Here is a 57228-nt window from a genome sequence, read left to right on the forward strand (position 1 = left end):
GGTGTGACTTTAGTTCAGCGGTGGGCATTACCGATCGCGCCCCCAACGGCCCGCGGCGCCCCCCGCCCCCCGGCCCGGGCCGGCTGGCGTCCCGCTGCTCGGGCCCGGACTCCGAACAGCGGGACGCGACCCGGCGGCCAGGTCTGGGGCCGACGGTTGTCGTCAGGGCGGCCCGGGTGTGCGCCCCCGCTCAGCGGCGTGCGCTGGGCAGGTGGGCGGGCCGGTGTCGTCGCACGACTGTGCCGCCGCTGCGACGCCCTGGGTTTCCGATGGCCGTTCATGCCTCGGCCGCGCGGCGTGCGGGTCGCCCGGTGGTGGTCTCGGGCCGTCTCGCGCCGGCCACGTGCCACCCGCCCCACGCCACGATCGTCGTCCGCCACGGCTCGGGTCGGTGTGACAGCTCCGTCACCACGGCCCGAGGTCGTTCGAGTAACGACGACTGTCCGTCACGTTAGCGTTAACAGTGAGCGATTGTCCATAGACAACGGTCTTCGCCCACTGGTCAGGACGGCCCACTCGGACGCCGACGGGGCCGTGACCGCCGGCGGAAGCGGTCTCCCCAGGGCGCGGGGAAGGGTCACGACCGTGGTGGTGCGGCGCTGTCGCGGACGATGAGTTCGGTGGCCAGCTCGACCCGTGGGCTCTCGGTCCGCTCGCCGCCGGCGAGGCGCAGCACGGTACGCGCGGCAAGCATGCCCATCTCGGCCAGGGGTTGACGGACGGTGGTCAGCGGTGGGGAGCACCACCGCACCTCCGGCAGGTCGTCGAAGCCGACCACGCTGACGTCGTCGGGCACCCGTAGGCCTCGTTTGCGGACCGCCTCGTAGACGCCGAGGGCCATCTGGTCGCTGGAGGCGCAGATGGCGGTGGGTGGGTCGGGCAGGGCCAGCAACTGCGTACCCGCGGTGAACCCGGACTCGTGGTAGAAGTTTCCGGGGCGGATCAGGGCGTCGTCGATGGGGATTCCGGCGGCGCCGAGGGCGGCGCGATAGCCGTCCATCCGGGCCCGGCTGCACATCAGGTGCGGCGGGCCGGCGATGAAGCCGATGCGGCGGTGGCCGAGGCTGAGCAGGTACTGGTTGGCGCTGAGGCTGCCCGCCCAGTTGGTGGCGCCGATGGTCGGTGACTCCTGCGGGTCGACCCCGGCCGGGTCGATGATGACGACAGGTAGGTGCAGCCGGCGCAGCTCGGCCTGCAACGGTGGGTTCACCATCGAGGTCACAAAGATGATTCCCTCGGTGGAGCGCGTACGCATGTTGTCGAGCCACTGCTTGGCCGAGGAGATGCGCCAGTGGATGGCCGACACGACGGTGCCGACGCCGCTGGTCTGGCCGACGTCCTCCACCCCGCGGATGATCTCGACGGCCCACGGGCTGTCCAGGTCGTTGAAGACCAGGTCGATGAGGGCGGCTTCGGTGCGCCGGGTCGGTGACCGGCGGCGGTAGCCGTGCCGGTTGAGCAGCGCCTCGACACGTTCCCGGGTGTCCGCTGCGACGTCGGAACGGCCGTTGATGACCCGGGAGACGGTGGGCACGGAGACTCCGGCCAACCGTGCGATCATGGCGATGGTGACGTTCCGGCCGTTCTCCGTGCCCACTGTCCCCCCTGCGTCCTGCTGGAAACCTCGGGTCTGCTCGCGGTGGTGCGCTGTCATCCCTTGACGCTGCCGGTGAGACCGCCGATGAGTTGCCGTTCGGCCACCGCGTAGAAGCCCAGGGCCGGCAGCATGGACAGCACCACATAGGCGAGCACCCGTGCGCTGTCGGCGGTGTACTGGCCCTGGAATGCCTGGACCCCGACGGGCAGGGTCCACCAGCTCTGGTCGGTGAAGACCACCAACGGGAGCATGAAGTTGTTCCAACTGGTCACGACCGCCAGCACCGACACGGTGGCCAGGGCCGGACGGGCCATCGGCAGCAGCACCCGCCAGAAGAAGCCGAAGGGGCCGCAGCCGTCGAGAACGGCGGCCTCCTCGACCTCGGCCGGGATGGTGCGGAAGAACTGGCGCAGGATGATGATGGTGATCGGCAGCCCGAAGGCCGCCTGCGGCAGGATGACGCCGAGCGGGTTGTCCAGCAGGCCCAGCCCGCGCAGCAGGACGAACAGCGGCAGGATCGCCACCGCGAACGGGAACATCAGGCCGATCGCGAACAGGGTCACCAGGAACTCGCGGCCCCGGAAGGCGTACCGGGCGAAGACGAACGCCGCCAACGCCGCCGCGCCGACCACGATGAAGGTGCTTGTCGCGGCGATGAGAAGGCTGTTGCCGAGCTGCCGCCAGAACACCCCGGAGGCCAGGATGTCGGTGTAGTTCGACGGCACCCACGGGTCGGGCATGCCCAGCGGGTTGGTGGAGAGCTGGCCGTTGTCCTTGAACCCGCCGAGCACGCCGAACCAGACGGGTACGACGATGAGCGCTCCGACGACGACGCAGACGAGGTGCAGCACGAGGCCGCGGGTCGGCCGGGCGCGGTTCACCGTGCCGGTCATAGCTGGCCTCCCTGGTTGGTGATCGCGCCGGCGGTGTCACGACGGAGGACGATGCGCTGGTAGAAGAGGGCGAAGACGAGGCTCAGCAGGAACATCACGATGCTGATCGCGCTGGCGTAGCCGACCTCGAACCGGCGGAAGCCGTACTCGTACATCGTCACGGCCATGGTCTCCGAGGAGTGGATCGGCCCGCCGCCGGTGAGCACCCAGACCATGTCGAACAGTTGGATGGTGCCGATGACCGACAGGAACACGCTGATCCGGATCGTCGGCCCGAGCAGCGGCAGGGTGACGTGCCGGAACGCCTGCCAGGCGCTGGCGCCGTCGGTGACCGCCGCCTCGGACAACTCCTTGGGAATGCCCTGCCGGGCGGCGAGGAAGAGCATCATGTAGAGGCCGAAGTACTTCCAGGACACCACGAGGAAGACGGCGTACAGCACGGTGTCCGGGTCGGCGAAGACCGCGCCGGCGTCGGCGCTCAACCACGTCGCGATCGCGTCGCCGAAACCCCGGTTCGGCGATAGGACCAGGGTGAACAGAACGGCCGTGGTGACCTCGGAGAGCACGTACGGCGCGAAGAAGATCAGCCGGTAGGCGGCCCGCCCCCGCACCGGCTGGTTGAGCAGCATGGCCAGGGCCAACGCCGCGGGCAGTTGCACGAACAGAGACAGCAGCACCAGCACGAGACCGCGCCACAGGTCGCCCCGGAAGGTCGGATCCTGGAAGGCGCGGGTGTAGTTGTCCAGCCCGATGAAGTTCTCCGGCAGGCCGAAGCCGTTCCACTTGTAGAGGCTGGCGTAGCTGGCCACCAGGATGGGAGCGACGACCAGCAGCAGGAACAGCACCAGGGCTGGAGCGAGGAAGATGGCGAGGACGCCGCGGCGGCCCGGCCGGGGCTGGCGGCCACGCTGTCGCGCGACGCCCGGCCCCGGTGCTGGCGGGTCCGTCGCCGGGTCGCCGTGCCTGGTGTCCGACACGGTCGATGGCCTGGTCATGCCTACTCCACAGGGGATTCGCCGGCTACGGCTGGATGGGTGCTCGCGGTCAGACGGTCTTCGCGACCTGGGTGATGTCCTTGACGATCTGCGCGGGCGACTTGTTGCCGGCGACCAACTCGGCGACGCTGTCGTTGATCTGCGAGCCGAGCGCCGGCGCGTACGCCTGGTCGAGGTAGAGCTGGAAGCCGGCGTAGCCGGCCAGGGTCTCCGCGAGGAGTTTGCCGTTGGCGTCGGGGATGGCGGACGCGGCCTCCTTGACCGTGGGCAGCACTGCCCCGGTCTGCGCGGACTTGCGCTGGTTGTCCGCGCTGAGCAGGAACTTCAGGAAGTCGGCGGTGGCCGCCGGGGCGTCCTTGCCGATGGCGAAGCCGTTGCCACCGCCGAACACCTCCGTCATGGCGCCCTTTCCACCGTCGACGGTGGGGAAGGGGAAGAAGCCGACCTTGTCGCCGAGGCCCTTCTTGCTCGTGGAGCTGGAGGCCTGCACCGCCGGCGCCCACTGCCCCATCAGCTCCATTGCCGCCCCGCCGTTGCCCATGGCGGCGGCCTGCCCGTCTGGGGTGCCGTACGCCGCGCCGAGGAACCCCTTCTGGAACGGCTGAAGGTCGACGAGTTCCTTCAGCCGGTCTCCGGCGGCGACGAAGTCGGGCGAGTCGAAGTTCTTGTCGTCGACCGCCTTCTGCAGCGCGCCCACCCCGCCGATGCGCATCACGAGGTAGGACCAGTAGTAGTGGCCCGGCCACTTGTCCTTGCCGGCCAGGGCGATCGGGGTGATGCCGGCGGTCTTGAGCTTGCGGACCGCGTCGAGCAGGCCCGCCCAGGTGGTGGGCGCGGCGGTGACGCCGGCACGGGTGAAGAGGTCCTTGTTGTACCAGAAACCGACCATGCCGATGTCGAACGGAACGCCGTAGATCTTGCCGTCGATCGTGTACGGCTCCATGGCTGCGGGCAGCAGCCCGCCGATCCACGGCTTCACGTCGTCGGTGATGTCCTTGACCAGCCCAGCGTCCACCTGCTGTTTGAGCACGCCGCCACCCCAGGACTGGAAGAGGTCGGGTGGGTCACCGGCCTGGGTGGCGGTGGTGAGTTTGGCTTTGAACGCCTCGTTCTCCAGGGGCTGGATGTCGAGCGTGACGTTCGAGTGTGCGGCCTTGTACTCGGTGGCCAGCGCCGCCCAGACCGGGAGCATCGGCTCGGTGTTCTGGATGTGCCACCAGTTGATGGTCTGCGGAGCGTTCGGGTCGCTGGACTCGTCGTCGCCGCAGGCGCTCAGCAGGTAGGCGCCGGCACCGGCGCCGGCAAGGCCGAGCAGCGTTCGGCGGGAAAGGTGCGTAGTCATGATCTATCCCTTCGGGGGCTCACGGGCTTGCTCGGATACCGCCCAAGCCGGTGATGAAGATCTATGGATCTCCGAAACTTTCAACGCTTAGCCGGTAATGTCCATCGATGGCCGGCACGCTACGAGCTGTCGTCCCAGCGGTCAAGACCTCTGTCCTATTGCGATAAGACCGGCTAGCGTAGGCAGGGCTTGCAGTGATCCGGGACCACGATTTTCCGGAAGTTCCAGACAGCCCGTCCAGAGGAGCTCTCGTGTCGACCGACATCGCTAACGTGGCGACCGCTACCCGGTCGATCCGCAATCCCGTCCTCGCCGGGTTCCACCCGGACCCGTCGATCCTGCGCGTCGGCGACGACTACTACCTGGCCACCTCGACCTTCGAGTGGTATCCGGGGGTCCTCGTGCACCACTCGCGCGATCTGGTGAACTGGCGCAGCCTCGGTGGGATCATCACCGACCGACGCCTGCTCGACCTGCGGGGGTGCGGCGACTCCAACGGGGTGTGGGCGCCCGACCTGACGTACCACGACGGCCAGTTCCACCTCGTCTACAGCGACGTGGCCAGCTTCGCCAGCGGTTACTGGGACCCGCAGAACTTCGTGGTCACCGCCGAGGACATCGCCGGCCCCTGGTCCGACCCGGTGAAACTGCACGGGCGCGGGTTCGACGCGTCGCTGTTCCACGACGACGACGGCACCACGTGGCTGCTGGGCATGAGCGCGGACTGGCGACCCGGCCGCGACCGCTTCGGTGGCATCGAGATCCAGCAGTACGACCGCGCCGCACGTCGTCTGGTCGGCAGCCCTCGCATCCTGTTCACCGGCTCTCCGGTCGGGCTCACCGAGGGTCCACACCTGTACCGCCACGACGGCTGGTACTGGCTGATCACCGCCGAGGGCGGCACCAGTTGGGAGCACCAGGTCACCGTGGCGCGGTCCCGGGAGCTGTTCGGGCCGTACGAGGTGGACCCGGACGGGCCGCTGCTCACCTCCTTCGGGCGGCCCGACCTGCGGTTGCAGAAGGCGGGGCACGGCAGCCTGGTCCGTACGCAGAACGGCGAGTGGTACCTGGCCCACCTGGTCGGCCGCCCGTACTCGCCGCTCGGCAACTGCGTGCTGGGGCGGGAGACCGCGATCCAGCGGGTCGAGTGGCCCTCGGACGACTGGCCGCGGATCGACGCCGGAGTGCCAGCGGACGAGGTCGTCGCACCCGACCTGCCCGCGCACCCGTGGCCGGCCGAACCGGAGACAGACCACTTCGACGCCCCCGAGCTGGGCCGGTGCTGGTCGACGCTGCGCCGCCCGGCCACCCCGGACTGGGTCGACCTGCACACCCGCCCGTCGTACCTGCGGGTGCACGGCGGGCAGTCGCCGGTTGGTCGACAGGCACCAAGCCTGGTGGGGCGACGTGTCGGCGCGATGGAGTGCTCGCTGGAGACGGTGGTGGAGTTCGCACCGGCCGACCACCGACAGCTCGCCGGGATCACCGCCTACTACAACACCCTGAACTGGCACCACCTCTACCTGACCCGCGCCGACGACGGGCGGACGGTGCTGGAACTGCTCAGCTCCGACAACGGGCGGCGCACCGCGTACCCCGACCTGACCGTCGATGTCGGCGGCGTCACCCGGGTCGGCCTGCGGGCCGTCTTCGACGGGCCGGCGGTGCGCTTCGACTACGACCTCGGGGCTGGTTGGCAGCGGCTGCCTGCCGAGCTGGACGCGACAATCCTGTCCGACGAGCACGCCGCGCTGATCATCGACGGTGAGCCGGCGGCGTGGGGCTTCACCGGGGCCTTCCTCGGCCTGTGGGTACAGGATCTGGGCAGCGACGGCGTGTACGCGGACTTCGACCTGGCCACCTACCGGGAGCAGTGACCACGCGGACGGCACCGGAGGGCGCCGTCCGCGGTCCACTCGTCCTACTTGACCTGGGCGGCGACCACACGCAGTTGACCCAGGGTGGTGCGGAGACCGTGACCGGCCGCGGTCGGGTCCTCGGCGAGCAGGCCGCTGACGGCCATGGTCTGCGAGCGGGTGGTGGCGACGGCCTCCGCACCGGAGCCGTCGAGGTCGAACACACCGAAGTCGCCGCTGAGCGTCCGGAACGTCGGGCCAGCCGGGTCCTGCGCGAGGTAGAGCACCACGACCTGACCTGCCTTGAGCGTCGACATGTGCGCCATGTCGGGCACACCTGTGGGCAGCGCGGCGAGCGTGATCCTCGACCCGGCCCGCACCGTCGACCCGGACGTCGCGCGCAGGACCTCGTCGACCCGGAACCCGGCGGCCTCGACCTCGCCGCGTACCACCAGATCCGCGGTCTCGCTGAGCTGCCGCACGGTGCCGTACCCGCGCAGCTTGCCCTTGACCGGCGGGGGCGCCACGTCGGTCGGCGTGGCGGCGCTGCTCGGTGCGGCGCTGCTCGGTGCGGCGCTGCTCGGTGCGGCGCTGCTCGGTGCGGCGGCCGGGCCGGCACCGCCGCCGCTGCCGCAGGCGGACAACGCGGCCACGGCGAGCACGGCGGCGGCCGTGACCCCCAGAGACCGGGTACGGCGAAGGTCGACTGCCATGGAACGCTCCTCGCGTCTCGGTGCCGTCCCGGGTCGTCTCGCTCGGAACGCGGCACTGCTTACGCTCTCTATCTGTGCGTCTCCGGCACCGAGTTCCATTCTTTTCCGAGCTGGTTGCTTCGGGCTCAGCGGCGCTCGTCGGCGAGCCGACGAAGCTCGGCAAGCGTGGTGACGAACGCGCGGCCCGTCCCGGTGGCGTCCTCGGTGCGCAGGCCGGTGACCGACATCGCCGGTGACCGGCTGGTGGCCGTCTCCCCGGCAAGGTCGAAGATTCCGACGTCGCCGCCGAGCGGGCGGTAGACGCCCGTAGCCGGGTCGGCGAGTCCCAGGTAGAGGACGCTCGGCTGGCCGGCGCTCCCGGCCACCTCGGCCGCCACCGTGATCTGGGTGGAGACGCGGGCCTCCGGGGCGCGGTAGAGCACCTCGGCCACCCGGTAGACCGCCCGTCCGTCCGCCACCGACGCCACCTCGCCCCGGACCACCAGGTCGGCCGAGTCGGTGAGGTGACGCACCGTGCCGTACCCACGATTCTTGGCGGCCGGGCCCGGCGGCGCCGGCCGGGCGGCCGGGCCGCTCGCATCGGGTGACGGGAGCGCCGTGACCCGCTCCCGGGACCGCCAGGCTTGCAGGTAGGTGGCGGCCATGACGTCCTCCGCCGTGGCCCAGTCGGCGGTGAGCCGGAACGCGTGGTTGTACACCGAGCGCGCGTACGTGTCGAACAGTTCGGCGAACGCACCGGGATCACCGGCTCGCACCCGGGCACGCAGACTCGACTCCATGACCATCTTCTGTCCGTCGGACGGTGCTGGTTCCGACGGACCGGCCCGTTGATCAGTTACGGCCCGACGATAGCCACCGACGGGTACGCGGCGCCAACAACAGGGTGAACAGGTGCCGTCACGCCGCGCTGACGTCGATTGACGGGGAATCGACGTACTGGTATCTGTTAATACAGTTTCCTGATGCTCGCGGTGCCCGCCGGGGCCGAACGCCGCGCCGGGTCACCGACCGGTTGGCGGCCCGCCGCCCCGTCCCCGAGGAACACCATGGTTCACAAGAGAACAGCCGCCTACGTCGTGGGCACCCTGCTTGTCGGCGTCGCCGCCGTCGGCTACGGCCTGCCGTCGGCGAGCGCCGCGACCGCCGGCCCGATCACCGGCCTCGGCGGCAAGTGCATCGACGTGGCCGGCGCCAACTCGGCGAACGGCACCGCCGTGCAGCTCTACGACTGCAACGGCAGCGCGGCCCAGACGTGGACCGTCGGCAACACCGACAACTCGATTCGCGCCCTCGGCAAGTGCCTCGACGTCACGGCCGCGTCGACAGCCAACGGGGCCAAGATCCAGCTGTACGACTGCAACAGCACCGGCGCCCAGAAGTGGACCGCCAGCAACGGCGCGCTCGTCAACTCCGGCTCCGGCAAGTGCCTCGACGTCACCGACCGGAGCACCGCGAACGGCGCCCGGTTGCAGATCTGGACCTGCGGCGGCACGAGCAACCAGCAGTGGACCCTGCCGGGCGGCGGCACCACCACTCCTCCGACCACGGCCCCGGCCGGCACCAACCTCGACGACCCGACGAAGAAGAACGTCGCCATGCAGCTCGTCTCGGCCGCGGAGAACTCCTCGCTCGACTGGCGCGCGCAGTTCTCCTACATCGAGGACATCGGCGACGGGCGCGGCTACACCGCCGGCATCATCGGCTTCTGCTCCGGCACCGGCGACATGCTCGAACTGGTCCAGGCGTACACGAACACCAAGCCCAACAACGTCCTGGCCGGCTACCTGCCGGCACTGCGCGCCGTCAACGGCACCCCGTCACACTCGGGCCTCGACCCGAACTTCCCCCGCGACTGGCGGACCGCCGCCACCGACTCCGTCTTCCAGGCCGCCCAGGAGGCCGAACGGGACCGGGTCTACTTCAACCCGTCGGTCCGCGACGGCAAGAACGACCAGGTCCGGGCGCTCGGTCAGTTCGCCTACTACGACGCGGCTGTCATGCACGGGTACGAGGGCATGCGCCAGATCCGCAACCGGGCCCTGGCCCGCGCCAAGCCCCCGGCCCAGGGCGGCGACGAGCGGACCTGGCTCAACGCCTTCCTCGACGAGCGGGTCATCGAGATGAAGAAGGAGGCGGCCCACTCGGACACCTCCCGCGTCGACACCGCCCAGCGGGTGTTCCTCAACAACGGCAACTTCAACCTGAACACGCCGCTGGTGTTCGCCGTCTACGGCGACCAGTTCCGCATCGGCTAGCTCGGTGGTGGTGGCGGGGTCGTCGGCACTTCGTGCCGGCGACCCCGCACGTGACCGCCCGAGGCTGACAAACGGGAACTGTTCGGTTTCCGTCAGTCGCCGCGCTCCTCTCCGTAGCAGCGCGGGAGGCGGCCCTGGCTTAACCTGCGGTAGTGGATGGACGTCAGAGAGTCACGCAACGGACACAGCGCTTCCGCCGTGGTGATCTCTACTGGATCACTCCGGTCGGAGTGCTGACCGCAGTGGCAACCTTCCTGCTCGCCCGGGTACCCGAACAAGGCGCCGACATCGCCACCATTCTCGCCTTACCAGTAGCGGTGGTAGCGACAATGGCCGGGATCCTCGCGGTGCGGGGCGGAACCCCAACCGACGGCCCGCCGCGGACGGCAGGCGGCCACCGGATGCGATACTGGCCGGCCGCCACGCTGGCCGGAGTGACGCTCTGCGCGACACTGGCCGCGATCCTTCTGCACCTCCCATCTGACCGGGACGACGCCGCGAAGAAGCTCTCCGGTCCCTTGCGGATCGGCATCACCGGCGTGATTCCAGGATGGAGCGAGAAGAACGGCGAACGTTACGAAGGCTTCGAGATAGCACTCATCGACTACCTGCAGGCCCGGCACGGGTTCACGCCACAGTACGTGGAACTGCATCCCGAAGAGCAGACGGAGGCCTTGGACTCGGACCGGGTCGATCTCGTGGTGGGAAATTACACGATCTCGGAGGCCCGACATGCGAGAGTCGTGTTCGCTGGCCCCTACTACGCGGACAAAGTCGGGATCTACCTGTCCGCGCGCAAGGTCAAGAAGCCAGCCGTGGCCGCCGAGTTGACCGGTTGCGCGCTCCCGATAACCTACCCTCGACCCGACGACCTGGGCGTGACCTTCGAGCAGGCTTCAAGCCTGCAGGAATGCATGCTCCGACTCTTCGATCCCGAGGATCGGATCAATGCCGTCTTCATGCACCACTCCGTCCTCGTCAGCCTGGCGGTCCGTCGAGGTCTGAATCCGCGGGACATCGTCCTGTTCAAGCAACACGAGTACGCCTTGTACGCAATAGGGCTGGCGAAACGCAACCAGAAGCTGTGCCGGGCGCTCGGGCGGGACATCGACCTGTTCTTGCACCAGGAGTGGGACAGGGCAGCCGCCCGCCATCTGCCCTATCTCGACCGGTCGGGCAAACCGATGTACGGCTATCCCACCTTCTGCGACTGAGCCGCCCTGCCACAGCGGGTCATCAATGTCGTACACCCGTTCTAGTCTCAGGTCATGGTCGAGGAGTTGGCGCAGGCAGACGACGCAGTCGCCGCCTGTGTCGACGGCGCGGTCTGGGCCCTTCCGGAGCGCGACCTGATCACCGCTCTCGACGACGCGCACCGCCTTCAACAACGCCTCGCCGCCGTCACCCTCGCCCTGGTCCGTGAGCTGGACGGCCGCGGCACGGCACGCGCTCAGGGTGCCTCCTGCACCACGGTCTGGCTGCGCGAACGTCTGCGGCTGACCGTCCCTGCCGCGCGCCGCCTTGTCGACCTCGCCACCGCCGTGGAGACCGGTCACCCCGGCATCCGGCAAGCCCTGGCCGGTGGCACCCTCAGCCCGGAGCACGCCCGGGTCATCGCCGACACCATGGACTCCGTCGCCAGGTCGGCCGACGCCGAGACCGCCGACAGGGCGATCGGTGTCCTGGTCGGCTGGGCTGGGCAGTTCGACCCCACCCACCTGCGCAAGCTCGCCACCCGCATCCTCGACCACGTCGCCCCCGACCTGGCCGACGCCGCCGCCCGCGCCGCCCTGGAGGCCGAAGCCGCCCGCGTCGCCCGCGACCGCCATTTCACCCTCTCCGAGCAGACCGACGGGCGCCTCCGACTCAGCGGCACCCTCGACGCCGAAGCCGCCGGCCTGCTGCGGGCCGCCATCGACCCACTGACCGCCCCGTCCGGGTCGGACGACTCCCGGTCCCCCGGTCAACGACGCCACGACGCCCTCGCCGACGTGTGCCGACTCGCCCTGCGGGCCGGTGAGCTGCCCGACAGCGGTGGCGACCCTGCCCAGGTCGTCGTCACCACCAGCTATGACGGGCTGACCCAGCAGTTGTCCAGCGGCGCGCTCGACATCGGCCTCACCCTCAGCCCAGGCACGGTGCGCCGACTCGCCTGCGACGCCACCATCCTCCCCGCCGTCCTCGGCGGCACCGGCCAGGTCCTCGACGTCGGCCGACAACGCCGACTCATCACCGGGCCGCTCCGCCGCGCCCTGGTGCTGCGCGACCGCGGCTGTGCCTTCCCCGGCTGCGACCGCCCACCCCGCTGGTGCGCGGCCCACCACATCCACCACTGGGTCGACGGCGGCCCGACCACCCTCGACAACGCCGTCCTGCTCTGCGGCCACCACCACCGACACGTCCACCAGAGCGACTGGGTCGTCCGGCTCGGCAACGACGGGCACGCCGAGTTCGTCCCGCCCGCCTGGCTCGACCCCGAGCAACTCCCCCGCCGCAACCACTACCACCGACGACCATAGGAGCAGCCCGCCGTGGTGCTGGAGTGCGGTACCTGTCGTCGTGGACGACGCCGATGCGTACCGCAGGCGAGGACCGCTGTGCACAACCCGTGGCCGCAGCCTCGCGCGGCGGCTTGACCTCAAGCTCGGGTGAGGTCCTAACCTGCCGTATCGGAGGTAACGAATGAGCATGGAAGTTACCGCGTGGATGTCCCTGCACCACGCGATGAACGCGCAGGACGAGCGACCGCTGTCCCGCGCGACCCTGAAGCGGATCGCGCGGTTCGCCCGGCCACACCGCGCCTTGATCATTAGATTCCTGTTGCTGAGTGTGGTGACGGCGGTTCTCACGGTCGCGGCGCCAATCCTCGCCGGCCGGGTGGTCGATGCGATCGTCGACGGCGCCGACAGCGGTGTGGTGATCCGGTTGGCGGTGTTGATCGCCGTGATCGCCCTCGCCGAGGCGGGGCTGGGTCTGGTGACGCGGTTCCTCTCCGCAAGCATCGGTGAGGGGTTGATCGTCCAGCTGCGGACTGCCGTCTTCGACCACGTTCAGCGCATGCCTGTGGCGTTCTTCACCCGGACCCGCACCGGTGCGCTGGTCAGCCGGCTGAACAACGACGTCATCGGTGCGCAGCGGGCGTTCAGCGACACCCTGTCGAGTGTGGTGGGCAACGCTGTCACGCTGGCGCTGACGTTGGCGGTGATGCTCACCTTCTCCTGGCAGATCACGCTGCTGGCGCTCGTCCTGCTGCCCATCTTCGTCCTCCCGGCCCGGCGGATGGGTTCGCGGCTCGCCCAGTTGCAGCGCGAGGCGGCCGAACACAACGCCGCCATGAGCACCCGGATGACAGAACGGTTCTCCGCGCCGGGTGCCACGCTTGTCAAGCTGTACGGGCGGCCGGCCGAGGAGTCCGCCGAGTTCGCGGCACGGGCACGTCGGGTCCGAGACATCGGCATCCGCGCCGCGATGCTCCAGTGGGTCTTCATCACGGCGCTCACCGTGGTCGGCTCGCTGGCGTTGGCCCTGGTCTACGGGCTGGGTGGCCTCTACGCCCTGCGGGGCAGCCTGGACGCCGGGACGGTGGTGGCCCTCGCGCTGCTCCTCTCGCGGCTCTACGCACCGTTGACCTCGCTGGCCAGTGCTCGGGTCGAGGTGATGAGCGCGCTGGTGAGCTTCGAGCGGGTGTTCGAGGTTCTCGACCTCAAGCCGCTGATCCTCGACAGGTCCGACGCCCGACCCCTGCCGGACGGGCCGGTCGCTGTCGAGTTCGACGGGGTCCGGTTCGGGTACCCCTCAGCGGACAAGGTGTCGCTCGCGTCCCTCGAGGACGTGGCGAAGCTCGACACCCGCGGCGGCGAGGAGGTGCTGCACGGGGTGTCGTTCCGCGCCGAAGCAGGGCAGATGGTGGCGCTCGTCGGGTCCTCCGGGGCGGGCAAGTCGACGATCGCGCAGCTCGTGCCGAGGCTGTACGACGTCGAGGACGGCACGGTGAAGCTCGCCGACGTCGACGTACGCGACCTGTCCGCCGAGTCGATCCGGACGGCGTTGGGCGTGGTGACCCAGGACGGGCACCTCTTCCACGAGAGCATCCGCGCCAACCTGGCGTTCGCCCGGCCGGACGCGACCGAGGACGAGATGTGGGAGGTGCTCCGGCGGGCGCGACTCGACGACCTGATCCGCTCGCTGCCCGACGGACTGGACACCGTCGTCGGCGAGCGCGGCTACCGGCTGTCCGGCGGGGAACGGCAACGGCTCACCATCGCGCGACTGCTGCTGGCCCGTCCGCGCGTGGTCATCCTCGACGAGGCCACCGCGCATCTCGACTCCACCTCGGAGGCGGCGGTGCAGGACGCCCTCGCCGAAGCCCTGACCGGCCGGACGAGCGTGGTCATCGCGCACCGGCTCTCCACCATCCGGGCGGCCGACCAGATCCTCGTCGTGGAAGACGGACGGATCGTCGAGCGCGGGCGTCACGGTGACCTGCTCGCGGCCGGCGGTCGCTACCACGAGCTGTACCGCACCCAGTTCGCCCAGGAACAGCCGACAGACCAGGACCAGCCGACGGACCAGGAGAAGCCGATGGTCCAGGAGCAACGCGTCGCCCTCTGACGGTCCCCGCGTACCCCAGACGAACGCGGGGGTCGGCCCGTCCGCGAAGGACGGGTACGACCACCGCGCGTCACGGGGGTACGTGCGGAGTCGGCACCGCCGCCCGCCCCGGGAAGGGCGGGCGGCGGCGGCCGGTCAGTCGTCGTCGTTGTCGTCGTCCTTGTCGTCGGCGTCGTCGTCGTGGTCGACCGGCTCCTGCTCTGCCTTGACCACCGAACCGTTGTCCCGGTCGACGTCCACCTCGTGCTCGGTGTCACCGGCGACGATCTCGACGCTCCACACCGGCCGGCCGTTCTCCTGCTCGGCTTCGACCTCGACGATCTGACCGCCACCGGCCTTGGCGAGCGCAATCTCACCGGCGCGCTTCTCGTCGACCGCGCTGCCCGCCGGCGCGCTGCCGGTCGACGGCGTACCGGACGGCGTGCCGGCCGACGGCGTACCCGACGGGGTGCCGGCCGACGGCGAACCGGTGGTGTCCGGTGCGACGGTGGCGGTCGGCGGCGCGACGGTCGCCGCGGCGAGCGCGGTGCCGCCGGTGCGTGAGTCGTTCGCGGCGTTGACGCCGAGCGCGACCCCGGCCACCGCCAGCACCGCCGACCCGCCGACCGACGCCAGAAGCAGATTGGTGCGCTTCATCGTGGTGTCCACCTTTCCTCGGTTGTCGACTCCGAGGATCGGTCAGATCGGGATAGCACCGCGCTGTCCGAACGCTAAGGCCGGGTTAAGCCGGCTGGTGCCGAGCCGGGCAACCGATGACGTCGGCCTGCGCTGAGCTCGCAGAGCATCGCCCGGCACGAACGAGTCAGAGCGCCATCCGCATGAAAACGTTGGCGCGCTCGTACGGCGCCAGCGGGATCTGTTCCGGACTGACGTGCTGGAAACCGACGTTTTCGTAGAGGTGCACGGCGTTCGCAAGCTTGCTGTTGCTGCCCAGGAACAGGGTGGTCGCGCCGAGCTGGCGGGCGCGCGCGATCGCCGCCTGGATGAGCTGGCGTCCGATGCCCCGGCCGCGGGCCGCCGGCATGACCGCCATCTTCGACAACTCGAAGACCTCCGCCGAGCTGCGGACTACCGCGGCACAGCCGACGATCTCCCGGCCGTCCCGGACGATCAGCACGTCGCCACCCGGGTCGACGATGGATGTGAACGGGTCGTCGAGCGTCTTGTGGTCGGACTCCTCCAGGGCGGCGAAGAAGTGGGAGATCCATTCTTCGTTCAACGTCCGGAAGGCCGTGGCCTCCTCGGCGGTCGTCATGGACGTCACGGTCAGCGTGCTCGGATTCATGGTTCGATTCTCTGGCCCCCGCCAACCGAACGTCCAATATCTTGTTCCGAGCGATTCGTATCCTTGGCGTATGGATCCTGAGCTGCGCCATCTGCGGTACTTCGTCGCGGTTGCCGAGGAGCTGCACTTTGGTCGGGCCGCGGCGCGGCTGCGGATGGCCCAGCCGCCGCTGTCGCAGCAGATCCGCCAGCTCGAGGCGATGATCGGTACGCCGCTGTTCGCTCGTACCTCCCGGTCGGTGGCGCTGACTCCGGCGGGTGAGGCGTACCTGGTCCGATGCCGGCGGGTGCTGGCCGCCGTCGCCGACGACGTACACGAGGCGGGCCGGATCGGGCGCGGGGAGCAGGGGCGCTTCGACATCGGCTTCGTCAGCTCGGCGATCCAGCTCGGGCTGGCCGGGCCGATCCGCCGGTTCCGGGAGTGTCATCCGGCCGTCCACCTACGTCTGCACGAGGCGTTCACGGCGCAGATCGTCGACCGGCTGTCGACCGGCGAGATCGATGTCGGCGTGGTCCGGGACCCGGACGACCACGACGACCTGGTCGGCACCACGTTCGCCACCGAGACCTTCGTGGCCGTCCTGCCGGCCGACCACCCGCGCGCGGGAGACCCCACGATCGACGCCGCGCTGCTGCGGGACGACCTGTTCGTCTTCATCCCCCGGGTGGCCGGCGAGCGGGCCTACCAGCGCAACCTCCGGCCGTGCCTGGATGCCGGCTACACACCGCGCGTCGTCCAGGTCGGCAGCAGTTGGACCACTGTGGCGCACCTGGTCGCGGCCGGCCTCGGAGTGACGATCGCGCCGGCGAGCATCTCCGCCGTGGTGCCCCCGCCGGTGGCGGTAGTGCCGTTGACCGGCACCGGGGCCACCACCGAGATGCGGATCCTGCGCCGCCGGGATGACGACCGGATCACCTCGACAGGCTTCGGAGCTGCGGGGCAGGCGCCCTGACCTCGACGGCGCGCGACCGGCCTCGACCGTACGGGGCAGCCTCCGCGGCACGGGAGTGGCGGGTCCACAGGTAACCCGGCTAACCGCGCCGGTTGAGTTCCGCTTCCAACCGCTGGACGAGCGTCTTGCGGTCCTTGCTGGCGCGCTCGTTGCGCAGCGCGGTCTTGAGCTGTCGGGTGTCGAGGCCTCGGACCAGTTTGGCCGCCTCCGCGACCGACATCTCCGACATCCGTCCGGCGGTGGTGGCATCCCGGCGTGCTCGTTTGGCCGGGCCGGTGTTGGCGACGTACTGCTTGCCCGTTCGGGAGGCTTCGCGCTTCTTCGTGTCGGTCGCCTGCTTCTGGCTCTCCGACATCTCGTCCCAGGCCTTCTTGGGCAGGTAGCGACTCGTCGTGCCGTTCTTGCGGGCACGGGTGTCGCCCTCCTTCGTCTGCCACTTCTCGTTGCCCCAGCGCTGGAGCGCCTTCTGCCGTTCGTCCTTTTGGCCCAGGAATCCGCCGCCGCGCCGCTTGTACTCCTGAGTGACCAGCTGTGACTTGCGCGCCGACCACTGCCCCGGCTTGCCCCCCTTGTCGGAGGCTTGGATCTCTTCCTTGATCTGCTCTCTGAGCTCGGGTTTCGTATACCGTGCCATGACTGGCAGCTACCCGGCGCCGCAGCGGCTATGCCTCCTGCGGCGACGTCGGCGGCCCGAGCCGGAGCAGCACGCGCGCACCACCTCCCGCGACGGCCCCCACCTCCAGTCGGCCACCGGCGGCCTGGGCGGCACGCCTGGCGATGTCCAGGCCGAGGCCCGTGGATCCGGCCGCGCTGGCGCCCCGCCGGATCGCCCCGGCGGGCATGCCGGGGCCCTCGTCAGCGACGGTGAGCACCACCTCGCCCGCCTCGCGGCCGAGCCGGACGGCGAACGGCGTGCCGTCCGGGGTGTGCGCGAAGACGTTGCCGAGCAGGGCGTCCACCGCCGCTGTCAGGTGGTCGGCGGCCACCCCGACGGGGAGGGGGCCGGGTGTCAGGTCGAGGGTGACGGCCCGGCCGGTGTCCTCGGCGAGCACCGACCAGAACGCGACCCGGTCGGCGACGATCGTCGCCGCGTCCGAGGAGGCCGGTTGCGCCGCCGGTGCGTGCCGCCACCGGGCCTGCCGGATCAGCCCGGTGACCGCGCGTTCGAGACCGTCGGCCGCGGTGGTGATCCGGGCGGCGTCGTCCGGGTCCCGCAACGACTCCGCCTCCAACCGCAACGCCGTCAGCGGCGTACGCAGCTGGTGCGACAGGTCGGCCACCTGTTCGCGCTCCTGCACCAGGAGCACCTGGATCCGGCTGGCGAGGTGGTTGAGCGCACCGGCCACCTCACGCAGTTCGGGTGGGCCGGCCGGCGTGACCCGGGCATCCAGCTCCGCGTTGGCCAGCCGGTGCGAGACGGCCGAGAGGTCGCTGATCGGCCGGACCAGGGTGCGCGCCAGCCGGTCGGCGACCAGCAGCCCGATCAGCACCAGGATCACGCCGAGCAGGGCCAGCACCAGCCAGGCCCGGGTGACCCCGGCGGTCAGCTCGTGCTGCGGCACCGCGATCCGGATGACCCCGGTGCCGTCCGCCCGCCCCTGCACGGCGATGACGACCTCCCGGCCGGCCGCCGACTCGCCGGTGAGGCTCTGTCCGCGCGCGGCAAGGGCCACCGCCGGCGTACGCGGTGTCTGGGCGCCCAGCACCGTGCCGTCGGGCAGGAAGACGCTCACCTGTCGACCGGACTCGGCGGCGAGTTGCTCGACGGTGAGCCGGATGGTCGCCGCGTCGGCGGTGCCGACCACCGGCACCAGGCTCTGCGCGTCGGCGGTGGCCCGGACCGTGGCCCGGTCCTCGGCGACGGTGCGCACCAGCAGCGCCAACGGCACCAGGAACGCGACGAGGGTCAGGACGCTCACCGCGGCGACGAGCAGCGCGAGACGTGCCCTCACGGCTGCGCCGCCGGGGCTTCGAGACGTACCCCGACACCCCGCACGGTGTGCAGGTAGCGAGGCTGCTGGGCGTTCTCCCCCAGCTTGCGGCGTAACCACGACAGGTGCACGTCGACGGTCTTGTCGGCACCCCCGTAGGGGATCTGCCACACCTCCGTGAGCAACTCACGTTTGGTGACCACCTGGCCGGGTCGGCCGGCGAGGTGGTGCAGCAGGTCGAACTCGCGGGGCGTCAGCTCGACCACCGTCCCGTCGAGGGTGACCTGCCGGGCTCGGGGGTCGACGCGGAGCCCACCGACGACGAGCGTCGGGTCCTGCCCGTCGGCGCCGGACGGACCGCGCCGCAACACCGCCCGGGCGCGGGCGTCGAGCTGCGCCGCGGTGAACGGCTTGACCACGTAGTCGTCGGCGCCCGCGTCGAGCACCCGCACGATCTCGGTCTCGTCGTCGCGCGCGGTGGCCACGATGACCGGCACCGAGCTGACCGCGCGCAGCATCCGCAGCAGCTCGCGACCGTCCAGGTCGGGCAGGCCAAGGTCGAGCACGACGAGGTCGGGCCGGTCCTCGAGCGCGTCGCGGAGCCCGGCCATCGCGGTCGAGGCCGCAGCGACCGCGTGGCCGCGTTCACGCAGGGCCCGGATCAGCGGGGTACGGATGGTCAGGTCGTCCTCGATGAGCAACAGGCGGGCCACAGCTGGCAGGCTAACCGCTGCCACCGGCAGCGAGGCGCACGTTAACCACGCCTTAGCATCGGGTTGTGCCAACGACAAGGACGGATCGGGGATAGTCGGGTGATGGGCCGTCGTTCGATCCTCGTCGCCACCGGGTGGGTGGCCACCGCCGCCATCGCCACCCTGATCGGCGTCGGCGCGATCCGGTTGGTGGGCGAGAGCCTCACCGGCACCCCGGGCGGGGTGCGCAGCGAGGCCGAGATCGAGCGGGCTCTCGCCGCACCCGAGCCGACGCCCGCTGGCGGGCCGGGCACCGCTCCGGCCGCGCCGGGACCGACGAGCACCGCGCCGGGACCGACGAGCGCCGCGCCGAGCGGCAGCGCCGGGGCCCGCCGGGGGTTCGCCACCGACGGCGGTACGGCCGTCGCCGAGTGCGGCCCCGGCGGCGTACGCCTCGTCTCCTGGGCGCCCGCGCAGGGTTACCGGGTCCGCGACGTGGACCGAGGCCCGGACGACGACGTCGAGGTCACGTTCCAGGGCGCGACCCGGGAGTACGAGTTGAAGGTGCGCTGCATCGGCTCGGAGCCGGTGTCGGTCGCCGACGACTGACAGGGCTGCGATGACGGTCACGCTCGCGCACGCCGGTCATGTCTTTCTCAACTTCGCCAACCAGACGTTCCAGTGGGTGCACGTCAACCGCTTCGAGTTGCCGGAGACGGACGTGCCCGACGACATCCTCGTCGCCGCGCTGATCAGCCACGAGTGGTTCGGCGACAACTACGCCACCGGGCCCGAGCCCGGCGGTGATCCGGAGCGACATGGCCCGTACTGGCGTGATGGGATCACGCCGGACTGCTACGACCGGATCGACGCCGAGACCGCCGAGCGGTGCCTGCGGGCCTGGGCCGAGCAGTTCGCTCCCGCACCCGCGCACCTGCGACCCGAACTGCAGCGTGAGGTGTACCAGCCCTTACCTGTCGCCGATCGCGTGTACCGGCTGCGCGAACTCGGTTCAGCGGCCTTTCATGACTGGGGCGGCGTACACAACGAGTTTCACGAGTTCCTGCTCATCGACCGGGTGAACCGCACCCTGACCCAGATCGTGGCCGCCGACGACTGACCTCGTCGTCTGACCAGGTGCCAGCTGCGCACGATCTCCCGCTGCGCGCCCGACGGCTCGGCCCTCCTGACGTGGGCCGCGCAGCTCCCAGAGCGAGTGGGTGCCCGCGCGCTGCTCTCCGTAGGGGACGAGAACGGTACTTGCGCGAGGCGGTCAACGGCGTCGGCAGAGCCTAGCGGATCAGGAACACATCGGGATTGGCACGCACGCGCGGTACATCTCGGAAGCCTTGGAGAAGTTCGCCAAGCCTAACGGCACCAAGACGAGCGGCCCGCACTGCTGCCGGGGCTGCGGGCCGTCTCAGCTTTCGCCCAGCGCCTGATTCTTCCGGTACTTCTTGATCCACGCTTCTACGTCGGCGCGGTCCCAGACGCGGACCTTGCCGCTGGCCACCGTGTCGATCGGAGCCGGGAAGGTGGGGCGGTTCGTGATCTCGGTGGTCCGGGTGCGCGAAATACCGCCGAGCATGTCGGCGATGTCGGAGAGCGCCACGAGTCTCACGCCCTGACCGTATGCACGTGCTACGGGCACACGTTGCAACTTCCAACCTTGACGGTGCTCACGTTGCAAGGGAAGCTGATCCCTGTAGCGGTCCGGTCACCTGATCGGGGATCGGTGGCCGGACCTGCCCATTCGCGGAGGTGGAGCCGTGCCCATGGACGACGGACCCGTAACGCCAGCGCTGGTCATCTGGACCGCTCAACGGGTGATCACTCAGCATCACGAGCCACCGAGCGAGCACCGGGCCACCGGTGGCTGCAGGCAGTGCCAGGACGGCCGGTGCGAGATGTTGACGTGGGCACGGGACACGCTCCGGGAGCACGGCAGGTGATCGAGCGAGAGTTGCCCCGGTCGGTGTGGGTGCCGATGCTGGCCCGGCAGACCATCGCGGAGCACCAGGCAGGCGGCGTGTGTCGGCGCTGCCGACCAGAGGGGTGCACGGAACTCCAGTGGGCGCACGACAGGTTGAAGGCGTACCGGGTGGCCGGAAACCGGCCGCAGGTTTACTAGAGATCCCTCATTTGCACAATCGCCAAGCCGCGCGTCGACGCCTAGGCGCGCTGCCTGTGATCGGCGGCCGCCGGGCAGACCCTGCTCGCAGGGCCACACCGTAATCACTCGATGAGGAGTAGTTGGCAGGAGTCCACGGGCGCTTCTGAGCATCAAGTGATCGAGGCGAGTCCGCCCCCACCCCCCGATCGGAGGTGAGGGCGGACCCAGGTGGTGGTTCAGCTCGCGTACGCCTCCAGTTCCCAGAGCGAGTGGCCGTAGCCGGTGCCCCGGGCGGTGCCGTAGATCCGCAGGTAGCGGCCGTTGGCACCGAGCCCGGCATGTTCGTCCACGCCGCCGTCGGCCCCGGTCACCGTCTTCACGGTGGTCCAGGTGGTGCCGTCGTTCGAGGTCTGGATCTGGTACGCGCTGCTGTACGCGGCCTCCCAGCTCAGCTTGACCCGGCCGATCGCGGTGGCGCTGCCGAGGTCGACCCGAATCCACTGCGGGTCGGAGAACGTGCTCGACCAGCGGGTGCCGAGGTTGCCGTCGACGGCCTGGGCGCCGGACACGTCGGCCCCCTCGTTGCTCGACGTCGTCGTGGGCTTGTTCAGCAGCAGGTTGCCGCCGGTCGGGGTGCCGGTACCGCCGTACACCTCGAACTCGAACAGCGAGTAGCCCCAGGCGGTCCCCCGGGCGGTGCCGAGGAGCCGGATGTACCGGCCGGAGCCGCTGAGCCCGGTCAGGTCGTCCACCCCGCCGTCGCCGCCGGTCACCGTACGGATCGTGGTGAAGTTGACGCCGTCCGGTGAGGTCTGGATCTGGTAGCCGCTGCCGTACGCCGCCTCCCAGGTCAGCTTGACCCGGTTGATGGCGTACGAGGCGCCGAGGTCCACGTCGATCCACTGTGGGTCACCGAAGGCGCTGCCCCACCGGGTGCCGGCCACGCCGTCGAACGCGTTTGCCGCGACGAACGCGCCCTCGAAGCTCGACGCGCGCGCCGGCTTGCCCCGGGCCAGGTTGGCGCCCGGATCGGGATCCGGGTCCGGGTCGGGGCCCGGGCCGCCGGGGCTTGTGGAGAGGGTGAACTCGTCGATGTCGAAGTACGGGCCGGTGCCCTTGAAGACCAGGAACAGGGTCCGGGTGCCGGTCGGGGCGGTGACCCCGCCGGTGACCGTGGCGAAGGTGGCGTACCCGCCGGTGGAGGTGACGGTGGCCGAACCGACGAGCGGGCCGGTGGGCGAGTCGACCCGCAACTCCAACGTGCCGCCACCACCGGCCGGCGCGCCGACCCGGGCGCTGAACGACTGGACGCCGGTCAGGTTGTACGGGCGGAACGAGATCCAGTCGTTGTTGTCGATGTAGCCGACGGCCGCGCCGCCGTGGCCCGCCGCCCCGGCGACGATCTGGACGCCGGACGAGTCACCGAAGTGCTCGGCCTGGCGTACCCGTGGTTGCAGGACGGCCTGGGTGTGCGTGGTCAGGGCCGGCTGGCCACCCCCGCCCAGGTCGGTGTACTCGGCGTCGATGATGCCGAAGATGTTCGCCGCCGAGTCGTGCTCGCCGTCCTTCGAGGTCTGGATGACCCCGGAGCAGCCCTGCACGCTGCCGAGCTGGTGGCCGTGCGAGTCGTGGCCGAGGACGTAGTTGACCTTCACCCGGGCGCAGTTGATCGCACCGTCCTGGGCGTCGGTGACGGTGACGGAGAACGGCACCGCGTCCCCGAAGGAGAAGGTCTGCCCGTTCAACGGGGTGTTGACGGTGACCACCGGGGCACTGTTGCCGACCGTGACGACCACGCTCGCGGTGGCCGTCTTGCCGGTGGTGTCCCGGACCGTCAGCGTCGGGCTGCGGGTTCCGTTCGTGGTGTACGTGAAGCTGGGGTTCGCGGCCGTCGAGTCGGTGGTGCCGTTGTTGTCGAAGTCCCAGGCGTAGGTGAACGGGTCGCCGTCCGGGTCGAGGGTGCCGGCCGAGGAGAACGCCACGGTCAGCGGCGCGGTGCCGCTGGTCGGGGTCGCGGAGACCTTGGCGACGGGCGCTCTGCCCTCGCGGGCGTATTCGATGCGGTAGAGCGCCGAGTTGGCGTCGCCGTTGAACCAACCGGTGCCGTAGTCGAGCACGTAGAGCGCGCCGTCCGGGCCGAACTCCATGTCCATGACCTGGGTGCCGGTCCACGGGAACGGGTTGATCTTCAGCGGTTGGCCGGACGCGTCGAGCTTGATGTTCTTGATCCAGCGGCGACCGAACTCACCGGCGAAGTAGGTCCCGTCGTAGTACTCGGGGAACGCCACGGGCGATGTGTTGTTCGGGTTGTACCGGTAGACCGGGCCGCCCATCGGCGACAGGCCACCACCGGTGAACTCCGGCGGCGAGCCGGAGCCGCCGTACGGCAACCAGGCCGGGACGGCCGGCGGCAGCTGGGTGATGCCGGTGTTGTTCGGTGAGTTGTTCACCGGCCCGCCGGCACAGTTGAACTTCGCCCCGGACGGCCCGGACGGGAAGGTGTAGTCGTTGTAGGCGTCGTTACGGGCGGTGCAGTACGGCCAGCCGTAGAAGCCGGGCCGGTCGATCCGGGCGAACTCGACGTTGCCCGCCGGCCCCCGGTTCGGGTCGGCAGTGCCGGCGTCGGGGCCGTAGTCACCGAGGTAGACGATGCCGGTGGCCTTGTCCACGCTCATCCGGAACGGGTTGCGGAAGCCCATCGCGTAGACCTCCGGGCGGGTCCGCGCGGTGCCCGGGGCGAACATGTTGCCGGTCGGGATGGTGTAGCCGCCGGCCGCGCTCGGCTTGATCCGCAGCACCTTGCCGCGCAGGTCGTTGCTGTTCGCCGAGGTGCGCTGCGCGTCGAACGCCGGGTTGCGCCCGGACCGCTCGTCGATCGGGGTGAAGCCGGCCGAGTCGAACGGGTTCGTGTCGTCACCTGTGGACAGGTAGAGGTTGCCGGCGGCGTCGAAGTCCATGTCCCCGCCGACGTGGCAGCACATGCCCCGGCTGGTCGGCACGTTCAGGATCAGCGTCTCGCTGGCCAGGTTGATGGTGTTGTCCGCGTTCACGGTGAACCGGGCAAGCCGGTTGACGCCCTCCCAGACGGCGAACTCGGCCGGGGTGCCGGTGGCCGGAGCACCGCCGCCGGGGGTGCTCAGTGGTGGGGCGAAGTAGGCGTACACCCAGCGGTTGGTGGCGAAGTTCGGGTCGGCCTTGATGCCCTGCAGGCCCTCCTCGTCGCCGGTGTAGACCGGCAGGGTGGCAGCGACCTTGGTGTTGCCGGCGGCGTCGGTGTGCCGGATCACGCCGTTGCGGGAGGTGTGCAGCACGCCCCGGTCGGGCAGGACGGTGAGGCTCATCGGCTCACCGGTCTCGGCCGCGCCCTTGGCCAGCTCCACCTGCTGGAAGCTGCTGGTGACGGTGCCACCGCAGTCGGCGTCGACCTCTCCCGCCGCGGTCCTGATGCCGCCGAGCAGGTGCTGCCGGAAGTTCGCCTCGGTGTACGACGCGTCGGTGTGCCCCAGGCCGGTGTACCAGGCTCGGCCGCCGGAGTAGTTCTGACACCAGGAGATCGGGTGGTCGGCACCCATGCTCCCGCCGGTGTAGGTGGTCTCGTCGAGGGTGGCCAGCACGTGCACGTTGCCGCGCGGGTTGGTGCGGTAGTTGTACAGCTCGTCGAACCGGCTCCACCGCTGCGGCAGCCCCGCCGTGGACGGGTGCACCTGGTCGGCGACCTTCACGGTGACGGTCTGCTCGGCCGGGTGCGAGGCGAAGTACGCCCCGACCAGTCCCCCGTACCAGGGCCAGTCGTACTCGGTGTCGGAGGCGGAGTGCACACCCACGTACCCGCCGCCGCCGGTGATGTAGCGCTCGAACGCGCCCTGCTGGGCGGCGTTGAGCACGTCGCCGGTGGTGGAGAGCCAGATGACCGCGGCGAATCGGTCCAGGTTGGCGTCGGTGAACTGGGTGGCGTCCTCGGTGGCCTCGACGGTGAAGCCGTTGGCCGCACCGAGCTGCTGGATCGCGGCGATGCCCGGGGTGATGGAGCCGTGCCGGAAGCCGGCGGTCTTGCTGAAGACCAGCACGCTGAACGGTGCGGCGCTGGCCGTGGGTGGTGCGGCGACGATGCCGGCCGCCACGAGGATCGTGCTCAGCGCGACGCCGAGCCACGATCTCAGGGATCTGCGCACGGTGGGGGTCCTTTCGCGGTGCGGGGGGCGGCGTGCGCCGATCACGCCTGGCGGTGGAGCGGGAAATGTAAATGCATCGTTGCGTCTGGATCACGGGCGCGTCAAGCACTCTCCCACCATCCGTGAGAGCGCTTTCTCTGCAGGTCACAGGCGACCGTGCGGAGTGAGATCGAATAACGATTTTCGGGCCACGAACCGGGCTAGGCGGCACCTCGGGCCCGCCTTGCGGCGGGCGGGCCGCTGCATTAGGCAAGGCTCGCCTATCCAGAAGATCCCTGAAAGACAGGTCTGATGACGATTTGCCCCTGCGGAGCCGGGTATGGGGATGACCCGCACCACCGACGGAAGCGAGATCGCTATGACCGACATGCTGGAGATGCCGCGGGTCCACGAGTGCACCGTCACCGACTGCGGCTACAACCACGACGGCTGCCACGCGTTCGCCATCACCATCGGGCAGCAGAACGCCAACTGCGCCACGTTCATCGACACCTCGGCGAAGGGCGGCCTGGATCGCGTCATCGCCCAGGTCGGCGCCTGCAAGCGCGCCGACTGCAAGCACAACGCCGAGTTGGAGTGCCACGCGCCGTCCATCCGGGTGGGTCCCGGTCAGGACATCGCGGACTGCCAGACGTACGAGCCGCGCTGAGCGCGGCGCGACGCGCTTGAGGGGCGGCCACGACGGCCGTCCCTCACCCACGGTCAGCGGCCGCCCGCGACCAGCTCGGCGATCATCCCCTCGCAACTGCGGACGACGACCTGAGCGCCGCGCCGCTGCGCCAGCGGGAGCAGCGGGTCCTCCGCCCGGTCCCGCCACCGCCACTGCGCATCGGCAGCGACCTCCCAGAGCCGCTGCACGTCGGTCTCCTGCTCGACACCGAGCCGGGCCGCGAGGCCCACTCCGTCGCCACCGACAAGCCGCTGCGCCTCGGCGGCCAACTCCGCGTCGAACCCCAGCCGGGTGTTCCGCAGCGCCACCAACAGGCGCAGCTCCCGGAACTCGTGCGCCCCGGCGAGGATCTGCTCCACCGCGCCGACCAACTCGGCGGACCCCCGGGTCGGCTCGGCCCGCAGCAGCGCCTCCACCGCGGCCAACGCGGAGCGGGCCTTCAGCGCCTCGCGGCGGTCGATGAAGCACCGCGTCACCGACTCGCGCAGCTCGGTGAGACCGCTGCGCCGGATCAGTTCGGCCGAGAGCTTCACCCTGCTGTCGAACCCGCTGCGCACCAGCGTGGTCGCCAGCCGGACGCCGAAGATCCCGAACCGGCTCAGCAGCGCGGCGCGCACCTCGGTGTCCAGCCGTACCGGCAGGTCACCGCCGAGGAAGCGGTCGGCGGAGATCAGATGGACGTCCAGCCCCGCCCGGGGCACCTGGGCCAGGGTCGCGAGCGCGACGAAGTCCGACTCGCCGAGCATCCGGCCGGCCAGGCCGATCATTCCACTGCACGCCACGACGTTGACGCTGAGCGCGTTCACCCTCGGGTCGCGGTAGTGCCGGCGAGCGAGCTGGCGTGCCGTGAGCAGGCCGTCGATCCGGCCTCCCCCGGTCTCGTCGGCGCGGGACAACACCATGATCACGTTGACCGGAGCGGACTGCCCGACGGCGCTGTCCCGTGCGGACTCCAGTACCCGCAGATCGCTGTCGCGACCGTCGCGGGTCAGGTACAACACCGCGTCGGAGTCCCGCAGGACCCGCTCCAACACCGGCACCCGGCCCTGCTCGACACTGCCGGTGACCGCAGGGGTGTCGATGAGCGTGATCTGCCGCAGCGCCCGGGTCGGCCACCGCACCACGATGTCCCGCACATCCCCCGCGCCCCAGCCCAGATCCACCCGCAGCCCGGTCGCCGACTTCACCACTGCCAACTCCTGCGGCGGCTGCCCGACAGGGTAGGCGGTGGCGCGCGGCGCGGCACCGTCCTCGTACCAGGTGAAGGCGCCGTCCGCCCGCTCGACCGGCGCGACCTCCTCGCCCATCAACGCGTTGAGCACCGTCGACTTGCCCGAGCGCCACGGGCCGACGATGGCGATCCGCAGCGGCTGCTCCAACCGGGCCACCTGGTGCCGAAGCTCAGCGACAGCCCCGGGGTTGTCCTGGTACAGCTCGATGGCCTGGTGCAGCAACCCCCACGCCGCCTCATCCAGGCGCACCCCCACCGTCATGCCTGCGGCTCCAACAGCAGCGGGGCGGACCGGGCGCCGGTCAACTGCTGGGCCTGCTCGTACACCGCCGCCAACCGGGTCATCTTCGACCGGATCTCGCGCTGCCGCTGCTCACGAAGGGAGGCATCGGTGTCGGCCTCCTGCTTGGCACTGCGGAACGACTGCACGATGGCCTCCTGCAGTTCCTCGGTCAGCCCCGTGAAGTGGTCCCGCAGCATCCGCTGCACCTGCCGGGCGGCGTCACGGCAGTCCCGGATGATCCGGACGAAGAAGTCGTCGACGTGCCGCTGGATTGCCGTCTTGACGGTCGCCTGCCGGCGACGGAGCAACTGCTTGCTCTCGTCGCGGATGCTCTTGCCGCCGAAGAGCGCACCGATGCCGACCGAGACCGGATTGATCATCGGCATCCCGGCAAGGGTGGTCGCCAGACCGAACATCAGCATGCCGCCGTACGAGCCCTTCATGCCGGTGAAGAGCTTCTGGCCGGTGGTGAACCTGTCGATCGTCGGCCGTTGCAGCTCGGGCAGCCGCTCGCCGATGTCGTCCGGCACCGTCATCGACCACGGCGGAAGCACGTCGTAGCCGTACCTGTCGAAGTTGGCGGCCACCCTCCGGGCGATCCAGTCGCAGCGCTGCACCAGCCACTCGTGGTTCGCCTCCGCCGCCTCCACCAGGCTGCGCTCCAGCCAGTCCTGGAAGGTGTCCCAGGCGACCAACGGATCAGCGGTGTCGAACGCCTCGTCCACCGCGCGCAGGATCTGACGGGTCCGGTCCCGCAGGTCGTACTCCAGGTCGGCGAGCAGGTCGGTGATCTCGTCGGTAAGGGTGTTCTGCCACCGGGTGGAGCACCGGCGCAGCTCGTCGACCTCACGCTGCGCCGCGTGCAGCCGGGATATCGGCCCGGACTGCTCCTCGGCCTCCTGAGTCGCCAACTCGGCGCGCAGCGGCGCGGCCAACTGCTCCACCACCGTCCGGGCCACCGTCTGCACGGCCGCCCGGGCCAGGTGGTCGGCCTTGCCGGCCAGGTCACCTTGCAGGCGGGCGATCAGCGCGGGGAAACCGGACTCGGCGTTGAGACCACGGTCGTCGGCCGCGGCGGCGCGCAGTCGCAGCGCCGCCGAGACCGGAATCACCGTCGCCGGGATGCCCGCCTCGGCCAGGTGCTGCCGGTTGCGCTCGGCGACCGTGCGCCAGTCCGCCGCCAGGTCGGTCTTGCTCTGCACCACGACCACGTTCGGGTGCGAGCGCATGATGTGCAGCAGCATGTTCAGCTCGGCGACCGACAACTCCCGGGTCGAGTCGGAGACCAGCAGCACGGTGTCCGCGCGGGCGGGCGCCGCGACCGAGGCGGCGGCGCCGACACCTGCCACGTCGTCGGTGCCGGGAGTGTCCACAAGCACCAGCCCGGCGCCGAGCAGTGCGCGGGGAAGGCCGATCTCGACGTACGCCGGCCCGCCGCCCGGCCGACGCCCGACCAGGCCGGCCACACCCGCCGCGACCTGGTTGAGCGCCACCGGAGTCCGCTCGACGGTGACCGCGGCGGCGGCGCCGGCGGCGTGCCCCGGGGCCGGTGGCGGCGCCTGCGCCACCGCCGCGGTGGGGGCCTCGGCGTGCCGCACCACGGTCGGCAGGACGGTCGTACGACCGTCGCCGACCGGGCAGGCCGGAGCATTGATGATCGCGTTGATCAGCTGACTCTTGCCCTGGTTCGGCTCACCGATGACCAGGACACGCAGCGTCGGGTCCAGCAGCTGCGCACGCTTCTGCCGCACCGTCTGGAGAAGGTCACCGCGACCGTGGGCAGTGCACGTACGGGCGATCTCGTCCAGCACGTCCAACCAGATCCCGGCCATCACCGCACCAAGTGTGCGGATTTCGGCTCAATTATCAAGAGGGACCGGGGGTGGAACCGGGAAGGGCCGGATCGCCCGAGACGATCCGGCCCTTCGCTCCGACCGGAGATCCGGATCAGAGCAGACCGCCGGTGATTCCCAGCAGCCCGTGATCGGACGAGGCGTGCGAGTCGCCGCCGAGCACACCATCGGTGACCCCACCGGTGACGTCACCGACCGTGTCGGTGACACCGGGGAGGAGGCTGTCCACCTGGTGCGTCACGCCGCCCACCGTCGACGGCACGTCGAGCGGCGGGACCCCACCGACGATGCCGTCGCCGTGCCCGAGGCCCAGCCCGCCAAGGGTGTCGTCGACACCGAGGGAGCTGACGACCCCGCCGAGCTGACCCTGGGTGCCGGAGAGGACACCGCCGGTCAGGTCGCCGCCGATCAGGTTCGAGTCGGTGACGTCGAGCAGACCGCTCGGGTCGCCGACGGTCCCGGTGGCGTCGCCGAGCACCGGGTCCGCGATCGCGTCCACCGGCTGCACCACGTCGGCGTCGAGGGTGTGCGCCACGTCCGAAACGCCGGCCAGGTCGGTGTCGAGGCCGGACGGACCGACACCCAGGCCGATGCCCGGCAGCACGGTGACCCCGGCGGCGGCGGTCGACGGGTCGACCGCGATGGCGCCGAGCACGCCGGCCTTGACGTCCACGCCACTGGGCGAGCTGGTGACGCTGATCTGCTGCGCCACGCTCTGCAACTGACCCACCACGTCGGTGGTGTCGGTGAGCAGCGGGTTCAGACCCAGCTGCTCGACCGGCGAGGCCAGCGGCGCGAGACCCGCACCCGGCGCGTAGTCGACGACCAGCGGTACGACGTCCTGCACGTCCGCAGCGGTGATGTCGGTGAGCCCGGCGCCCCGCAACGCGCCCTCGGGGTCGAGGTCGAAAGCCGACCGCGCGTCCGGGTTCGTCAGTAGGTCGAGCACGAAGTCGTGGAGCGTCTGCTGCGAGTCCATGTGCCGGTTCTCCTCGGATGTGGCATTGGCGGGGTGTCGTTCGTCGACAGTGACGCTATTGCCGGGGCCCACCCCCGGGCATCGGGGCTGAGCCCGCATCCGGGCCGGTTGAACTAGGGGCTGCGCCACCTCGTACGTTAGGGGGACAGGGGGAAACCGTCCCGACGAGATTAGGGTCCCGACCAGGGACTGATCTCTGGTACGAACGTAGGAGCCCGCGGGGTTCGCCGGGGGTGGGTCGTCGGGCAGCCGACGCCATCGCCACCGACCGGCCGACTCACGGGGAGAGACAGAGACGATGCCGTACGTCCTGGGGATAGACATCGGAAGCAGCAACACGGCGGCCGCCGTCGCGCGGCGGCGCGGCGCGACCTGGGCACGTCCCGAGGCCGTCCCGCTGAGCGCCGGCTCACACCTCATGCCGTCCGTGCTCTGCCTGACGGAGGACGGTTCGCTGCGGGTCGGCGAGCCCGATACCGACGACGGCAGCCGCACCACCCGCGACTTCGTCCACCGGATCGGCGACGACGTGCCGGTGCTCCTCGGTGGTGAACCGTGCGCGCCGCAGACGCTTACCGCCGAGCTGGCGGCGTGGGTGGTGGAGCGGGTCCACGCCCTGGAGGGTGAGGCGGCCGAGGCGATCGTGCTCAGCCACCCGGCGGGGTGGCGCCCCTACCGGCGGGACGTGCTGCACCGGGCCCTGTCGAGTCTCGGCCTGCGGCACGTGACGTTGCTGCCCCGCACGGTCACGGTCGCCGAGAGCCACGCCGCTCGCGGGTTCTCCGGCAGCACCGCCGTGGTCTACGCCCTGGGCGGCAACAGCTTCGAGGCGGCTCTGGTGCGCCGCACCCCGCGCGGCACGTACGAGACGTTCGGCACCCCGCAGAGCCTCGACTCGATCGGCGGCGCCGACTTCGACGAGGCGTTGGCCGACCATTCTCGTACCGTGCTGGCCCGGGAGTTGGCCGCGACCGGACGTCGCGGGGCCCAGGCCGCGCTGCGCGGGCTGCGCGCGGAGTGCGACCGGGTCAAGCGGGTGCTGACCGTCGACCTCACGGCCGACGTGGTGCTGACCCTGCCGAGCGGCCCGGCCCGGGTGCCGGTGACCAGGGCCCAGTTCGAGGCCATGATCCGCCCGACGGTGCAGGCCACCGTCGACCTTCTGCTCCGGGCCGTGCGCAGCGCCGACCTGACGCCGGCGCAGCTCGACGGCGTCCTGCTGGCCGGTGGCTCCACCCGGGTGCCGCTCGTGACCGAGCTGATCAGCGCGGCCCTCCCGGTGCCCGTCGAGGTGGAGCCGGACGCCCAGTTGACCGCCGCCACCGGGGCGGCGATGGCCGCCTGTCAGGTGGTGTCCCCACGCCCTCGTCAGCCGGCACCGGCCCGCGTTCCGGCCCCGGTCAGCGGTGCCGGGCGGTCCACCCTCCCGGCACCGCGCCGTCCCCAGCACACCGTTCCGGGCGATCCGCCACCGCGGCCCCCGGTCCGGGTCCTCCCACTGGAACTGCCGAAGCCGTCCCGCCTGGCGCTGGCCCGTGGCCGCGGACGCGAAGGATAATACAGATGATCATGAATGACCTCGCCGCACCGGCGCTGACCCTGGACAAGGGGTTGCAGGCGTTACTGGACTCGGTCGCGCAGGACCCGACCGGCCCACTGACCGTCGGCGTCGCCGGCCCGGCCGGTCACGGGAAGACCGCGCTCCTCGCCGAGTTGGAACGCGTCCACCAGCGCGCCGGGGTCGCCGTCCGCACGGTCGCCCCGGAGCCGGGTGAGCCGGTCGACCCCGACACGGTGGTGCTTGTCGACGACGCGCACCTGCTGGACGATGCGCGGATCGGGGCGCTGCTGGGTCTGGTCGGCGGCCGTCGACACCGGTTGGTGGTCGCCCACCGCCCGTGGCCACGATCGGCGGCGTTCAGTGAGCTGGTCGACGCCCTGCGACGCGACGGACAGGCGGTACTGCTCACTCCGTTCACCCGGGAGCAGACCGCCGCGTACCTCGCCGGCACAGCCGAGCTGAGCCGCCCCACCGATCTGGTCGACTTCGTCCACACGCAGACCGCCGGCGTGCCCCGCGATGTCGAGCGGCTGGCCCGTGGCCTGGTCGGTGCGGAGACCCGGGCCGGCGCGAGCGTCGAACCACCCCGGTCCGTCGTTCTCGAATTCGGCCCGGACCTGGACGTTCAGCCCACCGAGGTACGACGACTGCTGCTCGCCGTCGCGGCCGGCGGGGCACTGCCGGTCAGCATGCTCGGCGCGCTGCTGGGCCGGGACCCGGCCGGGGTGGACGAACTGATCGCCACGACCAGGGCGGCCGGGCTACTCGGGGCGGACGGCCGACTCGCGCCGATCGTCCGGCGGGCCGTCGCGACGCTGAGCCCCACCACCGAGCGGACGGCGGTCTGGCGTCGGCTCACCGAGTTGCAGCTCGCCCGGGGCGGCACGGTGCTGCCGCTGGTGCGCTCCCTGCTCGCGGTCGGCGCGCTCGGCGACTGCCCGGCCGCGACCCTGGCGGCGGCGGCGGACGAGGCGCTTGCCGACGAGCCGGCGTTCGCCGCCGAACTGTTCGCGGCGGCGACGGCGGCCGGAGGGCCGCCCAACGCGCGGCAGGCGCTCGCCGCAGCGCTCGCCGGTGACCTCGACGACGCGCTGCGGCTGGCGGACCGGCTGCTGGCCACGGCCGCTCCCCCGGACCGCGCCGAGGCCGCGGTGGTCGCCGCCACCGCCCTGGCCCACCGTGGTCACGTCGGTCGTAGCGTCGAGCTGTTCCGGTGGTCGGGGACGGCCTCGGCGGCGGCGTTCGCCATCGTCGGCGGGCTCGCCACCGGCGACCTGGCCGCCACCGCCGAGTCGCCGGCGGGTGATCCGGCGGGCGAACCGCCCACGCTGCACGCCAGCGCCGCCCGACTGATGGCAAACGGTGTACGGGAGAGCGTGACCGGCCCGCCGACCGCCGCGCTCTCCGCGCTCGTGCAGGCCGCTGCCCTGCTGGAGCCGGACGGACGGGCGGCGCTGCTGCCGGACAGCCCGGCGGCCCTCGCCGCGTTGACGGCGGTGCACTGCGGTGAGCTGGAGATCGCCGAGCGGGTGCTGCACCGGGCCCTGGGCGCCGGTGTCGGCGGTCCGTTGATGGCACGCCGCCACCGGTTGTTGCAGGCCTGGATCCTGATGGTCCGCGGGGATGTCCACGCCGCCGGCGAGCGCCTCGCCACGGTGACGCTCGACGGGCGGCCACTGGAGTCACGTGACCAGCTCTTCGCCGCCGCGATCCGGATGGGCATCGGCCGGCGCAACAGTGACCTCGGGGCGCTCAAGCGGGGCTGGGGGCAGGCGCTGGAGGCCGTGGTACGGCACCCCGTCGACCTGTTCACCCTGCTGCCGCTCGGCGAGCTGGCGATCGCCGGCGCGCGGCTGGGTGACCTGGCCCGGCTGGAGCCGTACCTGCAGCAGGGGCGGTCACTGCTCGACCGCCTCGACAGCCCACCACTGTGGAGCGTGCCGTTGCGCTGGAGCGGGCTGCACGCCGCCATCCTGACCGGCGAACCGACGGTCGCCGACGAACACGTCACGGCGCTGCTCGCCGCCGCGGACCACAGCCGGTACGCGGCAGTGGTCGCCGCCGCCGCGGAGAGCTGGGTGGAGGTGCTGCGGGGGGTCGTCGACCCGACCCGGGTGGAGGCCGCCGCCCGGGGGCTGCACGACACCGGGCTGTGCTGGGACGGCGCGCGCCTCGCCGGGCAGGCCGCCATCCGCACCGCCGACCGGCGGGCGATGACCACCCTGTTGGAGTGCGCCCGAGCGTTGCAGGGGCGGCCCTCCGGCGGGCTCGGCGGGCAGACACCGACAGCCGGTGCGAGCACGACGCGGGTCGCCGGCCCCACCCAGCACGGGCTCAGTGACCGCGAGTACGAGGTTGCCGAGCTGGTGCTGGCCGGGTTGACCTACCGGGAGATCGGCGACCGGCTCTTCATCTCGGCCAAGACGGTCGAGCACCACGTGGCGCGGATGCGCAACCGGCTGAACTGCGCCAACCGCACCGAGCTGCTGGCGCTGCTGCGCACCCTCGTCGCCGACCGGGCCAGCGACTCCGCCGGGCAACCGTGGCCGCAGCGGACGAGCCGATGACCAGAGACGACGTTCGGCTGCTCCGGACCAGACTTGCCGTGCTCGCCGCCGTGCTGGTCACCCTCTGGTCGTACGCGGCCTACGTGTCCAGTCAGGATGCCGTCGACCTGCTGCGCGTCCGGGCACTTGCGGACACGCTCGGACAGCCGATCGACCGCCTGATCCTGGGTCTGCAGACGGAACGCCGGGTCACCGCCGAGACGGTCGCCGGCGCGGAGCAGACGACGCCCGCACTTGCCGCGGCCCGCCAGAGCACCGATCAGGCCGCCGCCGAGGTCCGCGAGTTCACCAAGGGACACGACCTCCGGCTGCTCAGCGCCGGCACCGTCCGGGACCGGGCCGCTGAGCTGGTCCGTCGGCTCGACGGCCTGGGCACGACCCGGTCCCGGGTCGACACCGGGCGACTCCCGGGGGCCGCGACGATCGACGGGTACGACGAGGTCGTCGACGTCGCCTTCCGGGTGTACGGGCCGGAGTGGGGCGCGTACGAGAGCGGCCTGGCCGCCGACACCCGCGCGGTGATCGCGCTGGCCCGCGCCAGGGAGTTGCTCGCCCGGGAGGACACCGTGGTCAGCGCCGCCCTGGCCGGAGCGCGGCTCGGCGTCGACGAGCAGCGGCGGCTGGCCGAGCTGGTCGGCGTTCAGCGGTACGCGCGTACCGAGGCGGTGACCGAGCTTCCGCCCGATGGCCGGGGCGAGCACCAGCGCCTCGCCACCGGCCCCGAGTTCGCGGCTCTGCTGGCACTCGAGGACCGGCTGCTGCTCCAGGCGGGCACCGCCGACGCCCTGGCCGGTCTCACCGTCCAGACGTGGCGGGCCGCGGCGGACGCCGCCCTCGGCGCGCTACAGACACTTGTGACGACCACCGCCCGCAGCAGCGTGGAGCGGGCCACACCCGGTGCGGCAGTGCTCATCGCGCAGACCGGGGCCGTGGTGGGTCTCGGCCTCATCGTCGTGCTCGTGCTGCTGCTGAGCTGGGCGGGCACCGTCCGCCGCCTCACCGAGGAGCTGACCAGGCCGAAGGCCGACGTCCCGCCGCCGGCGCAGGAGACGCCGGCCGCGACGCCGGCCGCTCCGGCACCAAGCGGTGACGCCGAGCGGGAACTGTTCCTGGGGCTGACCCGACGCAACCAGGTCCTGCTCCGCGAGCAACTCGGGCTGCTGGACGGGATGCAACGTCGGGAACGGTCCACCGAGGAGACCGGCGAGCTGTTCCACCTCGACCACCTCACCACCCGGATCCGACGCAACGTGGAGAAACTGATCTCCCTGGCCGGCGCGACACCCGCCCGCCGCTGGCGACGCCCGGTCCCGCTGCTCGACGTGGCGCGTGGCGCGGTCGCCGAGGTGCCGGACTACCACCGGGTCCTGATCGCGCCGCACTGGCCGTGGTCGCTGGCGGGGCCGGCCGTCACCGACGTCATCCACCTGCTGGCGGAGCTGATCGAGAACGCCCTGGCCTTCTCCGGGGCGGACACCACCGTCCGGGTCAGCGGCGAACGGCGACCGCAGGGGTGCGCCGCCGTCGTCGTCGTCGACGACGGGCCCGGCCTGGACCCCGTCGCGCTGAACGAGGCGAACCACCTACTCAACAACCCACCCCCGGACGGCCCGCCCGCCGGCCGCGCCGGTTGGTACGCCGCCGCCGTCCTGGCCAACCGCTGCGGCGCCCACGTCTCGCTGCGCCCCAGCCAGCGCGGCGGGACGGCCGCCATCGTGCACCTCCCCACCAGGCTGGTCACCGTCACCGACAGTGGCCGCACACCGGCCAGCACACCACCCGACACCCCGTACCCACCGGCCCGCACCGGCACCGACCTGCCCGACCCGAGCGGCGACGGCGCGCTGCCGACGCGGGTCCGCCACCCCGGGCCGCCCGGCCCGCACAACGGCAGGACCAGCCTGGACACGGTCGAGTTCCCAGCCGCGAGAACAGCAAGGAGACATCAATGACGTCTGCAGTGGTCACCGAGGACGGCCTGACCGACGCCCTGGACAGCCTGGTCGGCCGGGTGCACGGCGCCGACTTCGCCGTGGTGCTCTCGCCGGACGGGCTGCCGCTGGGCAGCTCGCGGCGGGTGGGGGAGAAGCTGGCCGAGCAGATCTCCGGCGTGGTCGCCGGCCTGATCTCGTTGGGGCTGGCCGCCACCCGAACCTGCGACGCGGGTCGTCTGCGCCAGGTCGTGGTGCAGATGTCGCGAGCGTTCCTGTTCATCGCCACCATCCCGAACGGGACCATCCTCACCGTGCGGATCGCCGGTGACGATGTCGAGGTCGGTGACATGGCGTACGAGGTGGCGCTCTTCGTGGGGCAGGCCGAGCGGCACCTGCCGATCACCCTGGGACCGGCCTCCTCGGTGACGATCGGGGACACTGGTGCACACCAGCGGCGCCCCTGACGAGGCGTGGTACGACGACGACGCGGGCCCGGTCGCCCGGCCGTACACGATGACCGGGGGGCGCACCGCGCCCGCCCGCGGCCAGTTCGACCTGATCTCGCTTGTCGTCGCCCGACGGGGAGTCACGCCCCCCACACCGCTCTTCCCTGAACAGGCGCGGATCGTCGAGCTGTGTCACCATCCAGTGTCGGTGGCTGAGGTCGGTGCCGAGTTGGACCTGCCACTGGGGACCGTCCGGGTGCTGCTCGGTGACCTGCTCGCGGCCGGGCTGGTCGAGACGCACGAACCGCCGATGCTGTCGGAGCTGCCGACCGAGGACCTGCTCGAGGCGATACTCGTCGGGCTTCGCGGTCTGTGACCGGGCTGGTGCCATCTGCGACCCGGCCGGGTCGTGGGCACGCGCCCGGCGACGAACTGAAGGAGAGACAGGCAGTGCCGGCAACACCACCCCAACCACGCCGTACCGTGGCGATCATCCTGCTGGACCGGGTCGTAGCCTTCGTCACGGCCACACGGCGGGTGCTCACCGGTCGGGAGGACGTCTCGCGGGCCACCTGGCTGGCCGTCATCGCGGCGCTCGGGGTGTTGGTCGCGACGGCCGTCTCCGTGGTCGGGGTGCTGCGTACGCCGGAGAAGCTGACGCCGGTGACCCTCGACCCGCCGCCGTCCGTGGAGCAGGTCGGTGCCTCGCCGTCCGGTACGCCCCGGGCGCAGGCGCGGCCTGCGGTCCCCAGCCCGGCGGTGCCCGCCACGCCGTCCGCCTCGGCCTCCTCGGTCCCGACGGCCGTCCCGTCGTCGACCCGGCCCACGCCGACAGGTGTGACAGCCGAACCCACTCCGGCGGCCCTGGGCGCCGACTTCGCGATCACGGACAACGCCCTGCTCAGCTACGGCGCGACGGTCACGATCAGCAACCCCGGCTCGGTCCCGGCACCGCGGTGGACGCTCGTCCTCACCCTGCCCCGGGAGTCACTGGGGATCACCGGGGTCGAGGGGGCACAGGCCAGCCGGGACGGTGCGGTGTGGACGTTCGTTCCGGACGACGACACGGCCCAGGTGCCCGGGAGCGCCTCGGTCCGGGTGACCTTCCGGGTCAATGGTTCGTTGACGGGATCGGCCCCGAAGGCGTGCACCATCGACGGGGTCGCCTGCTCCGGCCTGCCGAACTGACCACCCCCGGTTGTCGTCAACGCACGGCGACCGACGGCTCGGGCCGCTCCTCGCGCTGTCGGACCAGCGGCAGCGCCGGGGCCAACGCCAGCGCCATGCACAGGCCGCCGATGGGGAGCAGGTCGAGGGTGACCACCGGCAGGACGATGCCGGCCAGGAGCAGCGGCACACTCCACCACGGCAGCCGCCGTCGGGCGGCGAGCATGCCCGTGAGGACGAGCAGGCCGACGAAGAAGAGCTGGGGTACGACGTCGTAGAAGGCCACCTCCACGCCGGGGATGTCCTTGAAGTCGGCGCCGAGTCGCGACATCTCCGCCCGGTCCTCGGCCAGCAGCCCCTCGACGATGTCCGCGCCGAACTGGACCATCGTCGCGGCGAGACCGACGAGTGTGCCGGCCACCACCCCGGTGCGCCACGGGCTGCGGGGCAGCAGGCGGGCCAGCGCGAGCACACCCGGGACGAAGCCCACCATGCCGGCGAGAGCGACCAGGTGTGCGGCCTGCCAGTCGAAGCCGGGGCCGTACACCCCGTCGGATCTTCCCCACAGCCGGACCAGGCCGTAGGCCACGATGCCGACCGGGCCGGCGATGACGGAGAGCGCAGCGCGTTTCATGCCAGCCAGCATGTGGCCGCCGGCGGCTGCCGACCTCCGGGAGCTTCCCTCGGTCAGCCCCGGATCTCGTCTCAGGTCTTTCACCGAGCAACCCCGAGACGCGGCCGCGGTCTCATCGTTCGCTGATGAGCGGGGCGTAGTCGCTGCGGGTGAGCGGTCTGCTGGACAGGGAGCCGTCGGCCCGGGGCACGCCGAGTGGCCTGCCGTCGCGGAGGAAGGCCACGGTGGTGACATCCTCGCGGCTGGTCAGGGTGCAGACGATCTGCCCGAAGGCGAGAACCTCGTCGCTGCGGCCGCCGTCGTGGGCCGGTTCGTCCACCGCGACCAGGGCCTGCGTCCCGGTCACCGTCGCGCCGGCCGCGTTGACCGCGCCCGGCAACGCGCTGGTCAGATCGTCGTCCCGTTCGACGCCACTGGGCCCGGTGAGCAGGTGCCGCAGCTGGTCCGCGATTGTGGGTGGACGGTCGACCCGCCGGACCACGGGCACGATGCGGTTGTCCCGGATCAGGCAGAGCGTCTCGGCGGCCGGGCCGGCCGGTGCGGTGGTGTCGGCTGGTGCCGCGCTGGACAGCGGCCCGCGCGGGGGCGGCACCGCCCGAGGGGCGTCGTCGGTGGGGACGCCGCAACCGGCGAGCAGCACGGTGAGCGTCAACGGGACGAGACGACGGTGCCTCACGACAGGCTCCCGGGCAGGGTCACCCGGAAACAGGCGCCGCCGCCCGGACGGTCGGCGACCGTCACCTGCCCGCCGTGCGCGGCGGCGTGCTGGGCGACCAACGCAAGCCCCAGACCGGTGCCGTCACCGGTGCCACGGGTGTGGGCGGCGCGCCCACGGACGAACCTGTCGAAGATCGCCTCGCGGTCCTCCACCGGCACGCCCGGACCGTCATCGTCGACCTCGACGACACCGCTGTCACCGTCCGCACCCAGGCGGACGGCCACCGGGCTGCCGCCGTAGGTGACGGCGTTGTCGAGCAGGTTCGCCAGGACCTGGGCGATCCGCCGCCGTTCGACCCGCCAGGTCGGGGGCACGCCAGGTGCCAGGCGGACGAGCTCGGGCGGCAGGTCGTACACGTCGCAGGTCTCCCGGGCCAACTCCACCACGTCCACCCGGGCCCGGTGGGCGGGCTGGTCACTGCGGGCCAGGTCGATCAGGTCGTTGACGAGCCGCTGAAAACGGTCGATCTCGTCGGCGACGAGGCCGGCGGCGGTGGCCGTCCGCTCGTCCTGGTGTTCCCGACGGCGGGCCAGGACGCTTGCCGCCGCTGCGAGGGTCTGCAACGGGGACCGCAGCTCGTGGCTGACGTCGGCGGCGAACCGGCGGTCCCGCTCGATGCGGTGCGCGAGCCGGTCGACCATCTGGTTGAACGACGAGGAGAGGCGGGTGAGGTCAGGGTCGGTGGCCGGGTCGAGGCGGGCGGTGAAGTCACCGGCGGCGATCTTCTCGGCCGCGTCGGCGACCGCCGTCAGCGGTCGTAGCCCGTGCCGGGTGGCGTACCAGGCGAGGGTGGCGCCGGCCCCGGCGACAAGCACCGCGACGCTTGTCAGCGCGAGGGCAAGGACCCGGAACGTCTGCTCCAACTCGCGCAGCGAGTTGACCTCGAAGTACGTCGCCGACGCGGACAGCGGCACCCCGACCACCAGGGCCGGTTGCCCGTCGACGCGGACGCGCTGCACGGCCGGCTCCCCGGCGGCGACGACCCGCAACAACTCGGCGGGGATGGCTGCGGTCGTACCGGGGTCGGCGGCCCGCGCGTACCACTCGCCGTTGAGGTGCAGCACCGGCCGACGGCTGCCGCCGGTGTCCAACGACCGGAGCACCTCCACCACGTCCGGGGTGTCGGTGTCGAGGCCGGTCCGCACCACTGCGGCGTCGAAGTAGGCGGCCCGCAGGGCGATGCGTTCCCGGTCGTCGAGCAGGGAGCGACGGGTCAGGTCGTAGGAGATCAGGGCCATCGACGCGGAGAGCAGGAGCGCGCCGACGGCGAAGGCGGCGGTCACCCGGGTACGCAGGCCGAGGCGTCTCATCGCTGCAGCTTGTAGCCCAGGCCCCGCAGGGTGACCAGGTGCCGGGGGTTAGCCGGGTCGGGTTCGATCTTCTGCCGCAGGCGGCCCACGTGCACGTCGACGAGCCGTTCGTCGCCGCTGTCGTACCCCCAGACCCGTTGCAGCAACTGCTGCCGGGACAGCACCCGGCCAGCGTGCTCGGCCAGCTCACAGAGCAGCCGGAACTCGGTGCGGGTGACGGTGACCTGTCGACCGGCGCGGCGCACCTCCCCCGCCTCCGGGCTGATCTCCAACTCCCCGAAGGCGACCGCCGGCACGGGCTCCGGCGCCGACGTCGCGGCCACCGGCCGGGCGCGGCGGCGCAGGGCCCGCAGGCGGGCGGTCAACTCCCGGATCGCCACGGGTTTGACCACGTAGTCGTCGGCGCCGGCTTCGAGCGCGGCGACGATGTCGTCGGTGCCGTCGCGGGCGCTGACCACCACGATCGGAACGTCGTCGTCACGGCGCAGCTGCCGGATGCACTCGAAGCCGTCCAGGCCGGGCAGCATAAGGTCGACGAGCACGTAGTCGGCCGGGTGGTGGCGTTGGGCCCGCAGCCCCTCCTCGGCGGTGGCCGCGCCGAGGGCGTCGTAGCCCTCGTCCTCGAGTGCGAGCAGCAGCGCGAGCCGGATGCGGTCGTCGTCCTCGATCACCAGTACGGCCGTCATCCCGGAATCATCCTCGGCCGACCGCCGGGCGGCCAACCGTGTCAGCCCGCCGGCCGTTTTGTCACACAACTGTCACAGAGCCTTGCAGTGATCGCCAACCCCGCCCCGCACGGTGGGGGGAAGGAGCGAGGGCTGACGGAGAGGGGTACGGCAATGGCGACGCCGCTGCTGCCCGCGAGGTACACGCTGCCACTTGTCGAGGTTCGCGTCACCGAACTCGACCTGGGCTGCCTGCCGGAGGTCGGCGCGGTGTTCGACCGGCTGCTCGCGCTGCGCCCCGCACAGGTCGTCCTCGACCTGTCCGACTGCCGGCACCTCGACGCGGCCGCCATCGGCCTGCTCCTCGACGTGCACCGGCGACTGGCCCGCGCCGACGCGACCCTCACCGTCCGCAACCCGAACCCTCGGGTCCGGCGCATCCTGCACATCGCCCGCCTGGATCAGGTGCTCTCGATCGTGACTGAGGAAGGACCAGCAGCATGACCGTCGTCCCGGACGAGTATCTGATGACCCTGATCTGCGACACCTGCGGCGAGACCATCCGCGGCACCGCGTGCGTGCTCCCCGACGCCGAAGTCGTCTGGACCCTGGTGGCCGAGCACGGCTGGAGCGGCTCCCCCTTCGCCACCGGGCCGCACCGCTGCCCGCACTGCAGCCTCCTGCCACCGTCGACCGGCGGCCACACCTCGTGCGACGACCATGGCCCGGGCGGCATTCTCGGCATCGACCACCTGGACGGCACGACCGTCATCGCCGCCACGGGTGACATCGACCTCGACACCGGCGACAACCTGCGTACGGCGCTGCGGCACGTGGCCGAGGTGGGTGGGCACGTCGTCGTCGACCTGAGCGGGGTGCACATCATCGACTCGACGGGCCTCGGCCTGCTCGTCCGCGCCCACCGTGACGCCCGCGAACGCGGGGTCACGCTCTGCCTCGCCGCGCCGTCGCGGTTCGTCCGCACCGTCCTGCACACGATGCGTCTGGACAAGGCCTTTCCGATCTTCGACAGCCGCGACGACGCCCTCGCCCAACTGTCCGACGGCGGCGAGCGGGCCCTCCCCGAGGGTCACGTGGTGGCCGTTCCACGCTGAGGGCGGGTGGCGGGAGACCGGGTGGCGAGCATGTTTCATGCTGGAGTGGTGATTCGTTTCGTACTGAATGTGCTGTGGCTCGTCTTCGGCGGGGGCCTCGTGCTGGCGGTCGGCTACGGCATCGCCGCGCTGATCTGCTTCGTCCTGGTCGTCACCATCCCGTTCGGCGTCGCGTCGCTGCGCCTCGCGGTCTACTCGCTGTGGCCCTTCGGCCGCACCCTGGTGCCCAAGCCGGGCGTGGGCGTCGGCTCCGGCCTGGCGAACATCCTCTGGGTGGTGCTCGCGGGTTGGTGGCTCGCGCTCTCGCACATCCTCGCGGGCATCGCCCTCTGCGTGACGATCATCGGGATTCCGTTCGGCATCGCCAACTTCAAGCTCGTACCGGCCGCCTTCTGGCCGCTCGGCCGTGAGGTCGTCGACGTGCCCTGAACACGGAAAACGGGAGACCACTGGTCTCCCGCCACTTCTAACTTATAGCGCACTGGGGGGCTTGCGGCAAGACCCCATTTATGACGCAGAATCGTCGGCCGAGGCCAGATTCTGCCGAAATGGAAGTCATGAATTGGATTCCTTGCCCACCTCCGTGTTCGCACTCCCCGATCACCTCTCCCCCAAGGCCGACCCGACGCTCATCGCCCACGACGAGCGGCACTTCGCGGCCATGGCACAGAGCCTCGCGCAGCTGAGCGAGGAGCTGTCCGACCGGTTGGACACCGCACGCCGGGCGCCGGGCGGCAAGGGCCGGCAGGCCGTCGACCGGGACGAGGAGGTCCGCCGGCTGACGGCTCGGCTGCGCTCGCTGAGCCGCTACGGGCTGGACCTCTGCCTCGGCCACGTGGTGGGGGCGGACAACCCCGAGCCCGTGTACGTCGGACGTCGCGGCCTCACCGACAGCACGGGTCGGCGGCTGCTGCTCGACTGGCGCTCCCCCGCCGCCGAGCCGTTCTTCGGCGCGACCCACGCCAACCCGATGGGCCTGGCGAGTCGCCGCCGGTACCGCTGGACCCGCGGCCGGATCAGCGACTACTGGGACGAGGTGTTCACCCCGGACGGGTTCGTGGGGCACGCCGTCGCGCTCGACGACCAGTCCGCGTTCATCGCCAGTCTGGGCAGCGCCCGGTCGACCCGGATGCGCGACGTGCTCAGCACGATCCAGGCCGACCAGGACGCCATCATCCGCGCGGGGTCGGCCGGCGCCCTCGTCGTCGACGGCGGTCCGGGCACCGGAAAGACCGTCGTCGCGCTGCACCGCACCGCGTACCTGCTCTACTCCGACCCGCGCCTCGGCCAGCGCCGGGGTGGGGTGCTGTTCGTGGGGCCGCACCAGCCCTACCTTGCCTACGTCGCCGACGTCCTGCCCAGCCTGGGAGAGGAGGACGTGCAGACCTGCACCCTGCGCGACCTCGTTCCCGAGGGAGCCGCGGCAACCGTCGACACCGACCCGGAGGTGACCCGGCTGAAGTCCTCGGCCGAGCTGGTCCGGGCCGTCGACGCGGCCGTCCGGTTCTACGAGGACCCGCCGGCCACCCCGATGACGATCACCGTCGGCGACCGCGACGTCCGACTCCGCGCCGACGACTGGGCCGACGCGTTCCAGGCGCCGGGCCCCGGCACCCCGCACAACGAGGCTCGGGAGGAGATCTGGGAGGAGTTGCTCACCATCCTCGTCGAGCGGTACGACGGGGACGAGCCGGACGACGTGCTCCGCGCCTCGCTGCTGCGCAACCAGGCCCTGCGGGCGGCGGTCAACCGCGCCTGGCCGTTGCTCGACGCGGCCGACCTCGTGGGTGACCTGTGGTCGGTGCCCGCGTACCTGCGCCGGTGCGCGCCGTGGCTCAGCCCCGAGGAGGTCCGCACGCTGCAACGCGACGAGCCCCGGGCCTGGACCGTGGCCGACCTGCCGCTGCTCGACGCGGCACGGCAGCGGCTCGGCGACCCGGAGAGGTCGGGGCGTATCCGTCGGCAGGACCCGGCCGCCGCCGTCGAACGCGAACACATGGCCCGGGTCGTCGACGAACTGCTCGCGGCCGACACGTACGACGACGGCGAGGGCCTGCTGACGATGCTGCGCCAGCAGGACATGCGCGACGTGCTGGCCGAGGGTTCCGCGCTGCCGGACACCGACCCGGACCTGCTGGCCGGTCCGTTCGCGCACATCGTCGTCGACGAGGCGCAGGAGCTGACCGACGCCCAGTGGCAGATGCTGCTGGCCCGCTGCCCGTCGCGCAGCTTCACCATCGTGGGAGACCGCGCCCAGGCCCGGCACGGGTTCACCGAGTCGTGGCAGGAACGCCTCAAGCGGGTCGGGCTCGACCGGGTCACCCTGGCCTCGCTGAGCATCAACTACCGCACGCCGGTGGAGGTCATGGCGCAGGCCGAGCCGGTCATCCGGGCCGCGCTGCCCGACGCCAACGTGCCCACCTCCATCCGTGGCAACGGACTCCCCGTCGTCCACGGCTCGGTCGCCGACCTGGGGTCGATCCTCGACACCTGGCTCGCCGACCACGCCGACGGGATCGCCTGCGTGATCGGCGACCCGGCGTTCCCGCCCACGTCCCGGGTCCGGTCGCTGAGCCCCGAGCGGGCCAAGGGCCTCGAGTTCGACCTGGTCGTGCTCATCGACCCGGAAGCGTTCGGCACCGGCATCGAAGGGGCGGTCGACCGTTACGTCGCGATGACCCGGGCCACCCAGCAACTCGTGCTGCTGAGCAGCAACTGAGAGCCGGGTCGCAGGCCGGCCGCCCCACGCGCCTAGTTGCCGAGCGTGACGTGCAGGATCCTCTCGTTGCTGTTGTTCGGGGTGCTGTCCTTGTCACCCTGGTTGGTGGTGGTCAGCCAGATCCCACCGTCCGGAGCTGGCTCCACCGTCCGCAGCCGCCCGTAGGTGCCGCTGAAGTAGGTCTGCACGTTCGTCAGGCTGTTGCCGCTGATCACCGCGCGGTACATCCGAGCACCTCGGGCGCAGGCCACGTAGAGCGCGTCGCGGACGATCGTGATGCCGGAGCAGGACCCTTCGGCGGTGGGATAGGTGCGGGCCGGGGCGATGAAGCCGGCCGTACCGCAGCTGCCGCTTGTGCCCTCGCACGCCGGCCAGCCGTAGTTGCCGCCCTTGGTGATCAGGTTGGTCTCGTCCATGACCGAGTTACCGAACTCCTGCTCCCACAGTCGGCCCTGCGAGTCGAACGCCAGCCCCTGCGGGTTGCGGTGGCCGTAGCTCCACACGTAGTTGCCGAAGGGGTTGTCCGAGGGGACGGTGCCGTCCGGGTTGAGCCGCAGGATCTTGCCTTCGAGGCTCGAACGGTCCTGGGCGTAGTTGCCGTTCTGGGCGTCGCCGGTGCTGGCGTAGAGCTTGCCGTCCGGACCGAACCGCAGGCGGCCACCGTCGTGGTACTTGTTGCGCCGGATGCCAGAGAGCAGTACCTGCGAACTGGAGGTGTTGAGGCGACCGTTCTCCAGCCTGATCCGGACGATGCGGTTGTCGCTCGGCGAGGTGTGCATGATGTACAGCCACCTGTCGCTGGAGTAGCTGGCCGAGATGGCGAGCCCCAGCAGGCCGCCCTCACCGTCGGTGCTCTGCACGTTCGGCACCGTGCCCAGGTTGGTCTTGGCCCCGGTGGCCGGGTTGAGCTGGATGATGTCGTGCGCGTCGCGCCGGTTGTAGAGGACACTGCCGTCGGGAAGCGTCGCCAGCCCCCACGGGATGTCGGTGTCGGTGGTGACCTGCCGCACCCCGCACACCGGGTTGGCGCACGCCGCGCCGGTCGTCACCGTCGCGGTGCCGCTGCGCGACGACGCGTTGTCCTGCGCGTCGCGGGCCACCACGTAGTACTGGTACGAGGTGTTCGCCGTCAGACCGCTGTCGGTGAAGGTGGTCGCCGGCGGCGCGCCGGTGACCGTGCCCACCTTCGCGCCGGCCCGATAGATGTCGTACGCCCGCACCCCGATGTTGTCTGTCGACGCCGTCCAGCGCAGGGTCACCGTGGTGCCCGACGCGGAGCCGGTGAGCTGCTGCGGTGCCGTCGGTGGCTGACTGTCGGCCTGGCAGGGCGGCGGGGTGATCGAGACGGTCGCGCTCGCCTGCGACACGTTGCCGGCGGCGTCGCGGGCGTTGACGTACAGGCCCCAGGTCGCACCGGCGACCACTGTCAGGTTGGTGGAGAGCGTGGTGCCGCTGACCGACGTCATCAACTGTCCGTCGTGGTAGACGTCGTAGAAGGCCACCGCGACGTTGTCCGTCGACGCGTTCCAGGCGAAGGTCACCGAGTTGCAGGTCAGGCCGCTGACCCGAGGGCTGCCGGGCGCACTCGGCGGCTGGGTGTCGGCGCTGCCGAAGGCGGTCGTCCACCGTTGGTTGGACTGCCCGTTGCAGGTCCAGAGGCCGACTGTGGTGCTGTTGGCGGTGCCCGCGCCGTTCACGTCCAGGCACAGGCTTGACTGGACGCCGACGATGGTCCCGGAGGTGGTGATCCGCCAGCGCTGGTTGGCGCCCCCGGTGCAGTTGTTGATCTGTAGCGCGGCCGGGGCGGTGGTGTCCTGGCCGACCACGTCCAGGCACATCGTGTCGTCGTAGACCCGCAGCTCACCGGCTGTGGTGAAGGTCCACGCCTGGTTGGCCTGACCGTTGCAGTCGTAGATGTTGATGCCGGCGCCGGCAGTTCGGACGTTGCCGACCACGTCCAGACAACGACCGCTGCCCACGCCGACCACAGTCGACGCGGCGGCGGCGGAGGCCGGCACACCGGGGGCGACGGTGAGCAGTGTCGCCACCGCCAGCACCGCCGGCAGCAGCCGCCGGCGTCGTCGTGGGCGAGGTGCGTTGCTCCGCGCGGTGACTCGCATCCGTCCTCCAGGGTCGACCATCACAAACAGGGAACATCGACCATCAAAGATGGATACGGCGCACAAGTCAAACGATGCACCTCGATCGGGGCAAACCGCAGATCGACGCTCAACCGCCCTGCAACGACTCCCGGACGTGCCGACGGGCGTGGTGGATCCGGGACTTCAGCGTGCCGACCGGGATGCCCAGCTGCCCGGCGATCTCCTGGTAGTCGAGCTGACACACGTCCCGCAGCACGAGCGCGGTCACCAGCTCCGGTCGATGGGCCTCCAGCCGGTCCAGCGCATCCAGCAGGTCGAGTCGGGATCCGGCGATGACGCTCGTCGTGCGGGGGTCGACCACGTCGACGGGCAGCAACGCGCTCGGCACCTCGGCAGCGCGCCGCCGCAGCGACCGGTAGGTCTGCCGGGCGCAGTTGGCGACCACAGTGTGCAACCAGGTCGAGAACAACGACCGCCCCTCGAAGCGCTCGATGTGCCGGGCCACCTGCACCAACGCGTCCTGCGCCGCCTCCTCCGCGTCCTGCCGGCAGGGCAGGAAACGCCCACACTGCTCGAGAACCCGCGGACCGATCGCGGCCAGCAGCTCGTCGAGGGCGCGACGGTCACCGGCCGCCGCCCGGCGGGCCAGCTCCTCGGTGTCGGATCCGATCACTGCCTGCGCTCCCCCGCTCATGGGCGGCACCGGTGTCCCGAAGGTCGGATAATACGGCCGTGTCCATCCCCCCACAGGTCGGCCGCTACCGCATCACCCGGTCCGTCGGCGCCGGCGCGTTCGCGACCGTCTGGTTGGCGTACGACGACGAGCTGCGGTCGCCGGTAGCCGTGAAGGTGCTCGCCGACAACTGGTCGCAGCGGGCCGACATCCGCTGGCGCTTCCGGCAGGAGGCCCGGTTCATGCGGCAGGTCGACTCCGACCATCTGGTCCGGGTGTTGGACGTCGGCGAGCTGCCCGACGGCCGACCATACCTGGTGATGACGTACGCCACGGGCGGCACCCTCGCCGACCGGCTGGACGGCGGGCGAATGCCGGTACGCGAGGCGCTGCGCGTCGCCGCCGACATCGCCCGGGCGGTGGCCGTCCTGCACGACAACGGGGTGCTGCACCGCGACCTCAAACCCTCCAACGTCCTGTTCGACGCCACCGCGGCCGGGGAGCGGGTGCTGGTCGCCGACCTGGGGCTGGCCAAGACACTCGCGCACGCGTCCGGGTTCACGGTGGTCGCCGGCACGCCCGCCTACATGGCACCCGAGCAACTCGTCCCCGGCGGCGGGATCGACGTGCGCGCCGACGTGTACGCGATCGGCGCCCTGACCCAGCACATGCTCACCGGGTCGCCGCCGGGGCAGCCGGTGGCGGCGACGCCCCGCGCGTCCGCCGCCGTCGAGCGGGTCGTCCGCCGGGCCCTGCACCGGGCCCCGGACCGCCGCTGGCCGACCGCGGCCGCGTACGCCGACGCGCTGGAAGGTCTGCTCGCCACCCGGCAGGTCACGGCCCGCCCGCCCACGCACCGCGTCCGCCGGTCCCTCGCCGCCGTCGGCACCGTGGCCGCTGCGCTGGTCACGGCCGGGTCCACCGTCCCGGCCACCGCACCACACGACTGGACTCGGGTACGCGACGCGACAGGCACCGTCTCGGTGGCGGTGCCGGACGGCTGGGCGAGGCACCTGCGCGACCGGGGTTGGGACCCAAGAGTGGTCGGCCTGACCGAGGAGCGCCGCCCAGGTCTGCTCATCGGGGCCGACCTCACCGAATGGTCCGACGTGGACAGTGCGACACCGGGTGTCTTCGTCGGCGTGAGCCGTGCTCTGACGGCCACGGACCAGCCGACGCTGCCCGTTCACAGCGGTTGCACCGGTGTCTCCGGGCGAGCGGTCGCCGTCGGCGCCCTCGGCGGGACCGTGCGGCGCTGGGCCGGCTGCGGCGGCACCGCGATCTCCTTCAGCGAGGTCACCCTGGTCGGGGCGGACGGTGCCGGCGGCGTCTACGTCCAGGTCAAACAGATCGACGGCGCCGACCGCACCGACGAGATCCTCGGCACCCTGCGGATGGACGACCAGCCGCTCGCGCATTCCTAGTACCGCTCCCAGTTACCGGCGAAGTCGACCTTGCGCCAGCGACGGGTCTCGGTGCCGCCGTCGAGTGTGCGGACGGTCGCCTGCACGTTCTGACCCACCACCCGGTACGAGACGAACGTCATGACCCGGTCGCCGCTCGGGCTCGGTTCGTCCCCCTCGATGATCGGCCGCGCCTGCCGGTCCCGGCCGTTGTACGCGAGTTGGACGGGCACGAGCGCCTGCTGCCGGGCCGCGCCGGGGTTGCCCAGTTCGACGAGGACGAGGGCGTCCTCGGTCGACGGGGCGTTCGCCGGCTCCTCGACCAGGAACTCGGCGTACACCGGCCGCGCGTCGCCCGGCAGGATCCGGCACGGCACGTCCAGGCCGTTCGACCCGCTCCGGAAGGTCACGGAATCGTCCGACTCACCGCAGAAGTCCAGGTCGCGGATTACCGCGTTGGGCCAGTCGGTACGCCTGATCTCGCTCACCCGGGCGGGCGGTCCGGAGGTGCGGGTGGCCGGAGCGCCCGAGCTGCGGCTGGCCGAGGCACTCGGGCCGGCACTCGGGGTCGCCGGAACGCTCGACGCCGACGGGCTCGCACTTGCGGACGCGAAGCCGGCGGGTGCCGCGTCGCCGCCGACCCGGTCGACAGGTGACGTGCACCCGGCGACGACGGTGAGGGTGAGGGTCACACCGAGAAGCAACGTGGCGCGCATGACTGGTCCTTTCCGCTGCGTGTCTGTCACAGGGTCCGATGCACTGGCACGGGCGGTGGTTCACGCGAACGGACAACACTTTTCTCCTCCTCAGGTCGTAGCCGCATTGCCGTCCTGCGCCAGATGGTCCACGCCTGTCGCTCGAACAGGCTGGGACCAGGCACCGGGTGACGCCGTACGGACCTGCTCCGGACACCCGTTCCGCCGAGGAAGGCCCTGGCAGACCATGCGCTCTCGTACCGTTCTCCGACCCCGCCCACCGCGACCCGCAGGAAGGTCCGCCCGCCTCGCGGCGGCGCTCACGGCCATCACCGTCGTCGCCGTGACCACCGCGGGCTGCGGCGTGTCACCCGGCGACCCGGCCCCGGCCGCCGGCATTCCGGCCGCTCCCGCCGGCCCCAGCGGAGCGGAGCCCGCCCTGACCAACACCGACGTCAACGCCTGGCTCGACGGTCTCCTGCCGGCCGCGCTGGACCGTACCGACATCGCGGGAGCCACTGTCGCCGTCGTCAAGGACGGCACAATCGTCACAACCCGGGGGTACGGGTACGCCGACACCGGTGACGGTGGCAGCGGAGCGGTTCCGGTCGACCCGGACCGGCACCTGTTCCGGATGGGATCGGTGTCGAAGCTGTTCACCGCCACCGCCGTCATGCAACTCGTGCAGGACGGGAAGCTCGACCTCGACGCCGACGTCGAGACGTACCTCGACTTCGATCTGCCGCGCCGCTACGAGCGGGCCGTGACCCTGCGGCACCTGCTGACGCACACCGCCGGCTTCGAGGAGCGGATCGCCGGCCTCATCGGCACCGACGGCGGCGACGTCGACCTGCGCAGGGCCCTGGTGACCGACCCGCCGGAGCAGATCTACGAGCCCGGCACCGTCCCCGCGTACTCCAACTACAGCAACGCGCTCGCCGGCTACATCGTCCAACGCGTGAGCGGTACGCGCTTCGAGGAGTACGTCCAGCGCACCATCCTGGACCGCGCGGGCATGCCGTCGTCGACCTTCGAACAGCCCCTCCCGGCGGCCCTGCGCGACCGGATGTCCCATGGGTACGACACCTCCACCGGACCCGCTGCGCCGTTCGAGATCGTCGGTACGCCTCCGCCCGGCGCGCTGAGCGCCCCGGCGACGGACATGGCGCGGTTCATGCTCGCCCAGCTCGGGGAGCAGGTGGGCTTCGCTCCCCTGCTGGACCGACCGACCCGCGAGCTGATGCAGCGGCCGGCACTCGACGCGACGTCGTTGGGCACGCTCGCCGACGGGCCCCGGATGACCCTCGGGTTCTTCGCCGAGGACCGCAACGGTCACCGCATCCTCGGCCACGGCGGCGACACCAAGTACTTCCACTCCCACCTGCAGATCTACCCCGACGACCGGGCCGGCATCTTCCTCTCCCTCAACAGCAACGGCTCCGGGGCCCTGGACAGCCAGGAACTTCGCGAGTCGATCGTGAACGGCTTCGCCGACCGCTACTTCCCCACCCGCGACGAGAATCCGACCGCCGGCCCGGACCCGGCGACCACCGCCACGCACGCCGCGCTCGCCGCCGGCACGTACGAGTCCTCGCGAGCGATACGGAGCAACTTCCTCACGGCGATCGGCCTGGTCGGTCGGACCACGGTCAGCGTCGCCGACGGCGACCGTTTGCTGCTGGAGCCGGGCCCGCTCTCCGACTCCCCCGCGCTCTACGAGGAGGTGGCGCCCTGGGTCTGGCGCGAGGTCGGCGGGCAGCGCACGATCGCCATGCGGGCCACCGACGACCGGGTCGAGGCGATCAGTTTCGACTCCGCGTTCGCGTTGCTGCCCGTCGAACCGGCCCGCGCCTCCACGGTGGCCATCCCGGTGCTCGTCCTGTCGACGGTCGTGCTGCTCCTGGCCGCACTGTCCTGGCCGGTCGGCGCGATCGTCCGCCGTCGGCTCGGCGGGGCACCCCGGGAGCGGGCGGGACGTACCGCGCGGATCCTGAGTCGCCTCGCCGTCGCCGGCACGCTGCTCGCGTTCGCCGGCTGGGTGCTGAGCATCGGCAGCATCATGAGCCTCCAGGACGTTCCCGCCGCCGCCCTGCGCACCATTCAGGTGCTGCAACTTGTCGGTCTGCTCGGGGTGCTGCCCGCCACGGTTCGGCTCCTGGACGACGTCCGACGACACGTCGGCTGGCGACGGATCGCCGGCAGCGGCCTGGTCCTGGTCGCCCTCGCCGGCGCGGGTTGGTTCGCCGTGGAGTTCCACCTGCTCGCACCTAACATCTCCTACTGACCCGCCCGACCTGGGACGATCCGGAGCAAGGATGCGCACCGCATGAGGGACGACGCCAACCTCGAACCCGGCACACCACGACTGACGAAGTGGCTCGACGGACGACTCACCCGTCTCGGGGTGACCGGAGTGTTCGCCCGGGACTGTCTGCTGGCCACGACGCTGACCGTCCTGACGTTCACGCTGCTGACAGCGCTGTTCTGGTTCGTGGCACCGGAGGACGGCGTGTCGTTCGACCCGACGTGGGCCTGGCTGCTCGTCGCCATCTGCTGCGCGCAGGCGATGCTGCTGTGCCTGCGTCGGGTCCGGCCACTGCTCTGCCTCGCGCTCGTCGTCGGTCTCCAACTGCCCATCATCGGCGTCTCGCTGCCCGAGGCGACCATCCGGGGCATCGCCCCGTTCGTCGTGGCGTACACCGTCGGGTCGTTGCTGCCGGTTCGGCGTGCGCTGCTGGCGGTCGGCGCGGTCGTGCTGGCGGAGTCGATCGCGGCGGCCGTCGTGGTGACCCCGGATCTGGTGACGGCCGCCGCGTACGTCTCGGCGAGCGCCCTGACCTACGCCAGCGCGGCCTTCGTCGGCGGCTACGTGGCCACCTACCGCCGCTACGTCGAGTTGGTCCGGGTGCGGGCGGACGAGGCGATCCGGGAGCAGCGGACGAAGGTCCAGGCGGCGATCGGCGCGGAGCGCTCCCGGATGGCCCGGGAGTTGCACGACGTGGCGGCCCACCACCTCTCCGGCATGGTCGTGCAGGCGGCGGCGGTCGAGCGGCTGATCGACCGGGACCCGGCCGCCGCCAAGGCCGGCGTGGCGTGGATCCGGAGCCAGGGCAAGGAGACCCTGGACAACCTGCGGCTCGTCGTCGGTGTCCTGCGCGGACGGCCGGGGCACGAGGGCGCCGACGGTGCCGTCCCGGTGCCGGGTCTGGGCATGCTCGACGACCTCGTCCGCACCGCGGGCACCCTCGCCGGCCCGGTGGAGTTCGTCCGGGAGGGCGAGCAGCGCGAGGTGCCGCCGATCGCCGACGTCGCGCTCTACCGGATCGCGCAGGAGTCGCTCAGCAACGCCCGTCAGCACGCCCCGGGCGCTCCGGCGCGGGTGGTGCTCCGCTTCGAGCCCCGCTCGGTGTCGCTCGAGGTGGTGAACGAACCCGTGACGCCCCGACGCGTACCGGCGGCGCGCACCGGCGGCGTCGGCCTTGTCGGTATGCGCGAGCGCGCCCAGCTGATCGGGGCGGCCTTCACCGCCGGCCCGACGGCGGCCGGTGGCTGGTCGGTCGCCGCGACACTCCCGACGAACGGTCCCGCCACCGCACTGTCGACGGAAGAGGTCCCGGCATGATCAGAGTGATGCTCGTCGACGACCAGGCGGTCGTCCGCGCCGGCTTCCGCGTCATCCTCGAACAGGCCGGCGAGATCGAGGTCGTGGCGGAGGCGTCGAGCGGTTCCGCCGCTGTCGAGCTGGCCCGCCGGCTGCAACCGGACGTCATCTGCATGGACGTCCGGATGCCGCACGGCGACGGCCTCACCGCGACCCGGCAGATCGTCGCCGAGGCGACCGGGACGCCACCGGCGGTGCTCGTCGTGACGACCTTCGACCTCGACGAGTACGTCTTCGGCGCGTTGGAGTCCGGTGCCAGCGGTTTCATCCTCAAGGACTGTGAGCCGGAAGAGCTGATCGAGGCGATCCGTCGCCTCGCGAACGGGTACGGGCTCGTCGACCAGGCCGTCACCCGTCGGGTGATCTCGGAGTTCGCCAGGCGTACGCCCGCTCCCCGTTCGGACGCGGCGGCGGCACACCAGCTGACCGCGCGGGAGACCGAGATCGTGGAGCTGCTCGCGCAGGGCCTGTCGAACGTCGAGATCGCCGACCGGCTCTTCATCGAGACCAGCACCGTCAAGTCGCACCTCGGGCGCGCGATGGCGAAGATCGGCGCGCGGGACCGGCTACAGACCGTGGTGTGGGCGTACCAGAACGGGGTGGCCCACCGGTGACGGCGACACACCGCCCCGGCGTCGGATCAGTCGTTCCACTCCTTGGCGAGTAGCTCGTAGGAGCTGACCCGGTCGGCGTGAGCATGGGTGATCGTGGTGACCAGCAGCTCGTCGGCGGCGGTGACGTCTCGCAGGGTGCGCAGCCGCTCGGCCACCGTTGCGGGCGACCCGACGAACTGGGTGTCCACCCGGTCGGCGACCAGCTCGCGATCGTCGTCGGTCCAGGGCAGCGCGGCGGCCTGTTCCGGGCTCGGGTACGGGATGGCCCCTTCGCCGCTGCGGATGCTGCGCACCCAGGGCCCGTACGGTGCGGCCAACAGGTGTGCCGCGTCGTCGGTCTCGCCCACGACCACGTCGGCGGAGACCACCACGTACGGCTCGGCGAGCCCGGTCGACGGCTGGAACGCGGCACGGTAGGCGGCGACCGCGTCGAGCACCGACGAGGGGCTGACGTGGTAGTTGGCGGCGAACGGCAGGCCCAGTGCGCCGGCGAGTTGGGCGCTCTCCCCGCCGCTGCTGCCCAGCAACCACACCTGGAGATCGCTGCCCTCCCCCGGTACGGCGTGCGCGTCGAGACCGTCCGCGTCGGTGTAGTCGCCGCGTAGCAGGGCCAGGACGTCGGCCACCTGTTCGGCGAAGGGCGGTGGCGTGGCGCCCGGTTGGTGCAGCAGGGCGCTGCTCAGGGCAAAGCGCGGTGAGGCGAGCACCCGGGCGTAGGAGAACGGCGGCGGGATGAGCAGCCCGTCGACCACCCGGGCCTCGACAGGCGCCGGGGTGGGCGCGGCGACCTCTCGGGCGGCTTCGACGCGCCGCTGACCGGAACGACCGAGCCCGAGGTCGATACGGCCCGGGTGGAGCGCGGCGAGGGTGCCGAACTCCTCGACGACCGACAGGGCGGTGCGGTGACCGACCTGGACGGCCCCGGAACCGACGCGGATCGCGCTGGTGGCCGCGGCGACCTGCCCGATGAGCACGGCCGGCGCGGAGCTGGCGACACCGACGGCGAGATGGTGCTCGGCCAGCCAGTAACGGTGGTAGCCGGACTGCTCTGCCCGACGGGCCAGATCGACGGTGTTGCGCAGGGCCTCGGTGACGGTGCCACCGGCGGGCACCGGAGCGAGGTCGAGGACGGACAGGGGCGTGGAGGGCATGGTGAACCCCGTTTCTGGTCAGGCCGCGGCGGTTGCGGGCGTCGGCGGATGGAAGGGACGGCTGGGAATCTCCCGACGCAGCACCGGCGCGACCTCGGCCTGGAACAGCTCCAGGCTCGCCCGGTGCTGCTTGTCGGTAAGCCCGTCGTGGTCGGCCTGGAGGTGGATGACCTCGTGGCCGAACTGTTCGTGGTAGCGCAGCACCTTGTCGACGAGCTGCTGCGGGCTGCCGACCAGGATCGAGCTGCGGTCGATGGCGTCCTCCAGGGTGCCGAAGACCGGTGGCACGCCGAGTCGCCGAAACGCGGCCACCCGGGCGTCGAAGATCGGCCGGTACCGCTCGATCGCCTCCTGCGAGGTGCGGGCCACGTAGAAGCCGGCGGTGCCGGCACCGACGAGGGCGTCCGCCGGGTCGTGCCCGTAGTGCGCCCACCGTTGCCGGTAGTGGCGAATGAGTTCGGCGTACGGCTCGATGGGGTTGGTGACGTTCGCGGAGAAGATCGGGTCGCCGTACCGGGCGGCGAGGTCGACGGAGTCTCGGCTGGTGGCGCTGCCGTGCCAGACCCGGATGGGCTGTTGCAGCGGGCGCGGCCAGGTCTCGGCCTCGGTCAGCGACGGCCGGTACGTCCCCGACCAGGTGACCCTGTCCTCCCGCCAGAGCCGGCGGAACAGCTCGTAACCCTCCCGGTTGCGGTCCCACTGGTCCTCGGCGGTGACGTGGAACAGCTGCGCCTGCGCGGCGCCGTTCCCCTTACCGATGATCAGCTCGAGTCGCCCGCCGGAGAGGTGGTCGAGGGTGGCGTAGTCCTCGTAGGCGCGGACGGGGTCGAGCAGGCTGAGCGTGGTGACCGCGGTGAACAGCCGGATGGTGGAGGTGCGGGCCGCGATGTGGCTCAACACCACCGGCGGCGACGACGAGATGAACGGACGCTCGTGCCGTTCACCGACGCCGTACCCGTCGAACCCGATCTCCTCGGCGAGGACGGCTGTGTCGACCACCTCCCGGAACCGCTCGGTCGTGCTCTTCCGCTGACCGGTGACCGGGTCGGGCAGGTGGGTGATGAGCGTTATCAGCAGGAACTTCACGCCGCACCGACCGGGCGGACCGGGCGGGCACTGGGCAGACCCAGATGGTCGCGCAGCGTGGTCCCGGTGTACTCGGTGCGGAAGACGCCGCGCTCCTGGAGCAACGGGACGACCCGGTCGACGAAGTCGTCGAGGCCACCCGGGGTCAGGTGCGGCACCAGGATGAACCCGTCGGCGGCGTCCGACTGCACGAAGTGGTTCATTCGCTCGGCGACCTGGTGTGGGGTGCCGACGAACGACTGCCGGCCGGTGACCTCGATGATCAGGTCGCGGATGCCGAGGCCTTTCTCCTCGGCCAGGGCCCGCCACTGCCGAGCGGTACCGACCGGGTCGGGATACATGCCGGTCCGGCCCCGGCTGATCGCGTCGCCGGAGACGTCGGGGTCCTCGGTGGGCAGCGGGCCGTCCGGGTCGTACCCGGACAGGTCCCGGTTCCACAGTTGTTCGAGCAGCAGGATCGCGGTCTGGGGGCTGACCTGCTGCCGGCGGATGTGGTGGGCGCGTTCCTGCGCCTCGGCGTCGGTGTCGCCGAGCACGAAGGTGACACCGGGGATGACCAACAGGTCGCCGGGCTGGCGGCCGTA

49 protein-coding genes (1 of these 49 only partly in view) are annotated in these 57228 nt (G+C 71.4%); 23 read left to right on the forward strand and 26 right to left on the reverse strand.

Annotation, left to right across the window (positions count from 1 at the left end; all coding sequences use genetic code 11):
- Positions 1-577: 577 nt before the first annotated feature.
- From ACWER9_RS20400 to ACWER9_RS20415, 4 genes are all read right to left on the reverse strand, one after another.
- Positions 578-1561 (reverse strand): LacI family DNA-binding transcriptional regulator, encoded by a 984-nt coding sequence (locus tag ACWER9_RS20400; protein ID WP_452303371.1) that lies wholly within the window; start codon positions 1559-1561, stop codon positions 578-580.
- Positions 1562-1650: 89 nt separating this feature from the next.
- Positions 1651-2490: a carbohydrate ABC transporter permease gene (locus tag ACWER9_RS20405; protein ID WP_452303320.1), complete on the reverse strand. Its 840-nt coding sequence runs from the start codon at positions 2488-2490 to the stop codon at positions 1651-1653.
- Positions 2487-3485 (reverse strand): carbohydrate ABC transporter permease, encoded by a 999-nt coding sequence (locus tag ACWER9_RS20410; protein WP_452303321.1) that lies wholly within the window; start codon positions 3483-3485, stop codon positions 2487-2489. The genes ACWER9_RS20405 and ACWER9_RS20410 overlap by 4 nt, the downstream gene beginning before the upstream one ends.
- A gap of 49 nt (positions 3486-3534) precedes the next feature.
- Positions 3535-4827, reverse strand: a complete 1293-nt coding sequence (locus ACWER9_RS20415; RefSeq protein WP_452303322.1) for an extracellular solute-binding protein — start codon at positions 4825-4827, stop codon at positions 3535-3537.
- A gap of 251 nt (positions 4828-5078) precedes the next feature.
- On the opposite strand from ACWER9_RS20415, the gene ACWER9_RS20420 reads away from it, so the two are divergent.
- Positions 5079-6704: a glycoside hydrolase family 43 protein gene (locus ACWER9_RS20420; protein ID WP_452303323.1), complete on the forward strand. Its 1626-nt coding sequence runs from the start codon at positions 5079-5081 to the stop codon at positions 6702-6704.
- 44 nt (positions 6705-6748) lie between these two features.
- On the opposite strand, the gene ACWER9_RS20425 is transcribed toward ACWER9_RS20420, so the two are convergent.
- Positions 6749-7396, reverse strand: a complete 648-nt coding sequence (locus tag ACWER9_RS20425) for a hypothetical protein (protein WP_452303324.1) — start codon at positions 7394-7396, stop codon at positions 6749-6751.
- Between the two features lie 125 nt (positions 7397-7521).
- Positions 7522-8175, reverse strand: a complete 654-nt coding sequence (locus ACWER9_RS20430; protein WP_452303325.1) for an RNA polymerase sigma factor — start codon at positions 8173-8175, stop codon at positions 7522-7524.
- 183 nt (positions 8176-8358) lie between these two features.
- Between ACWER9_RS20430 and ACWER9_RS20435 the strand changes: the two genes are divergently transcribed.
- The 4 genes from ACWER9_RS20435 to ACWER9_RS20450 all read left to right on the forward strand — a co-directional run bounded on the left by ACWER9_RS20435 (position 8359) and on the right by ACWER9_RS20450 (position 14262).
- Positions 8359-9651, forward strand: coding sequence for a chitosanase (locus ACWER9_RS20435; protein WP_452303326.1), 1293 nt, complete (start codon positions 8359-8361; stop codon positions 9649-9651).
- Positions 9652-9803: 152 nt separating this feature from the next.
- Complete coding sequence (locus ACWER9_RS20440) at positions 9804-10865, forward strand: transporter substrate-binding domain-containing protein (protein WP_452303327.1); 1062 nt, start codon at positions 9804-9806, stop codon at positions 10863-10865.
- A 54-nt stretch (positions 10866-10919) separates the two neighbouring features.
- On the forward strand, positions 10920-12170 hold the full coding sequence (locus tag ACWER9_RS20445; RefSeq protein WP_452303328.1) for a DUF222 domain-containing protein: 1251 nt from the start codon (positions 10920-10922) through the stop codon (positions 12168-12170).
- 163 nt (positions 12171-12333) lie between these two features.
- Positions 12334-14262, forward strand: coding sequence for an ABC transporter ATP-binding protein (locus ACWER9_RS20450; RefSeq protein WP_452303329.1), 1929 nt, complete (start codon positions 12334-12336; stop codon positions 14260-14262).
- A gap of 135 nt (positions 14263-14397) precedes the next feature.
- On the opposite strand, the gene ACWER9_RS20455 is transcribed toward ACWER9_RS20450, so the two are convergent.
- Both ACWER9_RS20455 and ACWER9_RS20460 read right to left on the reverse strand, forming a co-directional pair.
- On the reverse strand, positions 14398-14898 hold the full coding sequence (locus ACWER9_RS20455; protein WP_452303330.1) for a PepSY domain-containing protein: 501 nt from the start codon (positions 14896-14898) through the stop codon (positions 14398-14400).
- A 166-nt stretch (positions 14899-15064) separates the two neighbouring features.
- A complete protein-coding gene (locus tag ACWER9_RS20460) occupies positions 15065-15547 on the reverse strand; it encodes a GNAT family N-acetyltransferase (protein WP_452303331.1) in 483 nt (160 codons plus the stop codon).
- Between the two features lie 70 nt (positions 15548-15617).
- Here ACWER9_RS20460 and ACWER9_RS20465 point away from each other — a divergent pair, with 70 nt between their 5' ends.
- Positions 15618-16499 carry a LysR substrate-binding domain-containing protein gene (locus tag ACWER9_RS20465; RefSeq protein WP_452303332.1) on the forward strand — a complete coding sequence of 294 codons (882 nt, stop codon included), beginning with the start codon at positions 15618-15620 and terminating at the stop codon, positions 16497-16499.
- Positions 16500-16578: 79 nt separating this feature from the next.
- Here ACWER9_RS20465 and ACWER9_RS20470 read toward each other — a convergent pair whose 3' ends face one another.
- The 3 genes from ACWER9_RS20470 to ACWER9_RS20480 are packed head-to-tail and all read right to left on the reverse strand — an operon-like array spanning position 16579 to position 19143.
- Positions 16579-17133 carry a DUF5872 domain-containing protein gene (locus ACWER9_RS20470; protein WP_452303333.1) on the reverse strand — a complete coding sequence of 185 codons (555 nt, stop codon included), beginning with the start codon at positions 17131-17133 and terminating at the stop codon, positions 16579-16581.
- 28 nt (positions 17134-17161) lie between these two features.
- The gene (locus ACWER9_RS20475; protein ID WP_452303334.1) at positions 17162-18451 is read right to left on the reverse strand and encodes an ATP-binding protein; all 1290 of its coding nucleotides are present in this window, start codon (positions 18449-18451) and stop codon (positions 17162-17164) included.
- Positions 18448-19143 carry a response regulator transcription factor gene (locus ACWER9_RS20480; protein WP_452303335.1) on the reverse strand — a complete coding sequence of 232 codons (696 nt, stop codon included), beginning with the start codon at positions 19141-19143 and terminating at the stop codon, positions 18448-18450. The genes ACWER9_RS20475 and ACWER9_RS20480 overlap by 4 nt, the downstream gene beginning before the upstream one ends.
- A 102-nt stretch (positions 19144-19245) precedes the next feature.
- Here ACWER9_RS20480 and ACWER9_RS20485 point away from each other — a divergent pair, with 102 nt between their 5' ends.
- The gene (locus ACWER9_RS20485) at positions 19246-19731 is read left to right on the forward strand and encodes a septum formation initiator (RefSeq protein WP_452303336.1); all 486 of its coding nucleotides are present in this window, start codon (positions 19246-19248) and stop codon (positions 19729-19731) included.
- Positions 19732-19741: 10 nt separating this feature from the next.
- Positions 19742-20242 (forward strand): hypothetical protein, encoded by a 501-nt coding sequence (locus ACWER9_RS20490; RefSeq protein WP_452303337.1) that lies wholly within the window; start codon positions 19742-19744, stop codon positions 20240-20242.
- A gap of 300 nt (positions 20243-20542) precedes the next feature.
- On the opposite strand, the gene ACWER9_RS20495 is transcribed toward ACWER9_RS20490, so the two are convergent.
- The gene (locus tag ACWER9_RS20495; RefSeq protein WP_357594255.1) at positions 20543-20743 is read right to left on the reverse strand and encodes a helix-turn-helix transcriptional regulator; all 201 of its coding nucleotides are present in this window, start codon (positions 20741-20743) and stop codon (positions 20543-20545) included.
- Between the two features lie 728 nt (positions 20744-21471).
- Positions 21472-25407, reverse strand: a complete 3936-nt coding sequence (locus ACWER9_RS20500) for a ThuA domain-containing protein (RefSeq protein WP_452303338.1) — start codon at positions 25405-25407, stop codon at positions 21472-21474.
- A 358-nt stretch (positions 25408-25765) separates the two neighbouring features.
- Here ACWER9_RS20500 and ACWER9_RS20505 point away from each other — a divergent pair, with 358 nt between their 5' ends.
- A complete protein-coding gene (locus tag ACWER9_RS20505) occupies positions 25766-26056 on the forward strand; it encodes a DUF1540 domain-containing protein (protein ID WP_452303339.1) in 291 nt (96 codons plus the stop codon).
- A 53-nt stretch (positions 26057-26109) separates the two neighbouring features.
- Here ACWER9_RS20505 and ACWER9_RS20510 read toward each other — a convergent pair whose 3' ends face one another.
- The 3 genes from ACWER9_RS20510 to ACWER9_RS20520 all read right to left on the reverse strand — a co-directional run bounded on the left by ACWER9_RS20510 (position 26110) and on the right by ACWER9_RS20520 (position 30423).
- Positions 26110-27570: a hypothetical protein gene (locus ACWER9_RS20510; RefSeq protein WP_452303340.1), complete on the reverse strand. Its 1461-nt coding sequence runs from the start codon at positions 27568-27570 to the stop codon at positions 26110-26112.
- Positions 27567-29423, reverse strand: a complete 1857-nt coding sequence (locus ACWER9_RS20515) for a dynamin family protein (RefSeq protein ID WP_452303341.1) — start codon at positions 29421-29423, stop codon at positions 27567-27569. The genes ACWER9_RS20510 and ACWER9_RS20515 overlap by 4 nt, the downstream gene beginning before the upstream one ends.
- 115 nt (positions 29424-29538) lie before the next feature.
- Positions 29539-30423, reverse strand: a complete 885-nt coding sequence (locus ACWER9_RS20520; RefSeq protein WP_452303342.1) for an IniB N-terminal domain-containing protein — start codon at positions 30421-30423, stop codon at positions 29539-29541.
- A gap of 298 nt (positions 30424-30721) precedes the next feature.
- On the opposite strand from ACWER9_RS20520, the gene ACWER9_RS20525 reads away from it, so the two are divergent.
- From ACWER9_RS20525 to ACWER9_RS20550, 6 genes are all read left to right on the forward strand, one after another.
- A complete protein-coding gene (locus ACWER9_RS20525; protein ID WP_452303343.1) occupies positions 30722-31981 on the forward strand; it encodes an Hsp70 family protein in 1260 nt (419 codons plus the stop codon).
- Positions 31982-31986: 5 nt separating this feature from the next.
- Entirely contained in the window at positions 31987-34551 is a 2565-nt protein-coding gene (locus ACWER9_RS20530; protein ID WP_452303344.1) for a LuxR C-terminal-related transcriptional regulator, read from the forward strand.
- Positions 34548-36503: a nitrate- and nitrite sensing domain-containing protein gene (locus ACWER9_RS20535; protein WP_452303345.1), complete on the forward strand. Its 1956-nt coding sequence runs from the start codon at positions 34548-34550 to the stop codon at positions 36501-36503. Before ACWER9_RS20530 ends, ACWER9_RS20535 begins: the two co-directional genes overlap by 4 nt.
- Positions 36500-36949, forward strand: a complete 450-nt coding sequence (locus tag ACWER9_RS20540) for a roadblock/LC7 domain-containing protein (RefSeq protein WP_452303346.1) — start codon at positions 36500-36502, stop codon at positions 36947-36949. Before ACWER9_RS20535 ends, ACWER9_RS20540 begins: the two co-directional genes overlap by 4 nt.
- Complete coding sequence (locus ACWER9_RS20545; protein ID WP_452303347.1) at positions 36927-37307, forward strand: DUF742 domain-containing protein; 381 nt, start codon at positions 36927-36929, stop codon at positions 37305-37307. Before ACWER9_RS20540 ends, ACWER9_RS20545 begins: the two co-directional genes overlap by 23 nt.
- A 74-nt stretch (positions 37308-37381) precedes the next feature.
- Positions 37382-38119 (forward strand): cellulose binding domain-containing protein, encoded by a 738-nt coding sequence (locus ACWER9_RS20550; protein WP_452303348.1) that lies wholly within the window; start codon positions 37382-37384, stop codon positions 38117-38119.
- Between the two features lie 16 nt (positions 38120-38135).
- Here ACWER9_RS20550 and ACWER9_RS20555 read toward each other — a convergent pair whose 3' ends face one another.
- The 4 genes from ACWER9_RS20555 to ACWER9_RS20570 form a co-directional block, all read right to left on the reverse strand.
- Entirely contained in the window at positions 38136-38732 is a 597-nt protein-coding gene (locus ACWER9_RS20555) for a hypothetical protein (RefSeq protein ID WP_452303349.1), read from the reverse strand.
- A 112-nt stretch (positions 38733-38844) separates the two neighbouring features.
- A complete protein-coding gene (locus ACWER9_RS20560; protein ID WP_452303350.1) occupies positions 38845-39408 on the reverse strand; it encodes a GerMN domain-containing protein in 564 nt (187 codons plus the stop codon).
- Positions 39405-40760: a sensor histidine kinase gene (locus ACWER9_RS20565; RefSeq protein ID WP_452303351.1), complete on the reverse strand. Its 1356-nt coding sequence runs from the start codon at positions 40758-40760 to the stop codon at positions 39405-39407. The genes ACWER9_RS20560 and ACWER9_RS20565 overlap by 4 nt, the downstream gene beginning before the upstream one ends.
- Positions 40757-41446 (reverse strand): response regulator transcription factor, encoded by a 690-nt coding sequence (locus ACWER9_RS20570; RefSeq protein WP_452303352.1) that lies wholly within the window; start codon positions 41444-41446, stop codon positions 40757-40759. The genes ACWER9_RS20565 and ACWER9_RS20570 overlap by 4 nt, the downstream gene beginning before the upstream one ends.
- Positions 41447-41599: 153 nt before the next feature.
- Here ACWER9_RS20570 and ACWER9_RS20575 point away from each other — a divergent pair, with 153 nt between their 5' ends.
- From ACWER9_RS20575 to helR, 4 genes are all read left to right on the forward strand, one after another.
- The gene (locus ACWER9_RS20575; protein WP_452303353.1) at positions 41600-41929 is read left to right on the forward strand and encodes an STAS domain-containing protein; all 330 of its coding nucleotides are present in this window, start codon (positions 41600-41602) and stop codon (positions 41927-41929) included.
- On the forward strand, positions 41926-42540 hold the full coding sequence (locus tag ACWER9_RS20580) for an STAS domain-containing protein (RefSeq protein ID WP_452303354.1): 615 nt from the start codon (positions 41926-41928) through the stop codon (positions 42538-42540). The genes ACWER9_RS20575 and ACWER9_RS20580 overlap by 4 nt, the downstream gene beginning before the upstream one ends.
- A gap of 48 nt (positions 42541-42588) precedes the next feature.
- Positions 42589-42969, forward strand: coding sequence for a YccF domain-containing protein (locus tag ACWER9_RS20585; protein ID WP_452303355.1), 381 nt, complete (start codon positions 42589-42591; stop codon positions 42967-42969).
- Between the two features lie 142 nt (positions 42970-43111).
- A complete protein-coding gene (helR, locus tag ACWER9_RS20590; protein ID WP_452303356.1) occupies positions 43112-45259 on the forward strand; it encodes an RNA polymerase recycling motor ATPase HelR in 2148 nt (715 codons plus the stop codon).
- A gap of 32 nt (positions 45260-45291) precedes the next feature.
- On the opposite strand, the gene ACWER9_RS20595 is transcribed toward helR, so the two are convergent.
- Together ACWER9_RS20595 and ACWER9_RS20600 are read right to left on the reverse strand one after the other, a co-directional pair.
- On the reverse strand, positions 45292-47379 hold the full coding sequence (locus tag ACWER9_RS20595) for a PQQ-dependent sugar dehydrogenase (RefSeq protein WP_452303357.1): 2088 nt from the start codon (positions 47377-47379) through the stop codon (positions 45292-45294).
- Positions 47380-47488: 109 nt separating this feature from the next.
- Complete coding sequence (locus ACWER9_RS20600; protein ID WP_452303358.1) at positions 47489-48034, reverse strand: RNA polymerase sigma factor; 546 nt, start codon at positions 48032-48034, stop codon at positions 47489-47491.
- Between the two features lie 59 nt (positions 48035-48093).
- Between ACWER9_RS20600 and ACWER9_RS20605 the strand changes: the two genes are divergently transcribed.
- A complete protein-coding gene (locus ACWER9_RS20605) occupies positions 48094-49458 on the forward strand; it encodes a serine/threonine-protein kinase (protein WP_452303359.1) in 1365 nt (454 codons plus the stop codon).
- Here ACWER9_RS20605 and ACWER9_RS20610 read toward each other — a convergent pair.
- Positions 49455-50153 carry a hypothetical protein gene (locus tag ACWER9_RS20610; RefSeq protein WP_452303360.1) on the reverse strand — a complete coding sequence of 233 codons (699 nt, stop codon included), beginning with the start codon at positions 50151-50153 and terminating at the stop codon, positions 49455-49457. The two genes, ACWER9_RS20605 and ACWER9_RS20610, sit on opposite strands and share 4 nt — an antisense overlap.
- 322 nt (positions 50154-50475) lie before the next feature.
- Here ACWER9_RS20610 and ACWER9_RS20615 point away from each other — a divergent pair, with 322 nt between their 5' ends.
- The 3 genes from ACWER9_RS20615 to ACWER9_RS20625 are packed head-to-tail and all read left to right on the forward strand — an operon-like array spanning position 50476 to position 54407.
- Positions 50476-52416 carry a serine hydrolase domain-containing protein gene (locus ACWER9_RS20615; protein ID WP_452303361.1) on the forward strand — a complete coding sequence of 647 codons (1941 nt, stop codon included), beginning with the start codon at positions 50476-50478 and terminating at the stop codon, positions 52414-52416.
- A 42-nt stretch (positions 52417-52458) separates the two neighbouring features.
- A complete protein-coding gene (locus tag ACWER9_RS20620) occupies positions 52459-53754 on the forward strand; it encodes a sensor histidine kinase (protein WP_452303362.1) in 1296 nt (431 codons plus the stop codon).
- On the forward strand, positions 53751-54407 hold the full coding sequence (locus ACWER9_RS20625) for a response regulator (RefSeq protein ID WP_452303363.1): 657 nt from the start codon (positions 53751-53753) through the stop codon (positions 54405-54407). Before ACWER9_RS20620 ends, ACWER9_RS20625 begins: the two co-directional genes overlap by 4 nt.
- A gap of 26 nt (positions 54408-54433) precedes the next feature.
- Here the strand turns inward: ACWER9_RS20625 and ACWER9_RS20630 are convergent, their stop codons facing one another.
- The 3 genes in view from ACWER9_RS20630 to ACWER9_RS20640 are tightly spaced (at most 18 nt apart) and all read right to left on the reverse strand, a layout consistent with a single transcriptional unit that may run on beyond the window.
- Positions 54434-55558 (reverse strand): LLM class flavin-dependent oxidoreductase, encoded by a 1125-nt coding sequence (locus tag ACWER9_RS20630; protein WP_452303364.1) that lies wholly within the window; start codon positions 55556-55558, stop codon positions 54434-54436.
- A gap of 18 nt (positions 55559-55576) precedes the next feature.
- Positions 55577-56644, reverse strand: a complete 1068-nt coding sequence (locus tag ACWER9_RS20635) for an LLM class flavin-dependent oxidoreductase (protein WP_452303365.1) — start codon at positions 56642-56644, stop codon at positions 55577-55579.
- A protein-coding gene (locus ACWER9_RS20640) for an NtaA/DmoA family FMN-dependent monooxygenase (RefSeq protein WP_452303366.1) crosses the window boundary here: on the reverse strand, positions 56641-57228 show its final stretch. 768 nt of this gene lie beyond the right edge of the window; only the last 588 of its 1356 coding nucleotides appear in the window; its start codon lies off the right edge, out of view; the stop codon is at positions 56641-56643. The genes ACWER9_RS20635 and ACWER9_RS20640 overlap by 4 nt, the downstream gene beginning before the upstream one ends.

This window comes from Micromonospora sp. NPDC003944 (genome assembly GCF_053605225.1).

Bases quoted from the DNA above. Each gene is read 5' to 3' on its own strand.
- ACWER9_RS20630 (WP_452303364.1), bottom strand. From the start codon at position 55,558: ATGCCCTCCACGCCCCTGTCCGTCCTCGACCTCGCTCCGGTGCCCGCC.
- ACWER9_RS20410 (WP_452303321.1), bottom strand. From the start codon at position 3,485: ATGACCAGGCCATCGACCGTGTCGGACACCAGGCACGGCGACCCGGCG.
- ACWER9_RS20535 (WP_452303345.1), top strand. From the start codon at position 34,548: ATGACCAGAGACGACGTTCGGCTGCTCCGGACCAGACTTGCCGTGCTC.
- ACWER9_RS20620 (WP_452303362.1), top strand. From the start codon at position 52,459: ATGAGGGACGACGCCAACCTCGAACCCGGCACACCACGACTGACGAAG.
- ACWER9_RS20490 (WP_452303337.1), top strand. From the start codon at position 19,742: ATGACGGTCACGCTCGCGCACGCCGGTCATGTCTTTCTCAACTTCGCC.
- ACWER9_RS20525 (WP_452303343.1), top strand. From the start codon at position 30,722: ATGCCGTACGTCCTGGGGATAGACATCGGAAGCAGCAACACGGCGGCC.
- ACWER9_RS20465 (WP_452303332.1), top strand. From the start codon at position 15,618: ATGGATCCTGAGCTGCGCCATCTGCGGTACTTCGTCGCGGTTGCCGAG.
- ACWER9_RS20450 (WP_452303329.1), top strand. From the start codon at position 12,334: ATGAGCATGGAAGTTACCGCGTGGATGTCCCTGCACCACGCGATGAAC.
- ACWER9_RS20625 (WP_452303363.1), top strand. From the start codon at position 53,751: ATGATCAGAGTGATGCTCGTCGACGACCAGGCGGTCGTCCGCGCCGGC.
- ACWER9_RS20515 (WP_452303341.1), bottom strand. From the start codon at position 29,423: ATGGCCGGGATCTGGTTGGACGTGCTGGACGAGATCGCCCGTACGTGC.
- ACWER9_RS20415 (WP_452303322.1), bottom strand. From the start codon at position 4,827: ATGACTACGCACCTTTCCCGCCGAACGCTGCTCGGCCTTGCCGGCGCC.
- ACWER9_RS20570 (WP_452303352.1), bottom strand. From the start codon at position 41,446: ATGACGGCCGTACTGGTGATCGAGGACGACGACCGCATCCGGCTCGCG.
- ACWER9_RS20405 (WP_452303320.1), bottom strand. From the start codon at position 2,490: ATGACCGGCACGGTGAACCGCGCCCGGCCGACCCGCGGCCTCGTGCTG.
- ACWER9_RS20520 (WP_452303342.1), bottom strand. From the start codon at position 30,423: ATGGACTCGCAGCAGACGCTCCACGACTTCGTGCTCGACCTACTGACG.
- ACWER9_RS20445 (WP_452303328.1), top strand. From the start codon at position 10,920: ATGGTCGAGGAGTTGGCGCAGGCAGACGACGCAGTCGCCGCCTGTGTC.
- ACWER9_RS20455 (WP_452303330.1), bottom strand. From the start codon at position 14,898: ATGAAGCGCACCAATCTGCTTCTGGCGTCGGTCGGCGGGTCGGCGGTG.
- ACWER9_RS20580 (WP_452303354.1), top strand. From the start codon at position 41,926: ATGACCGTCGTCCCGGACGAGTATCTGATGACCCTGATCTGCGACACC.
- ACWER9_RS20435 (WP_452303326.1), top strand. From the start codon at position 8,359: ATGCTCGCGGTGCCCGCCGGGGCCGAACGCCGCGCCGGGTCACCGACC.
- ACWER9_RS20430 (WP_452303325.1), bottom strand. From the start codon at position 8,175: ATGGAGTCGAGTCTGCGTGCCCGGGTGCGAGCCGGTGATCCCGGTGCG.
- ACWER9_RS20595 (WP_452303357.1), bottom strand. From the start codon at position 47,379: ATGCGAGTCACCGCGCGGAGCAACGCACCTCGCCCACGACGACGCCGG.
- ACWER9_RS20460 (WP_452303331.1), bottom strand. From the start codon at position 15,547: ATGAATCCGAGCACGCTGACCGTGACGTCCATGACGACCGCCGAGGAG.
- ACWER9_RS20540 (WP_452303346.1), top strand. From the start codon at position 36,500: ATGACGTCTGCAGTGGTCACCGAGGACGGCCTGACCGACGCCCTGGAC.
- ACWER9_RS20400 (WP_452303371.1), bottom strand. From the start codon at position 1,561: ATGATCGCACGGTTGGCCGGAGTCTCCGTGCCCACCGTCTCCCGGGTC.
- ACWER9_RS20530 (WP_452303344.1), top strand. From the start codon at position 31,987: ATGATCATGAATGACCTCGCCGCACCGGCGCTGACCCTGGACAAGGGG.
- ACWER9_RS20470 (WP_452303333.1), bottom strand. From the start codon at position 17,133: ATGGCACGGTATACGAAACCCGAGCTCAGAGAGCAGATCAAGGAAGAG.
- ACWER9_RS20610 (WP_452303360.1), bottom strand. From the start codon at position 50,153: ATGCGCGCCACGTTGCTTCTCGGTGTGACCCTCACCCTCACCGTCGTC.
- ACWER9_RS20510 (WP_452303340.1), bottom strand. From the start codon at position 27,570: ATGACGGTGGGGGTGCGCCTGGATGAGGCGGCGTGGGGGTTGCTGCAC.
- ACWER9_RS20575 (WP_452303353.1), top strand. From the start codon at position 41,600: ATGGCGACGCCGCTGCTGCCCGCGAGGTACACGCTGCCACTTGTCGAG.
- ACWER9_RS20485 (WP_452303336.1), top strand. From the start codon at position 19,246: ATGGGCCGTCGTTCGATCCTCGTCGCCACCGGGTGGGTGGCCACCGCC.
- ACWER9_RS20565 (WP_452303351.1), bottom strand. From the start codon at position 40,760: ATGAGACGCCTCGGCCTGCGTACCCGGGTGACCGCCGCCTTCGCCGTC.
- ACWER9_RS20555 (WP_452303349.1), bottom strand. From the start codon at position 38,732: ATGAAACGCGCTGCGCTCTCCGTCATCGCCGGCCCGGTCGGCATCGTG.
- ACWER9_RS20505 (WP_452303339.1), top strand. From the start codon at position 25,766: ATGACCGACATGCTGGAGATGCCGCGGGTCCACGAGTGCACCGTCACC.
- ACWER9_RS20425 (WP_452303324.1), bottom strand. From the start codon at position 7,396: ATGGCAGTCGACCTTCGCCGTACCCGGTCTCTGGGGGTCACGGCCGCC.